The sequence below is a fragment of the Maridesulfovibrio salinus genome (assembly GCF_055394525.1).
Genome location: NZ_AP042461.1, coordinates 2,865,858 through 2,923,528, shown reverse-complemented (window position 1 = coordinate 2,923,528; position 57,671 = coordinate 2,865,858). Strand labels below are relative to the sequence as shown.

The following is a 57,671-nucleotide window of genomic DNA, read 5'->3' as shown; positions in this document are numbered from 1 at the left end:
CTCAGTCGAACGTTACTGAGGCCCTTGAGTATTTTTACAGGGTCGAGGAAGCTTATCCGGATTCAGAATATGGAAAGGCAGCCAAGGAATATATCGTAAAGTGCAGGCGAACCCTTGCCGACCATGAGCTTTACATTGCTGATTTTTTCTGGCGATCAGAAAAATACGGTTCGGCATGGAAGAGATATGCTTACGTTGTTAGGAGTTTCAAGGATCTTCCCAAGGTTCAGAAATATGCCATGAAGCAGGCTGAAATGGCATATTATGAATATCAGAAAACCCTGTCTCAGGATGAGCGCGAAAAATTGCAGGGCAGTTGGAAAGAGCTGTTTAACTGGTTGTAATATACTTATTTTACCATTATAAAAAAGACCCGGCAGGCTACGTCTGCCGGGTCTTTTTAGTACAGAATACATGGAGAATGAAATGTTTGCTTTTCCCGAGTGGCTTTCTGATTATCAGTTGGAAGATGCCTTTTTTGCCAATGCTTATGAATCTACGGAACCCCATTTAAGGGCTTGGCTTAAGAAAACAATTGCTCAGGTTTTTGAGATCAATTCCCCGTGTTGTCCCCTGAAAAGCTGGACGGTTGATACCTGGCGTGGGGGATTTGAGACAGAGATAGCAAGGTCGCCTTTGGACTGGACCGTGATGTTGGTAGATTGCGAGAGTGTATCTCCGGTACGGCTGTTGGCCGCACTTGTTCCTGCACTGGCTGCCGGTGTTTCAAACGTGATGGTAATAATTGAAGGCGATGGAGATATTCCGGCATCGATTCTTGCCGGGCTCGAACTGGCAGGACAGGAAGATGTGGTTCGTCTTGATACATCACAGCTTGACGAACTGGTAGGATCTCTCAGTCAAAACAGATCTACCGGGGCAATTATAGATATGCGGGGCAGCGAGAATAATCTGATATGTCCTCAATCAGTGAAATACTGGCGAGGACCTTACATTTCGAGTATATGTGTCTGTAAAGATGAAGATTCACCCGCAATGGATGTTCTGAAGTTTGCGCATCCTGATGTTGATTTTGTTGAAATAGATGAAGAGTCTCTTGATACAATTCAGGCAGATGCCGCGGTTGTCCCACCCGAGTTTGTTGGTGAGACTTTGCTTTCATGCCGTACTGTTCTGGCTCATGGACAGGAGGGCTGTTGGATCTGGAACGGTTTGAACTCTTCTTATTTCATGCAGGAATCTACTGCTTTGACTGCTGCTGAATAAATTTTACTACTGGGGGGTGTATTGTGACTGTTAAGCCTGATTTCTCCGCGAAAGGTATCGGTAAAATAAGAAATATCGGAATTATAGCTCATATTGATGCGGGTAAGACCACCGTCACTGAACGTATGCTCTATTTTTCGGGTAAGATTCACAGGCTTGGCGAGGTTCATGAAGGGACCGCCACTATGGATTATATGCCCGAGGAACAGGACAGAGGGATAACCATAACCTCTGCTGTCACGACATGTTTCTGGGACAAAAATACGATCAATATCATTGATACTCCCGGGCATGTTGATTTCACAATTGAAGTTGAAAGATCATTGCGGGTGCTCGACGGTGCAGTCGGTGTGTTCTGTGCTGTCGGAGGAGTAGAACCGCAATCCGAGACGGTATGGAGGCAGAGTGAGAATTATAAGGTCCCCAAGCTTGTTTTTATAAATAAGATGGACCGCCTCGGTGCCGATTTTCATGCTGTGCTGGACTCAATGGCTGACAAGCTGAAAGTGAATTCGTTGCCTGTGCAGATCCCTAATGGTGGCGGTGAGGACTTCTCGGCAGTATATGATATTGTGCGGATGAAGAAACTTGTATTCAATCAGGATGTCTACGGCGAAGAATTTGAAATAGTCGATATGTCTGATGATGATAGAGAGTTTGCAACTCCATGGCGAGAAAGAATGTGCGATACATTGTCTGAGATAGATGATGAGTTCATGGAGCGCTATCTGGATGATGATTTAGATCAGGACTACATTGATTCCGTAATCCGCAAAGCGACTCTGGATCTCAAAATTGTTCCGGTTTTTGCGGGTTCTGCCCTTAAGAATGTGGGCGTACAGCCCTTGATGGACGGCGTATGCAAGTATCTGCCAAGTCCTCTTGAAGCGCCCAATGTTGTGGGGATCGACCCTAACACAGGTGTTAAAAGAGAGGTGGAGCCTGTTGCTTCCGGTCCTTTTCAGGCTCTTGCGTTTAAAGTTGTTATGGACGCCGGGCGTAAAATGGTACTCATTCGTATTTATTCCGGAAGGATAGAGCCGGGAGATACTGTTACTAATTATACTCAGGGAACCACCGAAAGGATGGCCCGCCTGTTCAGGATGCATGCTGGCAGGAAGGAGAGGATTGATATTGCCGGAGCAGGGGACATAGTCGCAGTAGCCGGGCTGAAGGGCGTACGCACCGGAGATACCCTTTCCACCGGTGAAAATCCTATTGTACTTGAACAGATAGAGCTTTACCGTCCTGTTATTTCGCTGGCAATAGAACCCCGAAATGTTGAAGAATCAGAAAAAATGGAAGAAGTGCTTGAGAAATACCTTCAGGAAGATCCAACTCTTACTCTAAATACTGATGAAGATACCGGGCAGATTATTCTTTCAGGAATGGGTGAACTGCATCTAGAGGTTGTTCTGGACCGCCTTCGCCGGGAATACAAGCTTGATCCAAGGGCCGGTAATCCTCAGGTTGTTTATCAGGAGGTTCCCGGAAAATCTGTTGAAGCTTCTGAGGAGTTCAACAGGCAGCTTGGTGAGGACATGCATTATGGTTTTGTGAAGCTTGGAATCGAACCTCTTGAACGCGGGGCTGGTCGTGATATAGTTTTTGAAATAGATCCTGAACAGTGGCCCTCTGATTGGATGGACGCTGTTGCTGAAGGTATTGATGACGCTTTGCAGAGCGGGGTGATCAAGGGTTTTCCGGTACAGGATATCAAGGTTCGCGTTCTGGAAATGCGCAGGCGTGACGGTGAATCGAGTGTTCCGGGCTACCATATGGCAGCGGGGCGGGCTGTCAAAACTGCGCTCAAAGATTCGTCACCCAAATTGATGGAGCCGATCATGGATGTTGAGGTGTCTGTACCGGATGAATTTGTGGGCGATGTTATCGGGCTTCTGGGTTCTAAGGGAGCGCGGATTGAAAATATGATAGACCGCAACAGCCAGAAAATTGTACAGGCCCTGTCTCCTCTCAGGAATATGTTTGGATTTTCAACCGACCTTAGATCTTCAACTCAGGGCAGGGCCGGATTTGTAATGAAGTTTCACAGTTTTGACGTGCTTGAGTAGTGTTTGTTGTGTACTTTTGAGTTTTAGTCAGTCAATACCGACTTTTTGGTGAAAAGGAGTGCCGGTTCTTCTTGCTCTTTAAAGTATAAAAAATTATTAAGAGCCATCTTGACGCATGCAGGACTATCAGTTCCGGTTTGCATTTCATCAAATAGTTGTGCCGGGTTATCCAGGCATCTGGCTCAGCCCCTTGAGGGATCATGGGGAGGGGCTTAACTTTGCTTTTACAGGTATATTGATGTCAAAAGAATACAGCAGAATGTCTAAGGTTAAGCGGCTTTTAAGGCTTCATTATCTCAAGATAATGAGGATCAACGCATCGCCGTATTATATTGCGATGGGCGTTGCGTGCGGTGTTTTCGGGGGCTGCTTTCCTGTGATTCCCGGTTTGCCGCTGCAGACGGTTATCGCTGTCGCCGCCGCTTTCTGTACCCGGAGCAGCAAGGTTGCCGCAGCTGTAGCCACCTGGATTTCAAATCCTTTCAACTGGATTCTCTTCTACTACGTTCAATATAAAATAGGTTCGTTCCTGCTGCCTCTGGATGTTAAATTTGACCCGACTTCATGGCAGGTGACAGATTTTATGGATATTGGATGGCAGGGATTGACCATCCTTATTTTCGGAGGCTTTGTTTTAAGTATTCCTTTATCCGTGGCGGCTTATTTTATTGCCCTGTATTTTGTCCGCCGCTACAGAAAACGCAAGGCTTTAAGAATGCTCGCAAGGCGAAAGAAAATTTAGATATAGTAATTTTTAAGTATACTGAAATACTTCTGGCGGGTGGCGTTGTTAGCCGCTCAACAAAACAAAAGACCCTTTATTACGCTGAGGGTCTTTTTTTATTGTCTTATTGGTGATAATTCTTGAAATAAATAAATTAAATGTTTAAAAATAAGTATGTTTAGAAGAATATAAATTTGACCGGGAGTTTCCGTATGTCTGATGATATGACTACTCAAGTGTTCAAGGAAGAAGCCTATGAATTACTTGGAGAACTTGAGACTTCACTCCTAGAACTTGAGGAAGTCCCCGATGACATGGATGTTATCAACAGGGTGTTTCGGGCTCTTCACACAATAAAAGGCTCCGGGTCCATGTTTGGATTTGAAGCCATAGCAGAATTTACCCACGAAGTTGAAACCGTTTTCGATCAGGTCAGAAACGGAGAACTTCCGATAAGCAAAGAACTGCTTTCCCTTGCTCTGTCTTCACGGGATCATATTTTTTCTATGCTGGAATCACCGTCCGGTGAAGGGGATTTCGCTGTAGGCGAGAGTATTCTGGAAGGGCTCAAAGAAATTGCTTCCGGTGGTGAGGATGTTGTTGCAACTCAAACAACTGAGCAGCAGGGTAAAGCCGAAGAAAGTGCACGAAAGTCCGCTGCAACTAAGGTTTCTCCCATATCCCCAGATAAAGAAGTTTTCTCTGGTGATGGAAAATCATTAAAATTATACCAGATCGCAATTACAGCTGATTCTGGGCGGGATGTCAGCGGAGAAGCCCTTGCCCCGCTCATGGAGCAACTTGGTGAAATAGGTCGTATCCGTTCGGAAGTTTTTCATTCCGCAAAGGAAGGGAAAGGTCAGAACTGGTGGGATGTGTTGTTTGAAAGCGATGTGGATAGTCTTTCAATTGAAGAGATCTTTTTTTTCACTGATGTTCCGGTTTCAGTGAAAGTCCGCCAGGTCGATGAAGATTATCAGGAAGATGAATTTGAGGATGATTCGGAAGACGATGCTCCTGCTATCATAAAGGCTCCCAAGAAACTTGGTGAAATTCTTGTCGCAAGAGGTGATGTCCCGATTGAGGCAATTGAGAAAGTTCTGGCGGATCAGAAGCCTCTTGGTGAGTTGCTGGCTGAGAAAGGGGTTGTTACCAAGGATAAAGTTGACAGCGCTCTTGCTGAACAGGCCGCCGCAAAGGATTTTCGCTCAAACAGGAAGAAAGCCGATGTTTCTTCTTCAATAAGAGTAGCCGCGGATAAACTGGATTATCTGGTGGATCTGGTTGGCGAACTTGTAATTGTTCAAGCCCAGATAAGTCAGGTGGTAGGCGAAAAAAATGATCCTGTCCTCACTGCTTTGTCCGAGGAGCTTGAGCGGCTTTCAGATGAGCTCAGGGATAGTACTCTCGGGATCAGAATGCTGCCCATAGGAACAACTTTCAGTAAATTCAGGCGGCTTGTCCGTGACCTTTCGGAAGATCTGGGTAAGGAAATTGATCTTCATACTAACGGAGCTGAAACTGAGCTTGATAAAACCGTTATCGAAAGGCTTGGAGATCCTCTGGTGCATCTTCTGCGCAACTCCATTGACCATGGTATAGAAACTCCCGATGTGCGGAAGTCTAAAGGAAAACCCGGCAGGGGAACCATTACTCTTTCAGCTGAGCATTCCGGCGGAGACGTAATGATTCTCATTGAGGATGACGGCAAAGGGATGTCCAAGGAGGCTATTCGCGAAAAAGCCGTGGAGAAGGGACTTATTGCCGCTGACGAAGAACTTACTTCCAATGAACTCTTCAACCTGATTTTCGAGCCCGGTTTTTCCACAGCCAAGAGTGTGACAAATGTGTCCGGGCGAGGGGTCGGAATGGATGTTGTGAAACGGGCGATTGATTCCCTTCGAGGCAGTATCGACATTGACAGTCAGGAAGGGAAAGGAACAGTCATAACCATCCGATTACCGCTAACTCTTGCCATTATTGACGGTCTGCAGGTGCGGGTTGAAGACGGTTATTACGTGATACCTCTTTCACTGGTCGAAGAATGCGTCGAGCTTACCCGTAAAGATGTGGAGGACGCCAACGGCCAGCAGTTTGTCAATCTTCGAGGCGAAATAGTACCTTATATACGGATACGGGAATGGTTTGATATTGAGGGTGAATCTCCTGAAATAGAGCAGATAGTGATAACCGGGATGGACGGAAACCGTGTGGGTGTTGTTGTGGATACTGTTATCGGCGAGCACCAGACCGTTATCAAGAGTCTTGGACGTGTTTATCGTGATGTTGAAGGTATTTCCGGAGCCACGATCAAAGGTGATGGAACTCTGGCACTCATTCTGGATATCCCGAAACTGTTCCGGACCGTACTGGCTGAAATTAAAGCTGCAGGTTGATGTCACTGATGAAAGATAAAAATGAAAAAGACGTTTCTCCGGTTTCTTCAACTGCGAGAATGAAAGATTCTGATTTCCAGAAATTCAGTTCCCTTATCAAAGGAGAATTCGGCATTAAGATGCCACCTTCAAAGAAGACAATGCTTGAAGCCCGTCTTCAAAAAAGGTTGAGGGCTCTGGGGTTCAGTTCTCATGCGGAATATTGTGATTTTTTGTTCAGTCCCGGGGGATTTGAAAGAGAGCTTACACAGCTTATTGATGTGGTCACTACGAATACCACTGACTTTTTTCGGGAACCTAAGCATTTTGAATTGATGTTAAGCACTGTTCTTCCCGATCTTATTAGAAGAACCAGCCGCCCTCTCAAAATATGGTCTGCGGGTTGTTCGAGTGGTGAAGAACCCTACACCATTGCGATGGTTCTCAGTGAATTTGCATCTAGAAATAAGGATGTGAAGTTTTCCATACTGGCAACGGATATTTCCACGGATATTCTGCGCAAGGCTATGAATGCTGTTTACCCCATGAGCAAGGTTGAAGTTATCCCGATGGCTTTGAAGAAAAAATATCTTCTGAAAAGCAAGGACAAAAGCAAGGGGCTCATTCGGATTGCACCGGATTTGCGCAGGAAAATAGATTTTAGAAGGCTTAACTTTATGGAGCCTTTTCCATTCAAAGATCAGAAGGATATAATTTTTTGTAGAAATGTTGTTATATATTTTGATCGGGCCACACAGGAGAAGCTGTTCAAGAAATTTAGTGAACGGCTGCAGAGAGGAGGCTATCTATTTATTGGACATTCAGAAAGTATTTCAGGAATGGATCTTCCTGTGAGGCAGATCGCTCCCACCGTTTACCAGAAGGTTTAAAGCTATGAAGAAGACGAAAGTGTTGATTATTGATGATTCCGCGTTGGTTCGTCAGGCCTTGCAGAAGTTGTTTGAAACTGATTCTTCCATTGAGATAGTAGGATGCGCCGGAGATCCTTTTGCTGCGGCTGAGATTATGAAGAGAGTCGTTCCCGATGTAATCACGCTTGATATTGAAATGCCCAGGATGGACGGACTCACATTTCTTCGTAAGCTGATGAGCCAGCATCCGGTTCCAGTTGTTATATGCTCGACGCTCACGGCTGAAGGTTCTGAAAGCTATATGCGTGCCATTGAATATGGGGCTGTGGATGTTATCACCAAGCCTAAAATAGGTACAAAACAGTTTTTTGAAGAGTCAAGTATCAGAGTGTGTGATGTTGTCAAAGCAGCAGCACTGGCGCGCCCTAAAAAGCTATCCTCAAGGCCTATGAATGTTCAGCCCAAGCTTAATGCTGACGCTGTTCTTCCCAAAGCCCGGCCGGGAGCAGCTCTCCAGACAACTGAAAAAGTCGTTCTGGTCGGAGCTTCCACCGGTGGAACTGAGGCCGTACAGAGCTTTCTTACCCGTATGCCCCGGGATTGCCCGGCTATTGCCATTGTTCAGCACATGCCTGAAAAATTTACTGCCGCTTTCGCCTCACGGCTTAATACAATCTGCCAGATAAACGTCAAAGAAGCCTCGGATGGAGACAGTCTTTTGCGGGGACAGGCTTTAATTGCGCCCGGAAATAAACACATGCTGGTTAAGCGTTCCGGAGCCCGGTATTATGTACAGATCAAGGATGGTCCTCTTGTCAGCCGACACAGGCCTTCAGTAGATGTTCTTTTTCGCTCGGGCGCTTCCAGTGCAGGAAAGAACGCCGTTGCTGTGATCATGACCGGCATGGGAGATGACGGAGCAAGGGGGATGAAGGAACTGCATGATGCCGGGACGTATACAATCGCACAGGATGAAGCATCATGCGTAGTCTTCGGTATGCCTCAGGAAGCCATCAAAGCCGGAGGTGTGCGCAAGGTTGCTTCCTTGAATAGAATTCCCAGTGAAGTGTTGGCGCAGGCCAGATAGAAATTACAGAATTTTGCCGATAGCCGAGAGGTCGGAGTTCTTACCTACTGTAAGCAGGGTGTCTCCGGCCTCTATTACTTCCTTGGGACCTGGGTTGAAAACCATTTCCCCGGAACCTTTGCGGATGGCAATGATAATGAGGTTGAAGCGTGGTCTGATTTTAGATTCGATGAGATCCTGCCCGACCAGCTCGGAGTCTGTTGAAACAAACAACTCTTCCATCTGAAGATCGATTTTACCGCGCATGGCAATATCAAGAAAGTTGGTTACAGTCGGACGAAGGACAGACTGGGCCATGCGTATTCCACCGATAGTGTGGGGGAGTACCACCCGGTCTGCACCGGCAAATTCCAGCCTTGAAATACTTGTGGTGTCATTTCCGCGTGCTATGATGTTAAGCATGGAATTGGATTGGCGTGCAATGAGAGTTACATAGACATTTGCAGCTTCATCGGAAAGAGCTGCTATGAGAGTCTTCGCATTATCGAGTCCGGCCATTTTAAGGATTTCGTCACTTGTGGCATCGCCCTCAATGCATGCTACTCCGGCAGCTTCCATATTTGCAATAAGCTCCGGATTGTTTTCAATAACCACAACTTCCAGTCCTTCGGACATGACTTCTTTGGTTACAATAGCTCCTATTCTTCCGTAACCACAGACAATTATGTGGTCTCTGAGCTTTCCGATAGTTTTCTGCATTCTTCGTCTCCCGAGAATAGCTTGCAGCCTTCCTTCCACCAGCAGCTGCGAAAATGCGCCGATTAAATATGCAAAGCCACCGACTCCCCCGAGGATAAGGAGCGAAGTAAATACTCTGCCGTTATCTGACAGGGGTAAAACTTCCATGAACCCTACGGTGGAGAGGGTGATTACTACCATGTAGAAACTGTTCAGAAAATTCCAGCCTTCAATCCACATATAACCGACAATGCCGCCCACGAAGACCAGTGTCATATATATGAAACCGGATATGAGCCCCCAGAACATTCCCAGGTCTCTGCGGAGGCGCAGCATTTTTACAAATATGGATTTGGATTGCATTCCTGACAGTCCGTTGTTTATTCAGTCTATCCCAGACTGATAATTTTTTCCCTGAGCCGTTGTATACGGTCCCGGAGCTCCGCGGCTTTTTCAAATTCCAGTTCTGCGGCGAATTTACGCATGTCTTTTTCCATTCGGCGCACTTCTTTTTCCATTTTGGCAGGATCAAGGCCGTACTCTTCGGCTTCTTCTGCGGCAATCTTGACTTCGCCGCCAGACCATGTGTCAGAGTACAATGTTCCCAGCATATTATCCAGTGATTTGGATATGGTCTGCGGGATGATTCCGTGTTTTTCGTTATGATCAATCTGTTTCTGGCGGCGGCGTTCAGTCTCATCCATGGCAGTACGCATGGAACGGGTTACCGTGTCAGCGTAAAGATAAACTCTTCCTTCCGAATTTCGTGCGGCTCGTCCGAAGGTCTGGATCAGTGAACGTGTTGAACGCAGAAAACCTTCCTTGTCCGCGTCAAGTATAGCTACCAGAGAAACTTCAGGGATATCGAGTCCTTCTCGAAGCAGGTTGATGCCGACCAGTGCCGTGAATTCTCCTGCTCGAAGGGATTGAATGATTGCCATTCGTTCCATAGTATCAATATCAGAGTGTAGGTATTTGGCCTGAACCCCCATCTGATTGAAATAGTCAGTCAGGTCTTCAGCCATCCTCTTGGTAAGGGTGGTGATCAGGACTCTTTCGTTTTTCTTTTCGCGCTCTTTGCATTCCGCGAGAATATCATCCATCTGTCCTTTGACCGGGCGGACCTCAACCACGGGATCAAGCAATCCGGTGGGGCGGATGATCTGTTCTACAACAAGCCCCTGCGCCCGTTCCATTTCCCATGGTCCCGGTGTTGCTGACACATAAACTGTTTGACCTATTTGATCCAGAAATTCTTCAAAGCATAAAGGGCGGTTATCAAGTGCCGAGGGCAGCCTGAATCCGAAATTTACCAGAGTGGTTTTGCGGGAACGGTCCCCGTTATACATGCCGCCTACCTGTGGGACGGCGATGTGTGATTCATCCATGAAAAGCAGGAAATCATCAGGGAAATAGTGGAGCAGAGTCGCCGGGGGATCACCTTCCTTACGGCCGTCCAGGTGTCTGGAATAGTTCTCGATGCCGTTGCAGTACCCGATCTCCTCAATCATTTCGAGATCGTACATTGTGCGCTGTTCAAGCCTCTGGGCTTCAACAAGCTTGTTTTCTTCCTTAAATTTTCGGAGAGTTTCAGAAAGTTCGTTTCTGATGTCTTCCCGGGCACGCTCAAGGTTGTCTTTATCCGAGACAAAGTGACTTGCGGGGTAGATGACAGTTTTTCGCCTTCGGCCTGTGACTTCGCCCGTCAGCGGATCGGTTTCCAGAATCGAATCAATTTCATCTCCGAAAAATTCAATCCGTAAAGCCTGTTCACGGCTGTAGGCCGGGATAATCTCGATGACATCTCCTCTGACTCTGAAGGTCCCGCGGTGGAAATCGTAGTCGTTACGTTCGTACTGAACTTCGACCAGCCTTTCCATAAGCTGCTCCATGGACATTTCCTGTCCTTCTTCAACAGGTATGATCATACGGGCATAGAATTCCGGAGAACCAAGTCCGTAAATGCATGAAACAGAAGCCACGATCAGTACATCTCTTCTGGTCAGCAGGGCATGGGTTGCCGAGTGCCGGAGTTTATCGATATCATCATTAATGGATGAATCTTTTTCAATATAGGTATCGGAGTGGGGCAGGTATGCTTCCGGCTGGTAGTAATCGTAATAGCTTACAAAGTATTCAACTGCGTTATGCGGGAAAAGGGCTTTGAATTCATTGAAAAGCTGGGCGGCAAGGGTCTTGTTTGGAGCCATGACAAGTGTAGGCCTGTTCAGCTCCTTAATCACATTGGCCATGGCAAATGTTTTACCTGTACCGGTTGCACCGAGCAGTATCTGGTCCTGAATTCCGTGCTGTATATTTTCCGTAAGCTGTTTTACCGCTTCGGGCTGATCGCCTTTGAGAGTGTATTCACTGACAAGTTCAAATTTACCTGACATTCTGATCGTTTCCCGACTTGTGCTGTTAAATTAAAATAGTTATGTAAAAGTGATAAGCAATTTGACCAGTATATTAAAACATTCATTCCGCGAGGTAGCAATGATTCCTATAATCCAGGTTGAAAACGGGGAGATCCCTATCAAAAGAGGATATGCTGTATCAATGGTGATTCGCAGTTTTAAAGGACGCCGTGAAGTGGAAGTCCATTTGTTCCGGCCCGATTGGGCTCCCGAAGATGAAGGTGAGATCATCTGGGACAATGTTTTCGGCAGTCCGGCCACCCTCGATGCTGTTCCTGATGAGAACAAAGACCGTAAAGTAGTTCTTGAGTCTTTTACCAAAGAGGAAAGGGATCAGGTGATTGATTATCTCAAGGAGCACTACTCCTCAAGACTTGAATCAATTTTTGCTACGCCGATGGAATTTCCTGTGCCAAGTGGCCTCCCGCCGCTTTCTTCCATCTCAGAAGGAAAAGATATCGGGCTAATCAAGTTTGAAAAGATTCCTCATTTTGATCTGCCTTTTGCCCTGCGGGGACTTTATAATCTGGGCGCACACCGTCCGCTGGTGGAAACCAGAGAGCACGACAGCAGCAGTTAGACTGATAAAAGCTGATGTCGGCAGGGATTCTCTGCCGACATCAGCTGCACAGAAAGTCTGTGATGATTTTGTATTCTCCGGGCATGTACTCCCATTGTCCACGCAGGGCAGGATACTCCAGAGCTTCATCCAGCAGATCCAGAAACTCGTAACGGGGCATTTCCTCAGCTCCGAGCGATTTCAGATGGTCAGTGGGCTGCTGGCAGTCCACGAAATGAAATTCCCGGTTTTTGAGAAACTGTACCAGATAGGAAAAACCTATCTTGGAAGTGTCAGGCTCAAGAAAGAACATGGATTCTCCCGAGAATACTTTTCCCAGTGAAATTCCGTAAAGTCCTCCCGCCAGATTTCCTTTGCAGTTCCATACTTCTACACTGTGCGCGAATCCTAGTTTGTGAAGCTTGATGTAGGCTTCTATCATTTCAGGTACAATCCATGTCCCGGCCTGTCCCGGTCTGAATTTTTTCGCACAGTTGGTTATTACGCTTTCAAAAGCCCGATCAAGGGTCACTGTATATCCATTCTGTTTAATTTTCTTCTTCACAGTTCTTGAGATATGCAGCTTATCGAGGAAAAGAACCAAACGGGGGTCAAGTGACCACCAGAGTATGGGGGAATTTTCATCGTACCAGGGGAAAATACCAGCCGCATAAGCGGATAAAAGCCGTTCAGGGCTGAGGTCGCCACCTACCGCGAGCAAACCGTCCGGTTCTGCTTCTTCCGGATGAGGGAAAACCGGGTCTTCTATCAATCTGTATACTACCATAAAAAATCCTCGTTAAAACCTGATACTTAATAATAAACTTTTGAGAAATTTTGGCAATAGAGAGATTGAAACAGGCTTATCTTATTTTATATTTTTAAACCGCTATCAATATTTTTGAGGATCCTGTTTACTCTTTTGACCATGTTTTTGTTATCAAGCTGTGAATATATTTTTATTGATTTTCTAAGAAAAGCCCTGCTCCGGGGAGCAGGGCTTTGTAGGTGGTCATTGCTGTTTTCTGTTGTATTAATTCTTGAATTTAAAGCTTAGGATCTCTTCATCATTATCTTTTTCTTTCTTTGTTGAGACTTTAACTGTTCCGCCTTTAACCAGTTTGCCGAACAATATCTCATCCGCAATTTCATCCTTTATGGATGTCTGGATGAGCCTTGCCATTGGACGTGCACCGTAAGCAGGGTCATGTCCTTTTTCAGCAAGCCAGCGTCTGGATTTTTTATCAAGTTCTACAACAACCTTGTTATCAATCAGCTGGTTGTTGAGTTCCTTGATAAATTTTTCAACGATGAGTTCCATAACTTCAATCTGCAGAGAGTTGAAGGATACTATTGCATCGAGCCTGTTGCGGAATTCAGGGCTGAAGATCTTCTCCACAGCTTTGAGCCCGCGGCCCTTGTCGTCACCGCCTTTTACGCTTGCTCCGAATCCAATTCCGCCCTTGGCCATCTCACGAGCTCCTGCGTTGGAGGTCATGAGGAGAACAACATGCCTGAAGTCGGCTTTCCGTCCGTTATTGTCGGTCAGGGTTGCGTAATCCATGACCTGCAGCAGAATGTTGAACACATCGGGATGCGCTTTTTCTATTTCATCAAAGAGGATGATGCAGTGCGGATTTTTACGAACTCCTTCAGTGAGCAGTCCGCCCTGATCGAAACCGACATAGCCAGGAGGCGCGCCGATGAGTCGGGCAACAGCGTGTTTCTCCATGTATTCACTCATATCAAAACGCATGAAATGAACACCCATGGTATTGGCAAGCTGTCTGGCCAGTTCTGTTTTACCTACTCCGGTCGGCCCGGTAAGCAGGAAAGAACCGGTGGGGCGGCCAACCTGTTTCATGCCTGCGCGTGAACGCAGGATAGCCTTTGCGATGGTGTCAACTGCTTCATCCTGACCGAAAACCACAGATTTGAGATTAGCATCAAGTTCCTGCAGCCTTGTGCGGTCGGACATCGTTATGCGTCTGGCTGGAATACGGGCCATCTTGGAGATGACTTTTTCCACATCGGAAACAAGGATGCGGTCTCCCTTGCGCTTGCGCTGGCTGAGTCCGTAGAAAGCCCCGGCTTCATCAATGACATCGATAGCCTTGTCCGGAAGGAATCTTTCATTGATGTGTCGGGCTGAAAGTTCAGCAGCAGCTTTCACGGCTGATGGAGCGTAGACAACCTTATGGTGTTCTTCGTAATAGGGTTTCAGGCCTTTTAGAATTTCAATTGTTTCTTCCACGGAAGGCTCTGTTATATCGATTTTCTGGAACCTGCGTGAAAGGGCGCGGTCCTTTTCAAAATGATTTTTATATTCTTCGTAGGTGGTAGCTCCGATACAGCGAATTTCCCCTGATGCGAGAAAGGGCTTCAGGATATTGGATGCATCCATTGATCCGCCGCTTACTGCACCGGCTCCCACGATAGTGTGTATCTCGTCCACAAAAAGGATTGCTCCTTCCTTGTGTTTGAGTTGAGCAAGCACACCTTTGAGGCGTGACTCGAAATCTCCCCTGTACTTGGTCCCCGCGAGCAGGGCTCCCATATCAAGGGCGTAGACATCGGTGTTTTCGAAAGCTTTCGGAACATTGCCATTAGCTATTGCAAGGGCAAGCCCCTCGGCCATCGCTGTTTTACCAACACCCGGATCTCCGACGAAGATCGGGTTGTTCTTGCGTCTGCGGGCCAATATCTGAAGTGTTCTTTCAACTTCATTATCACGACCGATCAGCGGATCGATTTTGCCGTCTCTCGCACGCTGGGTAAGATTAGTAGTAAATTCTTCCAAGGGGGATTGTTTTTCATCCTGGCCCCCACCGGGATTTGATTCTCGGGCAGGTCCCGGACCTCCCGGTCCGTGCTTGGGGCTCGGGCTTATATCAAGGCCTTCGGCCCAGTCCCCCTCGCTCATGGCATGAGAGATGTATTCAAGGATATCGAGTCTGGAAATGTCGTGCGTTTTGAGAAAATAAACTGCGTATGAATCTTCTTCCTCAAACATGGCAGCAATTACATCACCAACTTCAACAACATCTTTTCCGGCAGCTTTTTTCTGCCAGATTGCTCTTTGAAGCACGCGCCTGACACCGAGGGTCTGGATTACTTCGGTATCCACACCTGTCGGCAGAGGTTCGAGGTTTTCATCAAAAAAACGTTCGAGTTGACTTTTGAGCTTAATAATTTCCGCGCCACATCCTGCGACTATATCTGCGCCGACATCTTCCTGGATGATTGCATAGAGCAGATGCTCCAGGGTAAGAAATTCATGATTTCTGAGTCTGACTTCATTAACCGCAGAAGTCAGTGCTTGTTCCAATGCTTTACTGAGCATACTAGACCTCTTCGATTGTGCATTTCAGCGGATAGCCTGCCTGCTTTGCAAGCTGTCGGACCATTTCAACGCGTGTTTCAGCAACTTCTGCCGTATAAACTCCACAGACACCGACTCCGTCATTATGGACCTTGAGCATAATCTCTGTGGATTCCTCTTCAGTTTTTCTGAAAACCTGCATCAGCACGGCAACAACGAACTCCATGGAAGTGTAGTCGTCATTATGAAGCAGAACGCGGTACTTCCTGGGTTCTTTAAGCTCGTCCTCAAGCAGAACATCTGACTCAAATTCTTCTATGTAATCTGGCATTTTTTCTTATGTTTGAAATTTTTTATCTGTTTGACTGTAGTTAACAATAAGAATAATTTCCCCACCTGTCGAGGAAGAATTATCCTTTTTTATGTTAGATTTTTTCTAACATATAGAAAATATGAAATTTTGTTTAGAGAAGATTTTGGATTTCATCCGGTGTGAATACGAAATTTTCATCTTCGGGGAGGCCTTTTTCCTTACGCATGTCACGGTTTAGCTCGTGATATGTTTTTTTGCATGAATCTTTATTCGCAAGCCCCAACTGTGAGGCGCAGAGGAGTATCTTATCCTCTTCCCCTTCTATTTCGATGAAATTTCCGAAGGGAAGGGTGTCCATACAGATGTGGCATTCACAAAACAGCCATTCTTCCCGTATCTTTTCGTACCTGAAAACGGGAGAGTAGCCCAGGACTCCCAGAGCGGATATAGTCTCTTCAAAACTTGAGACTTCTGTTTCATGCTCGATATATACTTTTGCCGCACCTTCTTTGATTGATGTGGGGATACGCTTTACAGTCATGGTTGTTTTATCGGCCTGACGGACCCGCAGAAGGGCCGATCTTTTGTAAAGCGTGCGTCCATTATCATCCAGAACCATATTACGTTCATAATGGCGGGTCAGTTTTTTACCTCCGTTCTTCTGTAAAACGGATCTGATTTTATCATGGTCGGCATTGAGATATTTGAGTTCAGTTTCCAGTGCCATTAAGCTTTTCTCTCTTGATTTTAAGTGGTACTTATTATTTAGAATTGAGTGATTTTAGAGGATTATTAAATGCAGAAATATTTGTTTATCGCTGCCGGCGGAGCAGCCGGAACTCTTTGTAGATACCTTGTATCCGGTGCAGTACAGCGTATGTTCGACACTCCTTTTCCACTTGGAACCTGCGCGGTGAATATGCTTGGATGTCTGTTTTTCGGTCTGGTATCCGGCCTGTTTGAAGACAGGCTCGGCCTGCCACCAGAAATGAGGCTCTTGATACTTACCGGATTCATGGGCGCGTTTACAACCTTTTCCACATATATGTTTGAAACGACAGCTTTGCTCAAATCCGGTAACTGGCCTATGGTTGCCCTTAATGTTGGAGGACAGACCATGTTGGGTTTTCTCTGCGTTATAGCGGGCTTGGCGCTTGGACGTTTCGTAGTATCCTGAATAATTTCAACTGTAGCGGAGAATATTTATGACCTTACCTGAGAAAGCCATAAGACTCAAAATTTATACCGGTGAAGAAAATCGTATAAAACATCGGCCGTTGTATGAAGTGATTGTTGAAGAAGCCCGTAAGCAGGGTATTTGCGGAGCTTCCGTGTACAGAGGTGTGATGGGCTACGGAGAAAACAGTCAGGTCCGCACTACTTCAATTCTTCGCCTTTCCGAAGATCTCCCGTTAATTATTGAGATCATTGACGTGGCAGATAAAATTGAAAAATTTAAATCCTTTCTTGCTGAAAACATGACTGAGGGGCTTGTTACAATGGATGAAGTGGACGTTATTGTCCACAAGCATAATCTGGGTAAAAAGTAATTACACCACTCTTTGAGCCTTTTTAGATATCTGTTCTTCGTTCCCGGGGGTGAGGAGTCAGGTTCAGGCTGAGTGCGGTAATGATTAATGTTCAGGGCTTTACAATGTGCGGCCCCTTTGGCAAAAGAGTCCCTTTTCTGATTCTTTTCGACTGGTTGAATTATAATTTTCGGTAAAATTAATTGCCTTTTCTGTGGACTTTCACAATTACATGTCCCTCTTAATCAGTAATCAATTTAAATAATGAACAACAAAGATAGTAAAAAGATCGAAGAACTTGTCAGGCTTCTTGAAAAACACAATGAAGCCTACAGGCGTGGAATGCCGACCATCAGTGATGGACGGTATGACGAGTTGACAGAAGAGTTGAGAGAGTTGGCTCCTGATCACCCCTTCCTGAACAAAGTTGAGCCTGAAAAATTCAGTGGAAAGGTTGAAGTAAGACATCCCAGACCCATGTTATCAACCGAAAAAGCCTATTCCGCAGAAGAACTTGAACGTTTTGTCAAAAGAGTGGAAAAAGAAGCCCGGACTCTCGGGATAAGGGATGTTAAATATCGTGTAACCCCCAAACTGGATGGTCTGGCAGCTCGTGATGACGGAAAAATTTTCGCGACCCGTGGTAATGGCGAGGTCGGTTATGAGATCTCAAGCGCATTCGCCAAGGGAATAATTCCAGTAGGCGGACGTGGACAGGGTGTAGGCGAGATCGTCTGCAGTATGGAATATTTCAATGAGCACCTTGTCGGGGTATTTGAGCATCCGCGTAATATGGTTGTCGGCATTGTTACTTCTGACAATGTGAATGAAGCATCAAAACAGGCCCTTCAGGACGAAGCCGTGCGGTTTGTTCCCTATAACACACTGCCGAAAAAGGTCGTGAGTGGAGATGAACTTGTCCGTGATGTCTGGCAAATAACCGATGAACTCTGGGAAGCTTCGGATTATCCGCTTGATGGTATGGTGGCGGAAGTTATGGATACTGCAGTTCAGGAAGCCCTTGGGGCGACAGCGCATCACTACCGTTGGCAGATAGCCATTAAGAAAAAAGGTGAGTCCGCTGTTACAGAAGTTGAAGCAGTACGCTGGCAGGTGGGACGCATGGGAGCGGTTACTCCGGTGATGGAGGTAAAGCCTGTTCCCGTGTCTGGAGCAACCATAAGAAATGTTACTGCGCACAACGCAGGCATGCTCCGGGACCAGTCCATCGGCAGGGGGGCGGTGATCAGGATCATCCGCAGCGGAGAAGTTATTCCCAAGCTTGAGGAAGTCATCAAGCCCGCCGAAGAAGTTGAGTTGCTGGATAAATGTCCTTCCTGCGGGGCGGAGCTTTTCTGGCAGAATGATTTTCTCAAATGTCCTGATTTCAAGTGTCCGGCAAGGGTTGAGCAACGTCTTGAGTATTGGTTCAAAACCTTGGGAAATGCGGATTGGTTTGGAAAGAAGACCATCGCCAAGCTTGTTGCCGCGGGATATAATACTCTTGAATCGGTTTATGAAATGGGTGAGGAAGATTTCAGAAAGCTGGGTTTCGGCCCCATTCAGTCCAGCAACCTTGCCGAGGCGATTTACATAAGTCGGACAAAGGAAACTGACGATTGGCGTTTTCTGGCTGCATTCGGTATTCCTGATCTGGGTAAGGCGGACAGCCGCAAACTGCTTGGACATTTCAAACTTGAAGATGTGATCGATCTCAAACGGGAGCAGTTGGCAGAACTTCATGGGTTCGGAGATATAACCAGCCGTTCAGTGACGGAAGGTATTGCTCTGATCAGTGATACTATCAGGCACATGATTGAATCAGGGTTCAATCTGAGGCGAACTCCATTGATCAAAGAGACCGAATCTGTGGACAGTCCCATTAAAGGAAAAGGGATTGTGTTCACCGGAAAGATGGAGCAGGGCAGCCGCGAGGACATGCAGGCCATGGCCCGTCGCCTTGGGGCAAAGGTTCAGACTTCCGTAAGCGGCAAAACAGATTTTCTGGTTTGCGGAAGTAAGGTCGGAGCCAAGAAGATTGAATCCGCCCGGTCAAAAGGTGTTGAAATCATGCCTGAATCTGATTTTATGGAAATTGTGAAAAGCAGTAATTGAATTTCAAAGCGCACAGCGCAATAGAATACCAACCGAGCGGTCTGTTCTGGGCCGTGTAAATTACCAGGAGCTTGATATGACTGAAGTAGTAATTATGGGTGCTAAAGGCCGTATGGGCGATACCCTTGTCCGTTGTGCTCAGCAGAGTGAAGATCTTAAGCTCGCGGCAGTTCTTGAAAGAAAGGGCTGCGAAGATGGGCTTGATTCCCTGGGCTGTGTTTGCGGAACTTCCCCTGAAGAAGTGCTGACCAAGGTCCCGGGAGCAGTTGTTGTGGATTTTACCGCTCCGGCTGTAACCTTGAATCTCCTTGAAACCGCTGCCGTAACCGGCAATCCCGTAGTTATAGGCACTACCGGCATGACTAATGAGGATATTGAGAAAGTTGAGGAGTTTGCAAAGAAAGTTCCTGTTTTTCTCGCCCCCAACATGAGTGTCGGAGTTAATGTTCTGCTCAAGATTCTGCCCGAACTCGTTAAGATGCTCGGCCCTGCTTATGATATGGAAATGACCGAAATCCATCATAACAAGAAAGTTGACTCACCCAGTGGGACTGCACTTAAACTCGCACAGTGCATGGCGGAAGCCCGTGGGCTTGTTTATGATGAAGTTAAAAAACATGCCCGTGACGGTATTATCGGAGCGCGTACACAGGATGAAATCGGCGTGCTGGCAGTGCGCGGCGGTGATGTAGTTGGTGATCATACTGCTTATTTCCTCGGACCCGGCGAGCGTATTGAAGTGACTCACAGGGCCCATTCTCGCGAAACATTCGCGCAGGGTGCATTGCGTGCAGCCCGCTGGCTGAGCACTCAGAAGCCCGGTAAACTTTACTCCATGGCTGACATTTTTTAGTCCTGTAATCTGAATGAAGTAGAATTAACTTTCTTAAAAGGTTAATAAGGTCGTATCCTATGGGATACGGCCTTTTTTTATTTTAAAGATGAAGTTTTACTTTAAGTTTTTTTTGAGGGTCTGCTTTAGGGGTCTATAATGAGAGAAAAGATCAAAAATAAATACCAGATGGGAATGGCACTTGGCGCGCTCGGTGTGGTATTTGGTGATATAGGAACCAGCCCGCTTTATGCCATGAAAGCCTGCTTCAGCGGGCATCATGCCATAACATTGAACCCTGCAAACGTTCTTGGGGTGCTGTCTCTTATTATCTGGGCTTTGCTGATAGTTATCTGTCTGAAGTACGTCACTTTTGTTATGGATGCAGATAATGATGGTGAGGGAGGAATTTTCGCTCTTTACGAACTTGTCTCAGATAGGAATAAGAAAAGAACTTCTGCGTTCATGCTTGTAGCCGCTATGGTTGGTGGTGCTTTACTTTACGGGGACGGAGTCATTACTCCTGCGATTTCTGTTTTATCTGCTATCGAGGGGCTAGATATTGCGACAGATGCAGCACATCGGTACACAACTCATATTTCCTGCACGATTCTCTTTTTATTATTCTCTGTACAAAGATTCGGAACAGATAGAATTGGGAAATTATTCGGTCCTGTCATGTTGCTCTGGTTTACAGTTACAGGAGTTGCCGGATTAGGTGCAGCTGTTCAGAATCTGGAAGTTCTGCAGGCTTTCAGCCCTTACCACGCTGTTCGTTTTTTTGCTGATAACGGTTTGACCGGATGTATGGTTCTGGGGGCTGTGGTTCTTTGTGTGACCGGGGGCGAGGCCTTATTTGCGGACATGGGGCATTTTGGACGTAAGCCCATAACCATAGCCTGGTATTTGGTTGCTATGCCCAGTCTTCTTTTTAACTATCTTGGACAGGGGGCAATGTTAATCAGTAATCCTGACACAATAATTAACCCTTTTTTCAGTCTTTTTCCTGATTTTATGATGCTGCCGATGGTCGTTCTGGCTACTTTTGCAGCTGTAATTGCTTCACAGGCAATTATTTCTGGGGCTTTTTCCCTAACCGCTCAGGCTGTACATCTCGGGTTTATACCCCGGATACGAATAGTGCAGACTTCAAAAGATAACCCGGGACAAGTATTTGTGCGTTCCGTTAATTGGATAATGGCAGCAGCTTGCATTTTACTGGTGATCATTTTTGAGGGGTCGGAGCACCTTGCGGGAGCTTACGGGATTGCCATAACAGGTACCATGATCATAACGACCTACCTTTTCTGGTTTTATCTGCGTAGAGTTCAAAAGTGGTCTTTTCTCCCAGTAGCAATTCTTACCGGTTTTTTTGCAATTTTTGATCTTAGTTTTTTATAGTCAATTTCACCAAGCTTGGTGGGGGCGGTTGGTTCCCGATTCTGCTGGCAGGTATTATATCCTATGCAATGTATGTCTGGGTCAATGGGCGTGCTGAACTGCATGAAAGTCTGCGTAAAAGAGGGCTTGAGGTCTCTGATCTCAAGCTGGAAATTGAAAAATATATGTTGGCTAAAGTTCCCGGTGAAGCGGTCTTCTTTACTGCCTCAGACTTCATTCCCTTGGCTTTTCTGCAGCACTTGAGAAATAACCGGGTGGTGCATGAGAAGCTTGTTTTTTTAAGGGTAAAGACATTAAGTGATCCTTTTCTGGATCCGCGCAGGCGTATTTCAGTAAAAAATATAGATAAAAATATTTCATGGCTTACCGTCAATTACGGTTTTATGGAAAAACCCAACCTTTCCCTCGTTCTGGTCCAGTCATGGAACCAATTGGGAATCAGCAGCTCTGACAGTTATTTCTATGTCGGACGAATGCTTTTGAGGTTTGATGAGGAAGTTAAAAAGGGCAGGTTTAAAAGGAAATTGTTTATTCTTTTAAGTTCAATGGCCGAGGAACCTCTTGATTATCTGAAAATACCTGCAGAAAAGGTGATTACCATCGGCGTTGCTGTCAGAGTCTGATCAGCCGGAGCATTCTTATGCGTACCCTGCTCCGGCATATCAGATGCTATTGAACGAACTTGCTCATGAAATTGTAAACCTGATCCATCTCCACCTCAAGGACATGCAGGTTTTCATGTGAAAGTTTTTCGTCCCCGTCTCGGGCGCTGTACTCCAAATTCAGGCAGGCTTCCCGAACCCTGTCCGCTCCCATTGTGGCTGCAGCCCCTTTGAGTGAATGGGCAAGGTACTTGAGTTCGTCCATTTCTCCCGCTTCCAGAGCTTCCCTTATTTTGTGTACTCTTGCAGGTTCATCACGCAGAAAGACACTGAAGAGCTTATGGAGGAACTCTTTCTTTGTTGAAGCCATTGTATCCAGCCAGTCTTTATTAATCACATCAAGATTGTTCATCCCGTGAATTTAATTCAAAACTAAATCTATTTCCACAAATTTTCAGCCCTTAATGCATAAAATTGGTCGGAGGCGGGCAATCATTTTGGAAATACCTGCTTTTTGAGTAGAGTTTACAATGCTGTCGACGTCTTTGTAAGCCTGTGGAGCCTCTTCAGTTATTCCCCGCAGCCCATTTGTCCGGATAATTATACCGTTTCGGCCAAGGTCTTTCTGGATTTTTTTGGCCTTGAAAGATTTTCTTGCCTTGGCCCGGCTCATGGTTCTACCTGCTCCGTGGCAGCAGGAGGAAAAAGACATTTCTGCAGCTTCGGCAGTTCCTGCCAGAATATATGATGCTGTTCCCATACTGCCACCGATAATTACCGGTTGTCCCAATTTGTTGAATTCCCTTGGAAGTTCAGGGTGTCCCGGCCCCAAAGCCCGGGTGGCCCCTTTGCGGTGAACATAAAGAGTCCTTTTTTTACCTTTGATGGTGAATTCTTCTTTATTGCACGTGTTGTGGCTTACGTCATACAGCAGGTTCAGATTTGCTTTCGGATTAATATCAGCAAAACATTCACGCACCAGATGCGTAATAACCTGTCTGTTAGCCAGTGCGCAGTTTATTCCGGCCCCCATAGCACCGAGGTAATCCTGACCAAGTTCTGAATTGATCGGGACACAGGCTATATCGGGTGACGGAAGTTTGATTCCGAAAGAAGGTGCAGCTTTTTCCATGAGCGGAAGGTAGTCTTTGGCTATCTGATGTCCCAGTCCTCTAGAACCGCAATGGATGCTGACCACAATGTCATCTTCACTGATACCGAATCCTTCAGCCGTTTCGCACTCATAAACTTCTTCTACATACTGAACTTCAAGGTAGTGGTTTCCAGACCCGAGAGATCCGATCTGATTCAGCATACGTTGTCTGGCCTGCCGTGAAACTTTGGAAGGATCTGCAAAGGAGTTGCGCCCGTTATTTTCTATTCGGGAAAGGTCCTCGGGACGTCCCATATTCACGCCTACTGCCCATGATGCTCCTCCGAGAAGCATGGCATTCATGGCATCATCTTCGAGCCGAATATTTCCACCGACTCCAGTCCCTGAAGGGATACGCCTGAAAAGTTCGTCGGCGAGAGTTTCGTCACAGGTGATAAGGTCTTCCCTTTTTAATCCTGTGGTCAGGGTTCGGACACCGCAGGAAATATCGAAACCTACTCCTCCGGCTGAAATTACACCCCGCTTGGGATCGAAAGCACCGACCCCGCCTATCGGAAATCCATAACCGGAGTGGGCGTCAGGCATTGCGCACACAGGATCGATTGCACCTGGTAGGGAAGCAACATCACGCACCTGAGCGAGTGTTGTTTCGTCCAGCTGCAGGATGATATCCTTGTCGCCAAAGAAAAGGGCATCCACATTCATGGTCCCGTTTTTTTTCAGCCGCCAGCGGCAGGGGCCGTCTTTCTCCAGTAATTTTATATTCATATCCAGTTTTCGAAATTTAACTGATTTAATTGAGCCAGTTGCGTATCTTGTGCAAAATCTATTTTTGTATACCACATTTTCATGAACAAATCCTCATCAAGGCATGATCTGTAAGGTGGCTGATTTTTTTGTGATTAAGCTTAGCTTCTCCAAGTGGATAGGGGACATTCTTCCCGGTTTTCAGACGCAAAAAAGCCCGCATAAAATTTAAATTTTATGCGGGCTGGAAGAGACGGGACTAAAGCTTGCAGAGTTCTTCACTGGGAATCATCTTGATTCCATTTTCAGTGAGAAGCTCAATTGCCTGATCGGTACGGTCAAAACGGAAAATGATTACCGCGTTGCTGCCGGACTGATGGACAAAGGCATACATGTATTCAACGTTGATGTTGTTTCCACGCAGCATTTCGAGAAGATTGTGCAGTCCACCGGGCTGGTCGTCAACAACAACTGCAACTACAGAAGTTTTGCCGACAGTGAAACCCGCTTCCTTGAGCACAGCCTGGGCCTTTTCAAAGTCGGACACGATGAGTCTCAGGATACCGAAATCAGAGGTGTCGGCAAGTGAGAGTGCGCGGATATTGACTTTGTTCTCGGTGAGCAGTCTGGTTACTTCAGCAAGTCTTCCGGCACGGTTTTCAAGAAATATAGATAGCTGGTCACATTTCATGGTGTTTCCTCGCTTTTGATAGGTTCAACTACTGGTCCTGATTACGCAGGTCGATGATTCTCTTGGCTTTACCTGCGGAACGTTCGATACTTTTAGGCTCAACAAGCTTTACTCTTGCAGTTACGCCAAGGAATTCCTTGATATTCTTTTGTATCTTTCTTTCGAGTCTCTGTAAATTTTTAATTTCATCAGAGAATGCGGAGCCGGCAATTTCAACTTTGACGGTCAGGATATCGAGATTGCCATCGCGTTCAACAACGAGCTGGTAGTGAGGGGAGAGTCCTTCAGTCTCAATAAGGATAGATTCAATCTGAGACGGGAAGACGTTTACTCCTCTAATAATGAGCATATCATCACTGCGCCCGGTGACACGCTGCATACGGGCAAAAGTTCGTCCGCAACGGCAGGAGGTATAGTTAAGACGGGTCAGGTCACGGGTACGGTAGCGGATAAGCGGAATTCCTTCTTTGGTCAGAGTGGTGATAACCAACTCTCCTACCTCGCCCGGTTCCACATGCTCTCCGGTTTCCGGATTGATAATTTCGGGCAGGAAATGGTCTTCCATGATGTGAAGGCCGTTCTGCTCTTCAGCACATTCCATGGCTACACCGGGGCCCATTATTTCTGAGAGGCCGTAAATATCCAGCGCCTTGATATTGAGTTTGGATTCAATGTCCTTGCGCATGGATTCGGTCCACGGTTCTGCGCCGAAAATACCTATTCGTAGAGGAAGTTCCCGGAAGTCTATGCCCATTTCCTTGCCTGTTTCGTAGAGAAAGAGAGCATAGGAAGGAGTACAGCAGATAACATCCGCGCCGAAATCTTTGAGAAGCATGATCTGGCGTCTTGTTCCGCCGCCTGAAACCGGAATTATGGTCGCTCCGAGTGCTTCAGCTCCGTAGTGAGCTCCAAGTCCGCCTGTGAAAAGGCCGTAACCGTAAGCGTTGTGAATACTGTCTTCCGGGGTGGCTCCGGCAATGGCGAAAGAACGGGCCATCATGTTCGCCCAGTTTTTGATGTCACGTTTTGTGTAGCCCACAACGGTAGCTTTACCAGTGGTACCGGAGGAAGAGTGGATGCGTACGATGTTTTCTTTGGAAACGGCGAAGAGGCCGAAAGGGTAGTGGTTGCGCAGGTCCTGCTTTTCAGTGAAAGGCAGGCTTGTGATATCTGAAAGGGACTTTATGTCTTTGGGCTCTATGCCCAGTTCCTTGAATTTTCTGTTGTAAAAAGGAACGTTGGCATAAACTCGCTCACAAAGGTTCTGAAGTCTTCTAAGCTGCAGCCCTTCCAGCTCTTCCCTGGGCATCGTTTCCTTGTCTACATCGAAGATCATGGCTTGCCTCCTTGTATTCTATCCCCGGTAACAGGTTCTGTTTGTTAAAAAAAAAGGCCACGGGGGTTTGCCCGTGGCCCGGAAAACTCTCATCAGTGTGTATGTCCATAACCACGAGCAGACTAAATTTTAGTCCTAAAAAAGAAAAAAAAGATAAAAAGGAAAAAGTCGTGGCTGATCATGCGCATATGTATGTCATAAGTGTTTGCCCGCAGTCAACAATTCATTTTTATCATCTATTTTTGTTGTTATGTGAACTAAAAATATGTTGTTAATCGAAAACTGTTTTCACAATTGAAAATTATTTCAAAAACAGTTATACATATGATTGCGTAGCGGACATAAATTCTCTATATAATCATATTGTACGTTGGGCGTAATGTGGTAGACTGTGGTTTGTTGCCTGTGTTGGATGGGTTGAACACAGAAGGATTTCCTTTTAATCTCTGCATTATACTCAGAAGCAAGTGCGGTTTTATTAAGCAAATCGCCGTTTTATTATAAAATAATTAAAGAGAATGAAAACTAAAGCTAAAAAATTCAAACAGATCGAGACTGCGGACAAAGTTCAGCTTGTTGCTGAATGGCTTGACGAAAAACAGGCAAACGAAATTTCTGCAGTTGATGTGCAGGGTATCTGCCCTATCGCCGAGGTGGTGATGGTTGCAGGGGCAAAAGGTGTTCGACATGCTCAGGCCCTTGCGGACTATGTACTTGAGAAACTCGCCGATGATAATATCGAATATCTCGGTATGGAAGGGTATAAGTCCGGAGACTGGATTCTGCTCGATCTGAACGATATTATCGTCCACATCTTTCAGGATGAAAACCGCGGTTTTTACAATGTTGAAGGACTCTGGTCTGAAGGGACCAGAATGGAATTAAATATTACTCCGCAGGAATAGACTGCGAATAAGGTATCCAATCATGTCTGAACAATCCGGCTCTCCGACTCTTTTATTGATTCTTGACGGTTGGGGAATAGCACCCGAAGGTAACGGAAACGCTGTCAAACTCGCCAATACTCCTGTTCTTGACGGGCTGTTTGACAAGTATCCAAATACTCAGCTCAAATGCTCCGGTAGAGCGGTAGGGCTTCCGGACGGCTTTATGGGTAACTCCGAGGTCGGTCATACAAATATCGGAGCCGGCAGGGTTGTTTATCAGGACATGACCCGGATTGATATCGCCATAGAGAAAGAAGAATTGGCCGCCCGTCCCGCAATCAGCAGCCTTATGGATAAAGTCAAGGCCGGCAGTGGACGTCTTCATTACATGGGGCTTCTTTCAGACGGTGGAGTGCACTCTCACATCAATCATCTTTTCGCACTATTGGAAGTTGCCAGAGATGCTGGTGTGAAAGAGGTTCTTGTCCATGCTTTCATGGATGGGCGTGACACTTCACCCACCAGCGGTAAAGGCTACATGAAGCAGCTTCAGGATAAGATGGCTGAAATAGGTATCGGTAAAGTAGCCACTGTTTCAGGGCGTTATTATTCAATGGATCGTGACAAGCATTATGAGAGAAATGAGTTCTCTTATAAAACCCTTGTGCTCGGTGAGGGAGTCGAAATCTCCGATCCCGTGCAGGGAGTTGTTGAAGCTTACGCCGCCGGTGAAACTGACGAATTCATAAAGCCCCGGTTTGTATCCGGTGTGGATGGCCGGATCAAAGATGGTGATGGCGTTTTCTTTTTCAACTTCCGAGCCGACAGGGCCCGCCAGCTTTGCAGGGTTTTGGCATTGAGTGATTTCATTGAATTTGAGCGTCCTGTAACTCCTGCTCTCTGCGATTTCGTGACCATGACTCAGTATGAGGCGGATTTCCCTTTCAGTACCGCATTCCCGCCACTTTCTATCGCCAATCCAATTGGTGAGGTAGTTGCCGGTAAAGGGCTTAAACAACTGCGTATTGCTGAAACAGAAAAATATGCGCATGTGACTTATTTTATGAATGGCGGCCGTGAAGAGCCTTTCCTCGGAGAAGATAGAATTCTTATACCTTCTCCCCGTGAAGTAGCCACTTATGATCAGAAGCCTCAGATGAGTGCCGAGGAAGTAACCGAGAAATTAATTGCTGCTCTTCCTATGTATCCCCTTTGTATCTGTAACCTTGCAAACCTCGATATGGTAGGCCATTCTGGAATAATTCCTGCCGCCATCAAGGCCTGTGAAACAGTGGATGCCTGTGTAGGAAAGATCGTTGAGGCTGTGGAAAAACTGGGAGGATCTGTTTTTCTTACTGCCGATCACGGGAATGCCGAAGAGATGATTGATGCTGACGGTGGTCCTCAGACCGCTCATAGTTTGAATAATGTTCCTCTTGTGTTCATTGGTGATTCTCTGAAAGATTCCAAACCCGTAGAAGGGGCTCTATGCGATATTGCCCCGACCATTCTAAAGCATATGGGGATTGAAACACCTGAAGATATGACTGGTAAAAACCTGTTGGAGAATTAATTAATGTCAGAAAGTCGTAAGCCTCTTTCCCCGGTTAAACCTAGCGGGATGGAGATTATTTTTATGTTTCCCTGTCCGTTCTGCGGCAGGGAAGTCCCTTATATCGCTCCGACACAACCGGCGATGGCAACCTGTGATGCATGTCGCAAGAACTTTCCTATCGTTCCTGTGGATGAGAAAATTATCAGGTTTTATAAAGTCATGCTGGCAAATGGTCCTGCAGCAGTTGATCCTGACTTTTTCTAAAAGTTTGCCGGAGGTGTTTTCGCCTCCGGCATTTTTCTTTTACCATCTTTTTAATCTATATTATATATGTAAGTCTGCTTGACAGGATGACCCTGCGGGCGGTTTATTTTCTGCGCTCAGAAAGGTCGTTCTTTTCAGCAAGTTGATTAAAATTAATCCTGGCGGAACAGTTTTTAAATCTGCTTTGTGGGAATATTATATGGGTTCACGGCAAAACTTATTGAGGATAATATGGCTTTGAAAGAGAAAGACGCGATAATTTTTCACCCGATCGGACATATTCGTTCACCCTTCAAGACTCCTGAAGGTATGCCTATTCAACCGGCGGGAGCTAAAGATGTCGAGGGCGAAATAGAGTTATATGGAGCTTTGGAAGAAGGACTCGAGGATCTGGATGGTTTTTCTCATATAATTCTTCTTTACCATTTCCATCAAAATAATGATTTTAAACTTAAAGTTAAGCCGTTTATGGATACTGTGGAGAGAGGGCTTTTTTCTACCCGCGCACCACGCAGGCCTAATATGATTGGAATGTCCACAGTTGAATTGCTCGGTATTGAAGGAAATATTCTTAAGATTCGCGGAGTGGACGTGCTTGATAAGACTCCGCTTATTGATATTAAGCCTTATGTAGCAAAATTTGATGCTGTTCCTGCTACCAGATTCGGCTGGCTGGAAGAGAATGCGGTCAAGTCGGAATCAATAAAATCTGATGAGCGCTTTACGGAAAATGATTAGATAACCACTTTAATTTATGGATATTTAAAAGCCCTTGTCTGAGATCAGGCAAGGGCTTTTATACTGCAGATCAATCGTTTCTTCTCAATTCTGCTGACTTTGCTTTAGAATTAAGCAATAGGCTGGTAGCCAAAAAAAAGACCCGCTGGGAATTACAGCGGGTCTTTATGTTTATCTGTAGTAAAGATTGCGTCCACCTACAGTCAGGAATGCCTGATGCAGGTTTCTGCGGATGTCGCGCCTGTCCCAGATGTCCTGAATATGACCGCGGGAAAGGGCGTTGTATGCAGAATGGTAATCCGGAGGGATCTCCATTCCAGTGGTTTCCTTGATTACTCCGGGGCCGGCAAAACCGATGCGTGAGGAGCGTACGGCATACTGATATGGTGAGCAACCGAGAAAGCTGGCTACAGGGCCAGCGTAGGAGTTGGTATCGTAGAGTACGATATAAAGTCCACCGGATTCAATGTAACGGCGCACTGCCATGGTAACACGGGGCATCTGAATGAGGCCGTTGGTTCCTTCCTGAATACGGATACCAGCAGTACCGTGGACATAAGCTAGGAAGGGGTAGCGTTTCTTACCGGCAAGCTCAAGCGCCCTAATGAACTTTTCACCTTCGGCGGCACCTACGGAACCACCACGGAAAGGGGCGACCAGAGTCGCGCAGGTTACCTTTGTGTGCTTGATTGCTGCTTCATAGGTAATACATCCGGACTGTAATCCGGTCTTCGCCTTGGCCGCGTCCAGTCTTTCCTGAAAGTTGGGGAAATCTGTCGGGTTGGCGGAGCAGATGGATTTATTGAATTCACGTACAGTTCCCCAGTCAAACACGTTGGCCATGTACCAACGGTATTCCATGGGGAAGTGATGACCGCATGTGGGGCAGACCCCTGCAAATTCATCAAAAAGGTCTCGGGACCAGATTTCAAGACATCCGCTTTCCTCTGCGTTGGGACAGGTTATTTCCCTGTCTTCGCTCGCACGAGGGCTTACATAATGGCGATAATCGGATGGCGGAATATCCGGTTCAGAATCTTCGGAAAGTTTTGTCAAAGACAGTTCTACTTCCGAAGCACTCTTGGAGCCTCCACCCATTTGGCCAATGATCATGTGCTTGAATTTATCAAATTTATTAGTGACAACATGGATCTCATCTTTTGCCTCATCTGCAAGAGACTGGATTTTGCTCTGGTATTTCTTGATCATATCGTAGCGGATTGTTGAATACGCTGCGGTCATTGCGTCAACTTTTGCGGAGTTGAGCTTTTCAAGAAAAGAGCGTTTGTCGTCAAAGGCGTTCTGGGCCATACGGCGGTATTTCTTGTACCTTTTCCAGAGCAACCGTTCTTTGGCATTGGGGGTTATAGACCAGCGTACAAATACTGATTCGTTGGTCACTTCTTTTTTATTGCGGTTTTTGATCGCCGCACGACGGAACATGCGAAGTCCCTTTACGCTCAGAACCACTTCGTCGGTAGCGCGGATAACTTCGGCGCGGACCATTTTATAGAAATCAAAGTGCTCAGGTCGCGCGCCGAGTGCAGGCTCACGGATAATGCCGTCAATGTAACCGAAACGCAGGTTGTCATCCGCAGTGATGTGTTGGGATTTAGCGCAGGTTTCTATCAGCTTGCTTGGAGCACGCTGTCCGCCACGGATTCGACCTTCAATAGCGGCCGCTCCTTCAGGGGAGATAACGGAATAATAACCGTGTGAAAGCATCAGCCTTTTATCAGCCATGGCAATGGCTTCCGCACCACCGGAACCGCCTTCGGAAATGACGGAAATAATGGGTACGTCAAGACCGCACATCTCGTAGATGTTTTCAGCAATCTGCTGTGCTGCTCCCGGATAATCTTCAATGGGATATGATCCCGGAGTGAAGACATAGGTGTGGATGGGAATGTTCTCTCGGGCCGCTACTTTCATGTAGCGCAGGGCGTTCGCATTACCCCAGGGCTTGATGCAGCCGCCGTTGCGGAATTCCTGACCGTGCCCTTTTTCCTGTCCAACGACCATCACGGGCTGGTTATGGACTTTCTTGCCCACACGGCGTGAAATATAGGCCCGGGCTATGACCATGCCCGGATCAATGCTCATATCATCTTTTCCGCCGACAACGGTATAGTTGTCATAGACGTTTTCGAGGATATCTTCGAGGCAGATACGTTCGGAATGACGCACGATACGCACCTTGTCCATGGCGGACAGGCTTTCATCGATGTCTTTTTCCAGAACAACAAGGCTCTCATCATAAGTGTGGAGTTTATCCCACAGAGCTTCCTGAGTCAGATTTATATTACGGTCCAGGAAAGTATCAAGCTTTTTGGCAAAGGCAGTAAGGCGCTTATCTTCGGTCTCGCCGAGAATGTCACGCGCATACTGGACCCGCTTGATCAACCCGTCCAGTTTTTTTTCTATATCCATAATGTATTATTAGAATTCCAGTATGTTTGTTGTTTTCTCGCCCAGAAACTTCAGGTTGGACTTGAGGGAGACTTCCTTTCTGTCCTTACCTTCCAGAACGAACTCATCAAGGAATTCGAGTCCGCGTTTCTTGCATTCCTCAAGGTCTTTGCCCCAGATAATAGCCAGAGCAAGGTTGGGGTCGAATTCTGTAGGAATCTGATAGGGCTCATCTGTGGGGATATGCGTGTGCATTTTAAGCCATTCGTGCTCTTTCCAGCCTAGATTCTCGATTTTACCGGCCCACGGGGCAAACTTGTCGTCTGTGTCCTCCGCGATTATCCGGTATTCAATTCCGACACCTTCAAAGGTAATATCTTCCTGAGTGTAGCCCAGTTCATCGCCTAGAGCGAGTCTGATCTGTTCTTTGATCAGGTTGACATCCTTTTCGCCTTTAATGCGGGATATTGCTGCTGAAACACCGTTTTCAACCTGAATTCTGGTGTTTACTTCCATGAGAAAAGGCGCGCCTCTGGGGGTTACGATCCATTCCCATGTCCCCACATTGTCGTAATTGATTTCACGGGCCATGTTCAGGGAATGTTCCACGATGTCGTCCATTACCTTCTGGGCATCAAAGGAGTAGGCGATGCTTCCCGGACAGAAACCGGGGGCAACCTCAATCCTTTTCTGGCGTCCCGGGCTCTGTACTGAGCAGTTGCGTGTACCGAAGTGCACATGCTTTTTACCGGATCTTTCAGATACGATCTGTACTTCAAGATGGTTGAAGTTGAAGATGCGCTGTTCGATTAAGACGCCTTCATCATTAAATGTACGGAGAGAGTAGTTTCTAATTCTGCGGTAGACCTGACGGAACTCCTCAATGGAGTATACTTCGTCAATTCCCATACCGCCACCGCCGGCTGATGCCTTTACCAGGACGACGGGGTTTTTGACTCCCTGCTTTTCCTGGAATTCAAAAAGGTTGGCGGCGATTTCTTCAGCTTCAAGTTCATCATAGATGGCTCTGTCGGAGCCGGGAATGGTAGGAACATCCAGCTTGCGGGCCAGACGTTTGGTGTTGATTTTGTCACCGAGGTCCTGAATAACCCACCATGATGGACCGATGAAGGTCATGGGGCGGTCCCTTTCTGTTACCCGGCGGGCGAAACGGAAGTTCTCAGAGAAAAATCCGTATCCCGGGTGAACAGCGGTGCACATTGTTTCGTCTGCTACGGAGAGAATATCTCCGGCGTCGATATAGGATCTGATTTTATAAACGGATTCCTCTCCACCGAGCTCTCTGGCCATGGTGACATGTCCGGAATCCTTATCTTCCGCCGTGTATACGCAAACAAAATCAAGCCCTAGATCCTTACAGGCCTGCATAATGCGCACGGCAATTTCGCCTCTGTTGGCAATAAGTACTTTATCTGTTTTGGGATTCAAAGCGAATCTCCTGAGTCTTTCTGGTTTTTTCAATATATATTTGGTTAAGAAACCGGATTTTCAAAAATACGCAACCGTTTTAAGCCAAATAACGAACCTGTCAAGTTAAATATAACTAACATATACGTAGGTATAATTCCGTCCCAGCTATTGTGGGACTGGAGTTGCAGACGTAAATTTTAAAGTTCGGGCCGTTGAGTTGAGAAGTTACCTTGGAACCGGACAATGAACTCCGCCAGAAGTCATTTCAGCTTGTCCTGATAAAACAAAGTAAGGTATTCCGTCAAATTTCTCTTTTGCCTGTCTGCGTAATTATGGATAAAAAAATCCCGCATATCATTATAGAAATGCGGGATATGGGTTTTGGGTTGGGATTTTACTACATGAGACCGAATGTCAGCATATCCATGATGTCGGTCTCCTGCTCCTTCTGTCTTTTGAGCTCGGAGCTTTCGCGGGCTTTCATGGTTTCTTCAACTATCTGGCTGACCAGTACGGTTTCGTTTCCGTCGGAGATGCCAAGCTCAGCCACAAATGTTTCTGTTTCCGAAACTTTCTGCGGTGTTAGCTTGTCCTGATAGACAGACATACGGGTGTATATCTTGATGTGCTCCAGTGCCTGGTCCGTTTGTCCCAGTTGCTTGTATGCTCTGGCAAGCTTTCTATGTGCCAGTCTTTTATGCCCTTCTTCAAGCTTAAGGGTGAGGCCTTTCTGAATTACATCAATGGCTTCTTTGAAACGTCCTTCACGAAGGTAGCAGTCTCCGAGCATAATATAACTCGGGGCATAATCCGGGTCGGAATTGATAGCCTTTTCAAAATACACCGAAGCCGCTTCATCCTGATTTAGCATGAAGGCGACTGTGCCAGTCTGATGAAGCCCGACGGCTTCCTTCTTGGTACCGCATCCGGTAAGCAGGGCCGCTATTATAAGTGGCAGGCCCAGCAGAGCGGCTTTTTTTCTTATCCGCACAAATGAACGGTTCTTCATAGTTCTAAAGAGTTGTTCCTGTGCTCCCTTGAACCGGGAGGTTTAAGTTTTATTTCTCTTCGTTTAATGCCTTAAACTTTTCGATTGGGCAAGAAAAAGCCGTATTGCAATTTGGATTCAGGAGTGGGGTTGATCAAATTTTAGCTGATTTCAGGTAGTTCATCCCAGTTGGTTGTATAAGAAGGGGATTTGTGATTGCGGTTCATCTGCCATGGCTGTCCGATCCCTTCGGACCCGTAACTCAGAGTATGACGCCCGAAGCGGCTGTTCGTCGTGTCGAGCAGTTTCATCAGTGAGTTGCGTTTGTTTGCAACTGTGTTGTTGTTCATTTCCAGCAGGTTGCATTGACGATTGTATTTATTGCAGATTTCAAGAAGTGTCACCGAGGTTTTTTTGTACATGAACCCCTCTTTGTAAATTTTACGGATTCCCTGCAGCGCTGTTTTTATAAGGTCCGGGGTATAATCCGTCGGGACGGGGAACATATGGGTTGCCTTGTTGGAGTATTGGGGCAGGTTGTTGAATCTGTTTGTTGTCAGATAGACAAGGATACCTCCGGTCAGACATCTCTGCTCACGTAATTTTTCCGCGGCTCGTGCCGCGTAGGCGGCTATAGATTCTTCCATCTCCTGAAGACTTGAGACGGGGCGTCCGAACGAGCGGGAAGTGGTGATGGTTTTCTTTGGCGGCGAGGCTGTTTCCAGTTCAAAGCAGGGAGTTCCGCGCAATTCCAGAGCGGTGTGCAACCCGGTTATGGCCATGTTTTTTTTAATCCACAGGTCTGGAAGGTTTTTAAACTCTTGCGCATTTTTTATGCCCCGGCCGAGAAGTCTTTTCCCATGTCTCCTGCCGATTCCCCAGACGTCGGTAACAGGTATTCTGCTAAGTAGTCTATCCATGTCCCTGCGGGCGCACAGGCTGAATACCCCGTTGGTTTTCGGATTTTTTTTAGCAAGTCTGTTGGCGGCCTTGGCAAGGGTCTTGGTCGGTCCGAAGCCCACAGACACCGGAATTCCCGTCCACTTGAGAACTTTCCGTCTTATTTCCGGGCCTATCTCGGGAAGCATTTTGAGATACTGGGGAGGAAATTCAAGGAATGATTCGTCAATGGAGTAGACTTCCATTTCCGGAGTTAGGGTTTTCAGTGTTCCCGCTACCCTGCGTGAAATATCGCCATAAAGTGAATAGTTGGATGAAAAGATCGTGACATTGTGGTGCAGAAAAAGCCCCTTATATTTGAAAGCAGGAGCTCCCATGGGAATTCCAATGTCTTTTGCCTCCTGAGAACGGGCTATGACGCAGCCGTCATTGTTTGAAAGTACCACAACGGGACGGTTTACGAGTCCAGGGCGGAAAAGACGTTCACAGGAAACATAGAAATTATTGCAGTCCACCAGTGCGAATATTTTCATAGGCCGGCCTTATGTATTATGTAGGTGACTACGCCCCAGATCTCAAAGGATGTGTTCCTGTTTACTTCAATTACCGGGTATTCCGGATTTTCGGGAGCAAGGTAGATAGTTTTGTCCCTGATTTTAAGTCTTTTGACGGTTAATTCGCCGTCCAGAACTGCTATAACGATTGAATTGTGTATTGCGTCAAGGGCTCTGTCCACAATCAGGATGTCGCCTGAATGTATATTCGCGTCCTGCATGGATTCACCGCTGGCGCGCACGAAAAAAGTAGCGGTAGGATGTCTCACCAGATGCTCATTAAGATCCATTTTTTTATCTATGTAGTCATCTGCCGGGGAAGGAAATCCGGCTGCTACAACAGAGAGCATCAATGGAAATTCAGCCTTCCGAAAGGCTTCAGGAGTAATTATTTCAGCAAAGTCAGGATTCATATGGCTATCTTTTTGATGTTTTTTTTTGTTTATCTAATTTATACTTATTTTTAGGGTTTTGTCAATCTTAGATAAACAATATGCCCAAAAAAGACCCCGCTGATTGCTGTTGCAGAGTCAGCGGGGTCTGTTGAATATTTGAACTGAGTCTTATTTATCCATGAACATTGCGACCATCTGTCCAAGTACGGCGTCTGCCTCGGAATGAGGAACCTGACATGTTCCTACCTGTCTGTGGCCGCCTCCTCCGAATTTGAGCATAACACTTCCGACATCGACCTTGCTGGTGCGGTTGGTTATGCTGTGCCCAACGGAAAACACGGTGTTCTGTTTCATTTTACCCCATATGATCTGGATGCTGATATTGCACTGCGGATACATGGAATAAATTGTAAAGCGGTTTCCTGGATGAATCTCTTCCTGCTCCCGAAGGTCGAGGATGGCAACATTGCTGAAAAGTTCGACCCGGTCTTCAAGCATCTTGCGGAATTCCTTATCTCTTGCAAAGTAAAGCTCCACACGTTCTTTGACATCGGGAAGGTCCAGAATTTCGTCAATTGGAAGAGACCGGCAGTATTCAATAAGGTTTTCCATCAACTGATAATTGCTGACGTTGAAATAACGGTAGCGTCCAAGGCCTGTTCTGGGGTCCATTATGAAGCCGAGCAGAATCCATTTTTTAGGATTCTCAATTTCTTCTACTGTCAGATCTCCACTGTCCACTTTGTCGACATAGTAGAGCATCTCGTCAAATTTATCGCCGAACTTTTCATGTCCACCAAAGAAATCCCATATAACCCTTGCGGCGCTTTTTGCGTTTTTGGACATTCCCTGAAAGTCCATGTCCATATTAAGTCTTTCGTCTTCACTGGAGTGGTGGTCAAACCAATAGCCACATCCTTCAATATATGGAACATTGGCAACAATATCGTTAGGGTCGCCCGGATATTTTCCATCCTGCACATCTTTGGGATGTACAAACATCCAGTTGTCCATGATCCCGATGTCTTTCAGAAGGACTGCACAGGCAAGTCCGTCAAAATCAGATCGTGTCAAAAGCCGCATGAACTACTCCGTTTCTTGTTGGGAAAATTAATCTTCCTTTGGCCGTCTTTCCTCGATTTTTAAATTAAAAGCATGATAATTACAATCTGTTTGCAAGAGGAATGATTTTCTTACTGTCTATTTGATCACAAGAACCGGACAAGGGGCAATATGCAGCACTTTATGGGTGACGCTTCCTACCACCAGTCCCTCCAGATCTGATTTACCTTTGGAACCCATGACTATCAGGTCACAATCTTCAGCTTCAGCGACGGATTTAATCGTTTTGGCTATTGAACCGCCGATTATTTTTTCGCTGTACTTTATCTTTCTGGCAGTCAGAGTTGCACTGTGTTTTTCAAGAATGGCGTAAGATTCCCGCGTTGCATTATCAATTGCTTTCTGGAAATTAGGTTCGCCGAGTCCTGTGGGAACCGGTCTGTGGCAATGGAGCAGGATTACTTTTGCTCCTGAAAGTTCTGCAAGTGAAGAACCGTAACTGACAGCACTTTCGGAGTGCCTGGAATCATCAACAGGAATGAGAATTTTTGAAAAGATCATGTGTAGTCTCCTTATATAATGTTTTCATATTACGCTATGCTGAAAGTTGCTGCAACTATATCGGAAAGAGCATGCTTTGAAAGTGTGGTAATGGCGAACCATAAAACTGATTGTACGTTCATTCAGTCAATATTTTTTAGGTAATATACAGCTTGTCGGCAGTTTGTGATTTGATTTTTAAAAAAATAAATTCATATAAAACAGCGCCTTAAATTATAAATTTGGTGCAACTGAAAAAAGTATCCAAAAATGGTTGACAGGAACCAAGGTTGAACGTAGATACTGTATCCAGTTGATGTCGCTCTGAAAAAGAGTTCGGGGTAGATGTCCTCAAGGGCTGAAGTAGGCGTTTATTGTAGCATAGTTCCTTGGCTGGAGGACTGTAGGGGTCTAGACAGGCAAGTCTGAACAGCATCGATAAAGACAGTTGAACAAAGATTCACCACTGAAGCTTTTTGAGAGAATCACCTAGACGCAACCTTGGGAGAAGCCCGCATCTCTCCCAGAAGTTGTCGGACTGAAACTATGGTCCTTTTGAAGATTGCTGATGCGCGTATATAAATTGCGGCGGCATCAGGTTTTCACAGATCATGATTGAGTAAAACCACCTTCCGTTTCCATTCCTTAAAGCTTAGGCCCCTCCAATTTCTGGAGGGGCTTTTGTCCTTTCTGGGGAGATGGTCGGATATTCGGTTCTATGCATTAAGGGGTTGTTTTTAAAATAATTTTATTCTTGAAATGTAATCACTTTGCGTGTTGACCTTTAATAGGGTTTTCCGTAACTATATTATTACGTTTTTATTACATAGTTGGGATAAAGAGTGTTGTTATGACCAAGAAAGATACAGTGTTGAAATCTGCCAAGGAACTGTTCGGCGAGTTGGGGTATAGCGGAACAACTTTCAAAAAAATAGCAGACCGGGCCGGAGTGGCTGTAGGGCTTTTGTCTCATCATTATGGCAACAAGGAAAAATTGTTCCGTGCTGCCGGTTTTGATGTTGCAGAAAGACTCAGTCTGGCTTTGCAGGATGAAATTGTGCAGGCGGAAAACGGTTACGATGCTGTTGTCAGATTTGCCCGCCGCTATCTTGAATTTTCAATTGATCCTGAGGAAGATTTTCTTGTCCTGATCAGGTGTTCTCCTTTCAGCGATCTTAAAACCGGGGCGGACAGAGATGCTATGGTCCACAAGTTTGCCCAGATCCCAATGCTCCTTGAAAACTGTGTAGCCCGCGGCGTACGTGACGGATCAATACCCGAGGTTCCGGTGCCGGAGACTTCTTCGGTGGTTTTGTGTAATCTTGTCGGCGCAGTAAGAACCAAGCTGCTTACTCCGTACAGTCCTCCAGCACTGTACGATGAAGCTTTAAATTTTATAAAAAGGGCACTTAAGTCCTGTTGATCTGGTAAATATATATTTATTTCAAGGAGTGGTTTTGCCACTCCTTTTTTTTTAGCTGATGAAAATAATCTTCTAATGTAATTTTGTATTTACTGGACATATTTTATCTAATTGATCTATGATCAGGTAGAGTGGAAAATTAATTTGTTAGGATGGTTATCATCATTGAATTGTATTAATACAGTAAAATTTTACAGTGATATACAAAACTGAATTTCAGGACAGGGCACATGAGAACAGGCGGCAGATTAAATGTTTTACCAGTATTGTTTCTAGTCCTGCTGGTTGTGTGCAGTTGTGCAGGTAATGTGTCCGCTGAGACGATAGTGGCTGAAGGGGACTTTCATTATCCCCCCTATGAATTTCTGGATAACGGTATTCCGTCCGGCTTTAATGTCGATGTTTTCAGGGCCGTAGCAGAAGTGGAGGGATTGCAAATCCGGATTACCTTAAAAGGTTGGTCCGAAGTTGTGAATGATCTGGATCAGGGAAAGTGTGATGTCCTTCTGGGGATGTTTTATTCTGAGCAACGGGCTGAAAAATTTGACTTTTCTGTACCTCATAATGTGATTTCCCATTCTATTTTCGTAAGGAAGGATTCTTCAATAGATGCTCTCGAAGATCTCCATGACAAGGAAATTATTGTTCAAAATGGGGATATTATGCATGAATATGTCCAGATTAATTATCCTGATGCTGAAATCATAACAGTAACTTCACAGGAAGAGGGACTGAGACTTCTCAATTCAGGAAAGCATGACGCCGCACTCCTTGGTAAACTTCAGAATTTATTTATAGCAGACAAGGCTGGTCTTGAGAATATCATGACTGTAGGCCCCGCATTTGCTTTTGGTGATTACTGTTTTGCCGTCAAGAAAGGTAATACAAAGTTGTTGGCCAAGATCAATGAGGGGCTCAGTCTGGTTAAAAATTCAGGTAAATATGATAAGATATATGCCAAATGGTTCGATACTTACGAAAGAAAGAGTATTTACCGGGAGGTTGTTCGTTATGCGGTTTTGATTTTGACTCCTTTGTTGTTTTTTCTTGCATTTTTCATTCTATTGACCTGGCTGCTGCGCAACAGGGTTAAAAAGAAAACAAGAGAATTGACAGCTGAGCTTAATGAGAGACAGAAAGCGGAAAAAGAGTTGAGACTTGTTCAAAGTTACCTGTCTAATGTGATCAACTCAATGCCGTCAGCTCTCATCGGAGTTGATAAGAATTGTAATGTAACTCAGTGGAACCGGGAAGCCGAGCGCTTAATCGGTTCGAGTCAGAAGGATGTATTGGGGCAACCTCTCGATCTGGCCGCTCCGTATCTTGCTTGTGAGATGGATAAGGTCAGAGAGGCATTGATAAGCGGGGAAATGCAGAACGACCCCAAGTTAAGACGATACTCTAAAGACAGGACAAGATTTGAGGATGTGACAATCTACCCTCTTAAAGAAGAAGGCGTTGAAGGAGCTGTCATAAGAATTGATGATATCACAGAACGAATGAATCTTGAGCAGATGATTATGCAGAGCGAAAAAATGATGTCTGTAGGAGGTCTTGCTGCAGGTATGGCTCATGAGATCAACAATCCGCTGGCTGTAATTATCGGCCATGCTCAAAATATCAAGCGGAGAGTATCCTCAAAGCTCAATAAAAATGTTGTTGTAGCAGAAGACTGCGGAATAACGATTGATGCTCTCGAAAAATATTTTCACGAGCGGGGGCTTAACCGGATGCTCGATAGTATAGTTGAGTCAGGCAACAGAGCTGCAAAGATTGTTGTAAACATGCTCAGCTTCAGCCGTAAAAGTGACAAGGTTTGTGCTGAGCACAGCATCCCGCAGATTCTGGACCGAACTCTTGAGCTGGCCTCAAGTGATTATGATCTGAAAAAAGAGTATGATTTCAAGCAGATTGAGATCGTAAAGGAATATGATCTGCACGTCCCAAATGTTTGTTGTGAAGGGAATGAAATCCAGCAGGTATTTTTGAATATTTTCCGCAATGGTGCAGAGGCGATGTCTGAAAAAACATACAGCACGGGAGGCCCCAGATTTATTCTCAGGGTCAACCGGGCTGGAGACATGGTTCGTGTCGAGGTTGAAGATAATGGACCCGGCATGGACGAAGAAACAAGGAAAAGGATTTTTGAACCGTTTTATACAACCAAGGATGTTGGAAAAGGAACGGGACTGGGGCTTTCAGTCTCTTATTTCATTATCACAGATCAGCACAAGGGAACACTTGAAGTAGATTCAATGCTCGGACACTGGACAAAGTTCATAGTGAGTATTCCTGTTTCCAAGTTATGTGATTTATAGAGAATATCAACTCTTTCTGATACAATCAAGAATGCAAAAGACCTAGCAAAAGGAGAGCGCGATGAAGGTTGTGATTACTGGCGGTACCGGGTTTATCGGCAGGGCATTGAGTAAGGCACTTGTTGGAAAAGGGTATAATGTAATCGCACTGACCAGATCAAGCCGGCCTTCTGATATTTCCGGAGTTCGCAATGTTGTCTGGGATGGTCAGACTTCCGAGGGCTGGGAGGACTTTGCAGATGGTGCGAAGGCGATAGTGAATCTCGCCGGAGAAAATATTGCCTCCGGACGCTGGAGCGAAAGCAAGAAGCAGGGCATAGAGAAAAGCCGCCTTGAAGCTGGTAAAGCTGTCTCTATGGCTGTGTCCAAAGTCAAGAACAAGCCGGAAGTTGTTGTTCAGGCTTCGGCTGTCGGTTTTTATGGTCCGCGCGGCCCGGAGCCTGTTAATGAAAAATCATCCGCCGGGGATTCCTTTCTGGCCAATGTGGCTCGTAAATGGGAAGATTCAACAGTTAAAGTTGAAGAATATGGCGTGAGGCGTGTTGTAATTCGCACAGGAATGGTACTGGGTCACGGCGGAGCTCTCGCAAAGATGATTCAACCTTTCAAGGCCGGTCTGGGGGCTTATCTCGGAGACGGGCATCAGGGTGTGTCGTGGATACACATTGATGATGAAGTAAAAGCCATAATTCATCTGATTGAGAATCATGAGTGTCAGGGTGTTTTTAATCTAAGCTCTATTCATCCGGTGACTTCAAATAAGTTTCATTATGCTCTGGGTAAAGTCTTTAATAAAAAGGTACGATTGAGAGTTCCCGGGTTTATGGTGAAAATGCTTTTTGGACAGATGGCTGAAGAAATTCTTCTTTCAGGACAATTTGTATTGCCTGAAAGGTTGATCGCAGCGGGATTCAGCTTTGATTATCTTGAAGTAGAGGATGCTTTGATGAGTATTCTGGATTGATCTGGAATGATAATATTTTCTTATAAAGGCAGTTTCTCATATGGAATTCTGCCTTTATAATTTTATAATCCGAGGGGTGCATCTTTCAATTCTATATCTGCAATTTTACATGCCACAGGATCTCCGAAATAGAATATGTGAATCAAGCTGTCGCTGACTGGGCTTTTTATGTGACGGCAATTTGTAATTGCAGTTTCATATTGTGCCGGAGTTTTCCTGCTGGGTTAAATGAGTAATTTTGTAGTGCGTTATTGATTATCATTTCTTCCATTTGCGGGAATATTTCTTTTTGCCTCCAGACTTGCGTCTGGTTTTTTCCGTTATATCTTCACTGTTCTTTTTCGCTTCTACTTTCAGTTTTAGATAATTTTCAAGTCTGCGGGCAGAGATTGATCCCTGCTCTAAAGATTCCCGCACAGCACATCCCGGTTCATGGTTGTGGCTGCAATCAGAGAAGCGACACATATCTTCCGCTTCCGCTATTTCACTGAAAGCGTTGTTGATGCCGGACTGGCAGTCATGAAGCTGTAATTCCCTGATGCCCGGAACATCAATGAGCAGGGCTCTGGAAGGCATAATATGCAGGGATCTGGTTGTGGTTGTGTGACGTCCCTTGCTGTCCGAGTCCCTGATTGATCCCGTTTTTTCCTTCTGATCCCCATTTATGGTGTTAAGCAGTGTGGTCTTGCCGACTCCCGAAGATCCCAGAAGAACAACTGTTTCACCTTCTTTGAACCATTTGTCCAGACAGTTAACGCTGTCTCTGTTCTTGGCATTTACTGTCATTATTTTCATACCCGGATACAGCTCTTCTGCCTGTCTGCGGTATTCCTCGGCATTTTCAGTGAGGTCCGCTTTGGTGAGTATAAGAACAAAGTCAACTCCGGCCTCAAGAGCCAGACAGATATAACGTTCAATCCGATTTGAATTGAACTCGCTGTTGCAGGATGAAACGATGAAAAGTGTATCGATATTAGCCGCAATGGGCTGCAGTTTGACTTCCTGCCCCGGGGCCATGCGTTGCAGCAGGCTGCTTCTATCAAGGACTTTTTCAGGAACAAGGGATTTTCTGTTCAGCAATACCCAGTCACCAACAGTGGGCTGAACATTGAGGCTTCCTATCCCTTTTTCTGCAATTTGCAGAAGGTGCTCCGATTGTCCTGTGGAAACCACAACATGACCGCGATGTGTCATGGTTACTCTGGCGGGCAGGGTGTTTTCTTTATCTTCATCAGTAAGTTGGGAGCTGAATCTTGTTTTCCAGCCCAGTTCGGAAAGTGAATATTCTGGCGCGTTCAATTAGTCCTCTGTGTTCAGTAGGATGGTTAAAGTGTTATCCGGCAAACATTAAACATACGTAACAATATATCAACAGGCAAGCAAAGGATTGGCCGAAACCAGACTTATCAGAAAGGATCCTTTCGGAGATATCTGCTGTGATTTTATTGTAATGCTTTTAATGAAGTTATGGCTGTGTTATGTTTTAAGTGAGAATATAAATATAGTGACAGCTCAAAATATCTGCCGGAGGTCTTAATGAGCAGAGAAGTTCATGACCTGATTAAGAAGTTCATACCTGAGCACAGTATTTCCCGTTTCGGGAATCTGTATACTGATACGACTGAGTTTATGAATATTGATTACAGTGATATCATCAAGTTGCATGATGAACATTTTCTCGTTCTCAAGAATGAGCAGGAGAGGAGGTTCGGGCTGACCGACCCCAAGTATTGGGTAAAGCGTTGCAGGAAGCTTGAAACCAATGAGCCCAAAATTTTGAAGCTGGTTTTTTATGAAAAGTTTCCGATGAACATAGGCCCATTCAAGATCCAGTGCTTCAGAAGCCCCCGCAAGGAAGCAAGAATTCTGGATCTTGTAAAGGGAGACAAGCGTTTTATGCAGGGTTATTCCAATGATGATACCGCAGGAAATAACGTTCGTGTACTGGATGTTATTCGCGGCAAGAGGCTGGATGTAGTTGTTCACAATATTCCTGTTGATCATAAGACTTATTTTCATGAATATTTTCCAGATATTCTGGAGAAGTATCTTGGAGCCTGTGAAGCGATAAAGTTTCTGCACGACAACGATGAAAAACACGGGGATATCCGCAGGGACCATCTCTGGGTCGAGAGTGAGACCGGTGATTATCGCTGGATCGATTTCGACTATGCTTTTGATCTATATGAGAACCCTTTCGGCCTTGATGTATTCGGTCTTGGAAGCATTCTTATTTATTTGGCAGGAAAGGCCAACCTGACTCCTCAGACATTGCAGGATCATGGTGTAGACAGGCAGATTCTCACCAGTCTGAGCCGGGGTGATTATTCGGTTGTAATTGGCAACAGGGTCGTGAATCTGCGTAAGATTTATGATTACATACCTTCCTCATTAAATAATATTCTGATGCATTTTTCATCGTCGAGTTCTGTTTTTTACGAATCGGTTGATGAGTTGATGGTTGATATGAACAGAAGTCTAAAGGAAATCAGGAGTCTTTAAAATTTAGATGCCAGGAGGTTGAAGCTATGGAATCCATCAGAGTTCTGATCGCTTTTGACGGTTCTGAAAATTCATTCAAGGCCGTAGATTATGTGGGGGAAATAGCGCGGAATTGCTCCGGTAGTGAGATATCACTGCTTTATGTTGAAAGGCTTCCGGATAAGGATATTTTTCCTGATGAGGAATTATGGAAGAAGGAATGTGAACATAATGAAAAAGAAATAAACGCAAAACTGGAGCAGGCACGCCTCAGGCTTATTGAGCTGGGAGTCCCGCAAAAGGAAATTTTCATCCGTTATTTTGCAAGCTGCAAGTCCCCGTTCCATGAAACAGATATATGCTCTACCGGACGCAGTATCGGCATGGATATCCTCAGAATACGAGAGGAAGAGGGAGTCGGAACGATTGTTATTGGAAGAAGGGGAGTCAGTAAGGCTGAAGAGTTCCTGTTTGGCTCAGTCTCAACCAAAGTTGTACAGTCTGCGGTAGATTGTACTGTATGGGTTGTAAGCTGAATTAAGCAGAGTTCAAAGACGGGGTGCTCATGATCAGAATTACAGGTTTAATATACATATTATTTTTATTACTGGCCCCGATTAATGCCTTAGCTCTACCCAGGGTTCTATGGATAGAAAGTTATCATGCCGGCTATCTTTGGGATCAGGAGATGATGAAGGGGCTGGAATCCAGTACCAAAGGAAAGATTGAGCTTTTGCGTTTTCAAATGGACACCAAAAGGCTGCATGAAGATGTTTATGAGGAAAGGGCGGAACTTGCCAGTCTGTATTACCGTGAAGTCAAACCCGATATTGTGATTCTGTCCGATGACAACGCGCTCAAATATGTAGGCCCCAGACTGAGTCACACAGGTACACCTGTTGTCTATATGGGGATAAATGAAAACCCCAGAAATTATCATTTGCAAAAAATGAATATTACCGGTGTCCTTGAACGGCCTCTTTATAAGAGAACTATAAAATATATTAATGAGATACTTAATGTGGGCAATGATAAGGTCCTTATTTTGTTTGATAATGGCACAACAACACAGGCTTTTAAGAAACAGGTTTTTAAAAAATCAGACACTCTGACCGTCAGCGGTGTAAATACTGATTTGAAGGTTGTCTCCAGTTTTGGAAAGTGGAAAAAAATCATTAAGGAAGCTGAAAGTGAGGGGTATCGGGCTATCGTGGTAGGCCTGTATCAACGAGTCTTTGATGGCGAAAAGCATGTGGACAGTGAAGAGCTCCTTGAGTGGACATCTGCCAACAGCGTGCTTCCTGTTTTTGCTTTCTGGAGAATGAGTGTGGGAAAAGGAAAAGCCGTTGGTGGAATGGTTCTCTGTGGTGAAGAGCAGGGAAGAGCTGCGGGAAATATGGTTTTGGAGATTCTGGGTGGAAAACCGGCCAGTCGTATAAGGCCTGTGACCCCTGATCGGGGCAGTTTTGTATTCAGCCGCTCCGAACTGTCCCGCTGGAAAATAAGACTGCCTTTTAAGATAATGAAACAGTCATTTTTTGTCCCGTAAAAAACAGGCTGATATACACTCTTAAATTTTGTCTTTTCAATCGGTGTTTTATATTTTTATTGCAAGTTTGTTACAAACTCCTTTGTGTCATTGACTCATAAGGTTTGCTCGAATAAGTCTTTTGCCGTTTGGCAAATTAAGCAAGTGTAATAATTTTAGTGCCGCCATTAAATCATGCGGTTATGGACAGAAGATGGATAAATTGAACCTTTTGTTTTTATGTACCGGTAATTCCTGTAGAAGTCAGATTGCTGAAGGATGGACACGACATCTTAAAAGCGATCTGATTAATGTGTATTCGGCAGGAATTGAAACTCATGGATTAAATCCTAACGCTGTAAAGGTCATGGCAGAAGTTGGAGTAGACATATCTCATCAGGCTTCTACCCATATTGATGACTTCAGGGACGCTCAAATTGATGTTGTCGTTACTGTTTGTGATCATGCGCACGAGACCTGTCCTTTTTTTCCGGGGGGCTGTAAGGTAATTCATGTAGGTTTTGACGATCCGCCAAGAATGGCCAGAGAACTAGCTGAGTCGGGAGCAGGCGAAGAAGAACAATTGGAATGTTACAGAAGAGTTCGTGATGAGATTAGAGAGTTTGTGGAAGGGCTTCCGGAAGGTCTGATCTAAAAAGTCTGCAGTACGTGACTTCTGGCCGGAACCGCTTTTGCGGTTTCGGCTTTTTTATTGATCTGATAATTTAAATAAATATGTAATGTTTACCCATGTCTGCTTATAAATTCGAATCGAGTAAAATTTTCTATATTTTTTATTCGAAACGTAATATAGCAACTACCAGGTGTTCATCATATGGTTTAATAGATAAAACTAGAGCAGGTACGTTTATGGAGTCACTTAGAGAATTATACAGGATAGGAGTCGGCCCCTCTTCCAGCCATACCATGGGGCCTAAGTTTGCTGCTGAAACATTTCTGGGGAAAAATCCGGAGGCTGCAAATTTCCGGGTTACTCTTTTTGAAAGTCTCGCGGCAACAGGCAAAGGGCACTTAACGGATTGGGCCATAATCAGCGTGCTTGGAGATGAGCGGACTGAACTTATCTGGAAAGCCGAAGAGAAAATGCCGGAGCATCCTAATGGGATGTTTTTTGAGGCTCTCGATTCTTCGGGAAATGTTCTCGACTCCTGGAAAGTATACAGTGTCGGCGGCGGAGCAATCCGTGAAGAAGGCACTCAGGGTGTCAGCCTTGATCCTGTGTATGATATTCGGACCATAACTTCTATTATGGCTTTTTGCGAAGACAAAGGAATTACCTACTGGGAGTATGTTGAACAGTGTGAAGGAAAGGAAATCTGGGATTTTCTGCGGGAAATCTGGCGCGTTATGGACGAGTCCCTTGAACGTGGTCTTGATGCTGAGGGCGTTCTGCCCGGATCTATCGGGCTGAGAAGGCAGGCAAAGTCCTATTACCGCCGCACTCGTCTGGCCGGGCCTGATATGCAATTGACCGGCTTGACTACTGCTTATGCTCTGGCTGTATCAGAAGAAAATGCCGCCGGGGGAGTTATTGTTACGGCTCCGACATGCGGTTCCTGTGGAATCGTTCCTGCCACCCTGAAATATTTGCAGCAGATTCATGATCTTAAAGAAAATGACCTGATTCGTGCATTGGCTACAGCTGGTCTTTTCGGCAATGTAATTAAGACCAATGCATCCATATCGGGAGCTGAAGTGGGGTGTCAGGGTGAAGTCGGTTCAGCCTGTGCTATGGCTTCTGCCGCAGCAACCCAGCTTATGGGGGGAACTTTGCGCCAGATAGAATATGCCGCAGAAATGGGGCTTGAACACCATCTGGGGCTGACCTGTGACCCTGTGGACGGTTTGGTCCAGATTCCCTGTATTGAGAGGAATGCATGCGCTTCTACCAGAGCACTGGCCCGAGCACAGATGTCCATTCTTTCAGATGGAAGCCACCGTATACCTTTTGATGAGGTTGTTTCAGTAATGAAAGAAACCGGTCATGACCTCCCGAGTCTTTACCGTGAGACCTCCAGCGGCGGACTTGCCAAAGCTTATAATTCCCGCAACAAGGCATGATTCTGCATTCTCTGAATGCGGAAATAACGCCGGATGACAGGCGTAAATAAAAAACTGAAACGGGTTGTCAGACACATTCGCGTTTTAGCACTTTATATCCTCCTCACATATATCGTATTTATTGACATTATGAAGGCTGCCCTTAAAAAAGGCAGCCTTTTTTGCGCTGATACAACTTTAAGATAATGTTGTAATTTAGGTCTTGTACAATTATATATTTTCTTCAAAACAAATTTAACCGCACCGGACCTGCTTATGTCATTTTATGTAAAAGCTACGATTATTTATTTTATTTGTTATTCATATGTTCGGCTGTGGATATGCCGGATGCTTGTAGATAACCCGTCAATAAAACGGAGTGTGCTTGTTGCGACTGATCTTATGACGGTAGCCTTGCCCGTTTCCCTCTATTTTCGGGCTGAACTTCCATACATTATAAAAATAATCCTGCAGGGTGCTGGTTACAGCTGGGCTGCAATTATAGCCTGTATGGTTCCTGTCGGGCTTTGTTTTGAGCCGATTCGCTGGGGGCTTAAGGTCCTCGGTAACGGTATTAGAGTCCCAAGATTGAAGGTCTTTGCGGTTTTGTGTCTTGTTTCTGCTGTAATGACCATTGGCGGCTACATTAATGCAACTTCTCCGGTGGTTAAGGAACTTGAGTTCGATCTGTCGAAAGGAGATGCAAATGCCAGGGAGTACCGGGTAGTTGCTTTTGCCGATCTGCATGCGGGGAAGCTGATGACTCGGGACCGGGTTGGGGCTGTTGTCAATCTGGTCAACACCATTGAACCGGACATGGTGTTCATGGTCGGTGATATTCTTGATGATCTTGATGCTGAATTCACAAGGGCGGCAGATGAGCTTGCCAGAATAAAGGCTCCACTTGGCAAGTATGCTGTTCTGGGAAATCATGAATACTATCTGGGTGATGACTGGTCCAAAAATATGCTTGAAAAGCAGGGAATCACATTGCTTAATGATAAAAGTGAAGTTGTGGACGGACGCTTCCTGCTTGTAGGCAGAAATGACTTTGCCGCACCGATTCGTAACGGTAGACGGATTGCGCTGCCGAATATCATTCCGGCTGAAAACAAACTGCCGATAGTCCTTCTGGATCATACTCCGCGGAAACTTGAAGAAGCGGAAGAAGCCGGAGTGGCGCTTCAACTTTCAGGACATACTCATAACGGGCAGTTGTTCCCCTTTAATCTGGTAGTAAAAAGGCTCTATGAAGAAGAGTTCGGGACTTACAGAAAAGGGGCGACAACTTACTATGTAACCTGTGGGGTAGGTTTTTGGGGGCCGCCTTTGAGGACTAACAGCAGACCTGAAGTTCTGTTGATCAAACTCAAGGTATAGAACAATCTGATCATAATATGGAAATATGGATTTGTGATCCTTTTTAAAGGCTTCATATGTATATAAGCTGACTGGGATAGCTTGACAACTATCACCTGTGTTGCGGCCATGTGTTCCTGCCATATTTTAAAACATATTTCATGGTGACAATCTTGAATTGTCAGCATGTTTACATTTTATAATAGTCACGGACCGCGGCAACCGTGCAGTTGCCTTACCGGATTATTTATTTCAGTCAGAACGCGGATAACTCCCTTATTTCCCGGGCTTAAAAGATAGTTTAAGTTTTACTTTAAGTTTCTAGATATCACGTGCTCCTTGTTTAATTAATTTCATTGATTTTGTTGTGAGCAGATTGGTTTAAATCATCCATTTTACTGATTTCGGATCGGATTGACTGTGCTAATAATCAAGTCAAGAATCGGATAACAGCCTTGGGTGCAAAGCCGGGCAGGATAAATATATGAAGAATGACAAGTTGAAAATCATTGGTGAAATTTTGCTGAGCAATATGGACTCTGTTTCAGCTGATTTTGCCGGTATACTGGCAGAGCATCAGCCTCGCTGGTATGCAAATGTTGAGCCTGAAGAGCTTAAGGAAAGTGCCGGTAAAGGTGCAGAAATGATACTCAAGTGTTTCACTCGTGGAGACCTTGATATTATGGAAGAGTATTTCAGAAGTTGCGCCAATATCAAGCTTGACCGCGGGGTCGGTATCAGGGATGTGGTTGAAAGCTCACTGCTGGGAAAGCTGGCGATCAGATCTTTCGGCAGAACTTTTTTTAAGGAGAATAATGACTATCTTGATTTTCTTGATGAGCTTGAGGAGTTTTACTTTGAGGTATTGAACCTTACCACCGACAGATACTCCGGAATGCTGCTGTCACGTCTGAATACGGAACATGTCCGCAACAAACTTCTGCTTGAGGCATCAAGCACCGTCACCAGTGCTTTGGACCCTGACGAGGTGCTTGATAAACTGGCGGAAGTGCTCGCGGGAACCGTGGATAATGGCTGCTGTACCATTTTTCTTGTGCACCCTGAAACTGGCGGGCTGGCCCCAAGTGCGGGATATGGTTACGCCAGTGAGGAGTGCCAGAGTGCTTTGCGCGGCCTCAGGCTCTGCCCGTCCGGCAATGCCATCACCGGGGTGGATGGCAAGAGCTACGGTTTCTGCACAGCTAACAAGGCAAGTTCATCTTTTGCTGATATACTTCCTGAGGCGGTCAGAGCCGGATCGGTATCTCTTTTTCCGATCAATAACGGAACCAGGATGGTTGGCATGGCCCTTGTTTCTTCAGCCAAGAACGGGTTCACTTTTGACGAAGCCACTCAGGAACTCATTGGCGGGATTCTTAATACTGTTGCCGTAGCTATTGAAAGTGCTGTTATGGCAAGACAGACCAGAAGGCAGTTGAAGGAAAGTGAAAGTCTGAGACGAGTAGCCAACCTGCTGCTTGAGCGTCCGGATGGCAGGAACGGTGAGGTGCTGACCCTAATTGCCGAAGAAGCCCGAGGGATAGTAGATGGAGGCGGAAGTGCCATTCTCATTAATGAAGGCGAGAATCTGCATTACGTTTATGGTGCCGGCATCCCGCAGCCGCCAAAAGAATTTTATCCGGTTGATTCAAGTTTTTACGGTAGTGTCTTAACAGCCCGCAAGACAGCGGTTGTCCGTGACGCGCAAAGTGAAATTCCCGAAGGGGAGTGTAGTCCGGAAGTCCGCACTCTCATTGTTGTTCCCTTGAGGGAAGGTGAGCGTACTCTAGGTCTTCTGCTGGTTTCAAATAAACCGGGTGGTTTTGACCATGCTGACAAGCGTATTATGGAAATGTTCGCGGCACAGGCTGTTCTGGCCATGCGCAACAGCAGAATGTTTGAGCAGAGTGAAAAACTGGTGGTTCAGGACGAAAGACAGCGCCTTGCCCGTGAACTTCATGATTCGGTAACACAGGCTTTATATGCCATTACATTCTGTTCCGATGCGGCTGTGCGCTCTCTTGAATCCGGCAAGGAGTCAGCAACTGTGGAGCAGCTTAAAGCTCTTCAGGGTATGGCGCAGCAGGCGATGCGTGACATGCGTTCTTTGATATTCGACCTTCATCCACCGGAACTTGAAAGCGAGGGGCTGGTAGGTGCTTTGCAGGCCCGTCTTAACTCGGTTGAAATCCGTTCAGGGCTCAGTGCAGAGCTTCTGGTGGAAGGAGACGAGAGACGCATGGCTTTGCGGGTTGAAGAAGAAGTATTCCGCATTGCTATTGAAGCTTTGAATAATTCCACCAAACATTCAAAGGCGAAATCTGTTATTGTAAGCGTCGATTTTGCTGATGGTTATACTTCTATTCAGGTCAGTGATGACGGTGTGGGCTTTGATCCTGACACACTTCCGACCGGCGGGATGGGATTACGCGGCATACGTGAACGCTCCGAGCGGATAAACGCTGAATTTTCCATTAATAGTATTCCGGGCAGCGGAACGACTGTGCGGGTGGATATCCATGAGAAATCTGTATCTCAGGAGGCAGAATAATGGGTGATGTAATTAAGGTTCTTCTTGTCGATGACCATGATATAGTGCGCATCGGGGTTCGCAGCTTTCTGGGAAGTTTTAATGATATTGAAGTTGTCGGTGAGGCTTCCAATGGTAAAGAGGCCGTTGAGCTCACAGCTGAGCTGTCTCCGGATATCATACTCATGGACATGTTGATGCCCGTTATGGATGGAATCGAAGCAATCAGGCAGATTCGGGACCGCAAGCTTGAGGGAAGAATTATCGCCCTGACCAGTTTTGCCACGGATGATAAACTTTTTCCGGCAATCAAGGCCGGTGCAATGGGATATCTGCTAAAAGATTCCACTCCTGATGAATTGCTGGAAGCAATCCGCAGAGTGCACAAGGGTGAACCTTCGCTGGCTCCTGATATCGCGCGTAAGGTCTTATCGGAGCTTTCCAATCCAGTGGATGAAGCAAAACCCACTCCGGACCCGCTGACCCCCCGTGAGCTGGACACTCTGAAACTGGTGGCTAAAGGTAAAAGCAATAAAGTTATTGCTGAAGAGATGTTTGTTAGTGAGGCCACCGTGCGCACTCATATGACAAGTATTCTGTCCAAACTCCATCTTGCAAACAGGGTGGAAGCCACTCTTTATGCACTGCGCGAGGGGATTGCATCACTTTAAGATTGCTTGCTATTAATTATTGCGGCTGATTTGGACTATTTTATTAAACTAGGGAGATTCCGTGACGGGATCTCCCTTTTTGTTTTACGACAAAAATCGGAGTTATTTCCGCTTATAGTTCTGTATATTTATATCCATAAATCAGCCTTCATGAGGATTATTTCAGTCTGGTTCAGTGTATATTTGAGATGGATGTGTCGTACAGCTTGCCGGGCGGTTGAGAATTAAGTCTCGTGAAACTTTGTTTGATGTCCGATGTTTGTCCTCATGTTTATTCTGGATAGATTTTGCCATTTGGTGGAACCATTGAAGCACAAAGATATAAGTATCCTGACTAATGTCAGTAAATTTTAAAAAACGGGAAGGATTATTATGTATTGTTGCCATCCTTTTGTTATGACCTGCAGATTGAGGGCCAGAAAAGGGTGCGAAGAGAGTCTGAAATCACTTTTGGAGGATATTGTTAAAAAAATATCTGATCACGAGGGCTTGATGCTTTATTGTTTCCATCAGGCAAAGCAGGACCCTTCTGTTTTTTTTCTTTATGCACAGTTCACTTCAGAAGCATCTTTCAGAATGCATCTTGACAGTGAGGCCATTCGAAGTCTGCAGGATAAAATGATAGATTTACTTGATGAAAAGCCTGTGTCTGACTGTTGGAAACTGTTCGGAAAAGCCATTAAAAAAGAGTAATCTGCTATATCAGATTTTTCTGATATTTATTTGATGTATTGCAGCATCCATGCTGTATTGAAATATGCTAAAGTTTTTCTGTAATTAAATATTGATATAATTTTAACTCAGGAGTTTAAAATGAAAAAAAGTGTAAAGCCGGGAACTTTTGCATTCCCTACACCGGTATGGTGTGTTGGTAGTTATGATGCCGAAGATAAACCTAACGTCATGACTATCGCCTGGGGTGGAATCTGCTGTTCGGTCCCTCCCTGCCTGACAATTTCTCTGCGTAAGGCCACTTACACCTATGGATCAATAATGGAGCGTAAAGCATACACAGTGTCTGTTCCCTCTATTAAGTATGTTGATGAAACCGACTATTTCGGAATGGCAAGTGGCAAAAACACCGATAAATTCGCTGTAAGCGGACTTACCCCGGCAAGGTCGGAAGTTGTTGACGCTCCCTATGTTCAGGAATTTCCCCTTATTTTCGAGTGCAAGGTTATCCATACTCTGGAAATCGGCTTACATACCCAGTTTGTTGGTGAGATTGTCGGAATCAAGGCCGATGAAGAGATTCTCGACGAAAACGGGTTGCCCATGATGAACCTTGCTGAGCCTTTTGCTTATGCGCCCACTGGAAAGGATTACCGTGCTATTGGCGAGCAGGTAGGAACCGGCTTCAAATCCGGTAAACATTTTATGTAACCCGTTTGGGGCTGGATTGAATCACGGAGAAATGAAAATGCACGGTTTTAAGGTAGACGAAAAGTTATGTGTACAATGCGGGCTTTGCGTTGAGGATTGTGTCTTCGGGGCCATAGAGTTGGATGGTATTCCTATAATGACCAACCCGGACAGTTGCATTAAATGTCAGCACTGCCTTGCTGTATGCCCCACAGGAGCTCTTTCGGTTCTGGGCAACTCACCTGACGACAGTACCCTTATTAAAGGAGAAATGCCCTCAGCGGATCAAATGGCTGTCCTTATCAAAGGAAGGCGTTCAATACGCAGATATAAACCTGATCCTCTTGAATCAGTGCAGATTCAGAAACTTCTGGATATTGCCTGGCATGCTCCGACAGGAGTGAATTCTCAGAGTGTTCACATTACCCTGATGGAAAGCGCTGAAGATGTTAAGGCGTTCAGCGATTATATTTACTCCCGCATCAAAAAGGGCTTTAAAGATAACAGCCTGCCGGATCTGCCGATTGTCCGGTATTATGAGTGGGCTCTCAAAGCCCGTGAACGTGGTATTGATATGCTGTTTCGGGGTGCTCCCCATGTGATAATCGTCTCCTCGCCGAAATCTGCTCCGACTTCGGTTGCCGATACCCATATCTTCCTTTCTTATTTTGAATTGATGGCACAGGCAATGGGCATTGGAACTCTCTGGAACGGTTTGTTGCGGCGTACTGTTGAGGTTGTTTTTCCCGACCTGCTTGAGAAGTTAGGCATACCTGATGATCATGAAATCAGCTATGCAATGAGTTTTGGCATACCGGATGTGAAGTATCAGAGGACAATTGAACGTGGCCCGGCAAATATCCGTAGAATTGGTTGGAAAGGGTAGATCCCTTAGATAAGAAGACCTGATTGCGCTTTACCCGCGGATTAATAATGCCCTCGGCAGTCTTGCCGGGGGCATTTCTCCTTCAATAAGCTTATGTTTGGTAATTGTTTTAATTTTGAAAAACTGAGTATACCGGACATTGTCAAGTGACCTGAGGTCCGTTTTTTCATGGATAATCCTTTTTTGAATTTAAGAAATTATTTCAGAAAGGAGAAAACTATGAAAACAGTCGAAATTAAGAGAGTAGAGAATTCTTCGCAGGCAACACTCGGAGTTTTGCTTGTGGACGGAAAGGCGGTCTGTTGGACTCTGGAAGAGCCATGGCGAGGAAACAGAAAGGAAATTTCTTGCATTCCTGAAGGGCGGTATCGCCTCAGTCTTGACTATTCACCTTCCAGAAAAAGAAAATTGTGGACGATTAGGGATGTACCCGGCCGTTCTTATATCCGTATACATACCGGCAATACCGCTCTTGATACAGAAGGATGCCCGCTGACCGGAACCAGCCCCGGGATGCTCAATGGACAAAGAGCGGTTCTCGGCAGCCGTGAGGCTTTTGCTGAATTCATGAATGAGATGTCAGGAATGGATAAGGCAGAGATTGTGATTACAGATAATTCAGGAAGTGAAGTTTAATTTCAATATGTTAAATGTCTTATCTATCTATTTTGTTAAAGCACAACTTTAAGTATTGGTGGGCAGATCTGGATCTGTCTACCAAAGACTAAGCTTTTGGTTCTTGATTTTCATCATTCAAGGGTAATTTTATGGTAAATCTTGTCCATTGCCCCGGTTCTGAAATGGAGGGATGAGAAGGGTGTCCCGCACACCTTTTTCAATGTTGCTGACCCAGAACATTCCCGGATGATATGAATGTATAACAAGAACATGGTGAACTTCTCCTGCCTCAGCTGAAGCCGTCAGAAGAAGAGCAACGATTATTGTTCTCAAATAACATGCAGTCATTCTGCAGATAAAACTGATTGGTTTCCTATTCATGGCTTACAATTATAGCATAAAAAGCTTCTTATATCCATAAAGCAAGATGAGATCGGGTAATTTGAGTTCACACGCAATGGCTGATACAAATTAAAATCTTTGCAACCATTCTGATCAAAGGAAAAGTTTGTGATTTCAAGTAATGATGACTATTCGGAGCGTCTGCCGGAACAGATTTCAGAAGTTTTCGAGTCTTTTTCGGATTTTATCCTTTTCACTGATGACAGCGGCCGTATTTGCTCTGCAAATCTTCCGGCTGTGGAGTTTTTTGATGGCCCTTTGAATGAGAGACGCATCTGGAACCTTCTTGAGGTCGAAGCAAAGAATATTGATGATTTTTTAGATCTTTATCCTGCTGAAAGTGTTCATGAAATACCTTACGGGGAAAGCGGAGGAAGCTATTCCTTGCGGCTGATACCCCTTGCTGGTCCTTATTGTTCGGAAGGATATGTGGCGGTCATAACCAACAACGCGCCCTTTGTGGAATTACATGAAACCTACGAAGAGCGCATTGAAGATAATATCGCAGCTCTTGATGACAGTATCTCTCTTTTCAATGCCCTGTTTGAAGCCGCTCAGGACCCGACTTTTCTTGTTGATTCTTCATACCGCATCCTTACATCAAATCCTGCCTCGGAAAGACTTTTCGGCCGCCGTGCATCGCTCTCGGGAAATTGCTGTCTTAATATTTTTGATGCTGATTCTTCGGAAATTGTGCGTGAGTATTTTGAAACCTGCACAACCAAAATACCTGTTCCTTTCGAAGAGCTTCTGACCGCCCGCAGTGCTGACAGGGTTGAGATCCCGGTAGAAATAACCATGCATAAGGTTCAGTTGCAGTCCGGAACCGTTATTCATCTGGTTTTGCGGGATATGAGTGATATTCAAAGGCTGGAAACCGGCCTTGAAGAGAGCAGAGAGCAGGTGGACGGGATGAATGTCGCCTTGCGGACTGTTATTGAGTCAGTAGAGGAAGAAAAGCGTGACATGCATGAAGAGTTTGCCTTGCAGGTACGAGAACAGATCCTTCCGGCTCTGGACAGAATGATAAAGGAACCCTTGCCCCAGATGCGCAAGAGTTTCGGCAAGTTTATCAAGGAAAGGTTGTCAGCCCTTACAGGCGAAACAGGTGATAACTTTGATGAACTGCTGCTCAAGTTGAGCCCACGTGAAGTCGAAATATGCCGTTATGTTGAATCCGGTAAAAGCACTGAACGCATAGCGGAACTCCTCTCTATCACTGCTGATACTGTCCGCACACATCGAAAGAATATTCGCCGCAAACTGGGCTTGCGCGGTAAAAGTGTTTCTCTGATATCCTATCTCAAACATCAGGCCAGTTCCTGAGTCTTA

Annotated in this window: 51 protein-coding genes and 1 pseudogene (1 of these 52 only partly in view); 34 read left to right on the top strand and 18 right to left on the bottom strand. The window is 45.6% G+C overall.

The window, feature by feature from the left end:
* The 7 genes from ACZ5PW_RS13265 to ACZ5PW_RS13235 all read left to right on the top strand — a co-directional run.
* Nucleotides 1-344 carry the final stretch of an outer membrane protein assembly factor BamD gene (locus ACZ5PW_RS13265; RefSeq protein WP_464554469.1) on the top strand. 388 nt of this gene lie to the left of the window's left edge, so the window shows 344 of its 732 coding nt (coding positions 389-732); the start codon falls outside the window, past its left edge; its stop codon occupies nucleotides 342-344.
* 82 nt (nucleotides 345-426) lie between these two features.
* Entirely contained in the window at nucleotides 427-1,227 is an 801-nt protein-coding gene (locus ACZ5PW_RS13260) for a hypothetical protein (protein WP_464554468.1), read from the top strand.
* Between the two features lie 23 nt (nucleotides 1,228-1,250).
* The gene (fusA, locus tag ACZ5PW_RS13255; RefSeq protein ID WP_464554467.1) at nucleotides 1,251-3,299 is read left to right on the top strand and encodes an elongation factor G; all 2,049 of its coding nucleotides are present in this window, start codon (nucleotides 1,251-1,253) and stop codon (nucleotides 3,297-3,299) included.
* A gap of 259 nt (nucleotides 3,300-3,558) precedes the next feature.
* Nucleotides 3,559-4,041: a DUF2062 domain-containing protein gene (locus tag ACZ5PW_RS13250; protein WP_464554466.1), complete on the top strand. Its 483-nt coding sequence runs from the start codon at nucleotides 3,559-3,561 to the stop codon at nucleotides 4,039-4,041.
* A gap of 194 nt (nucleotides 4,042-4,235) precedes the next feature.
* Complete coding sequence (locus ACZ5PW_RS13245) at nucleotides 4,236-6,419, top strand: chemotaxis protein CheA (RefSeq protein WP_464554465.1); 2,184 nt, start codon at nucleotides 4,236-4,238, stop codon at nucleotides 6,417-6,419.
* Entirely contained in the window at nucleotides 6,419-7,288 is an 870-nt protein-coding gene (locus ACZ5PW_RS13240; RefSeq protein ID WP_464554464.1) for a CheR family methyltransferase, read from the top strand. Before ACZ5PW_RS13245 ends, ACZ5PW_RS13240 begins: the two co-directional genes overlap by 1 nt.
* Nucleotides 7,289-7,292: 4 nt before the next feature.
* Nucleotides 7,293-8,357: a protein-glutamate methylesterase/protein-glutamine glutaminase gene (locus ACZ5PW_RS13235; RefSeq protein WP_464554463.1), complete on the top strand. Its 1,065-nt coding sequence runs from the start codon at nucleotides 7,293-7,295 to the stop codon at nucleotides 8,355-8,357.
* Nucleotides 8,358-8,360: 3 nt separating this feature from the next.
* Here ACZ5PW_RS13235 and ACZ5PW_RS13230 read toward each other — a convergent pair whose 3' ends face one another.
* Both ACZ5PW_RS13230 and uvrB read right to left on the bottom strand, forming a co-directional pair.
* Complete coding sequence (locus ACZ5PW_RS13230) at nucleotides 8,361-9,398, bottom strand: potassium channel family protein (RefSeq protein WP_464554462.1); 1,038 nt, start codon at nucleotides 9,396-9,398, stop codon at nucleotides 8,361-8,363.
* Between the two features lie 26 nt (nucleotides 9,399-9,424).
* A complete protein-coding gene (gene uvrB / locus ACZ5PW_RS13225; RefSeq protein ID WP_464554461.1) occupies nucleotides 9,425-11,431 on the bottom strand; it encodes an excinuclease ABC subunit UvrB in 2,007 nt (668 codons plus the stop codon).
* A 100-nt stretch (nucleotides 11,432-11,531) separates the two neighbouring features.
* On the opposite strand from uvrB, the gene ACZ5PW_RS13220 reads away from it, so the two are divergent.
* Nucleotides 11,532-12,032 (top strand): hypothetical protein, encoded by a 501-nt coding sequence (locus tag ACZ5PW_RS13220; protein WP_464554460.1) that lies wholly within the window; start codon nucleotides 11,532-11,534, stop codon nucleotides 12,030-12,032.
* A gap of 40 nt (nucleotides 12,033-12,072) precedes the next feature.
* Here the strand turns inward: ACZ5PW_RS13220 and aat are convergent, their stop codons facing one another.
* From aat to ACZ5PW_RS13200, 4 genes are all read right to left on the bottom strand, one after another.
* The gene (aat, locus tag ACZ5PW_RS13215; RefSeq protein WP_464554459.1) at nucleotides 12,073-12,798 is read right to left on the bottom strand and encodes a leucyl/phenylalanyl-tRNA--protein transferase; all 726 of its coding nucleotides are present in this window, start codon (nucleotides 12,796-12,798) and stop codon (nucleotides 12,073-12,075) included.
* A 246-nt stretch (nucleotides 12,799-13,044) separates the two neighbouring features.
* On the bottom strand, nucleotides 13,045-15,354 hold the full coding sequence (clpA, locus tag ACZ5PW_RS13210; protein WP_464554458.1) for an ATP-dependent Clp protease ATP-binding subunit ClpA: 2,310 nt from the start codon (nucleotides 15,352-15,354) through the stop codon (nucleotides 13,045-13,047).
* A 1-nt stretch (nucleotide 15,355) separates the two neighbouring features.
* Complete coding sequence (clpS, locus tag ACZ5PW_RS13205; protein WP_464554457.1) at nucleotides 15,356-15,664, bottom strand: ATP-dependent Clp protease adapter ClpS; 309 nt, start codon at nucleotides 15,662-15,664, stop codon at nucleotides 15,356-15,358.
* A 133-nt stretch (nucleotides 15,665-15,797) separates the two neighbouring features.
* The gene (locus ACZ5PW_RS13200; protein ID WP_464554456.1) at nucleotides 15,798-16,373 is read right to left on the bottom strand and encodes a class IV adenylate cyclase; all 576 of its coding nucleotides are present in this window, start codon (nucleotides 16,371-16,373) and stop codon (nucleotides 15,798-15,800) included.
* A 69-nt stretch (nucleotides 16,374-16,442) separates the two neighbouring features.
* On the opposite strand from ACZ5PW_RS13200, the gene crcB reads away from it, so the two are divergent.
* The 6 genes and pseudogenes from crcB (at nucleotide 16,443) to ACZ5PW_RS13170 (ending at nucleotide 22,146) form a co-directional block, all read left to right on the top strand.
* Nucleotides 16,443-16,823: a fluoride efflux transporter CrcB gene (gene crcB, locus ACZ5PW_RS13195; RefSeq protein WP_464554455.1), complete on the top strand. Its 381-nt coding sequence runs from the start codon at nucleotides 16,443-16,445 to the stop codon at nucleotides 16,821-16,823.
* A 28-nt stretch (nucleotides 16,824-16,851) separates the two neighbouring features.
* Nucleotides 16,852-17,196 carry a DUF190 domain-containing protein gene (locus ACZ5PW_RS13190; protein ID WP_464554454.1) on the top strand — a complete coding sequence of 115 codons (345 nt, stop codon included), beginning with the start codon at nucleotides 16,852-16,854 and terminating at the stop codon, nucleotides 17,194-17,196.
* A gap of 243 nt (nucleotides 17,197-17,439) precedes the next feature.
* Nucleotides 17,440-19,290, top strand: a complete 1,851-nt coding sequence (locus ACZ5PW_RS13185) for a BRCT domain-containing protein (RefSeq protein WP_464554453.1) — start codon at nucleotides 17,440-17,442, stop codon at nucleotides 19,288-19,290.
* 76 nt (nucleotides 19,291-19,366) lie between these two features.
* Nucleotides 19,367-20,143, top strand: coding sequence for a 4-hydroxy-tetrahydrodipicolinate reductase (dapB, locus tag ACZ5PW_RS13180; protein ID WP_464554452.1), 777 nt, complete (start codon nucleotides 19,367-19,369; stop codon nucleotides 20,141-20,143).
* A gap of 138 nt (nucleotides 20,144-20,281) precedes the next feature.
* Nucleotides 20,282-21,603 (top strand): annotated as a pseudogene (locus tag ACZ5PW_RS13175) (KUP/HAK/KT family potassium transporter); the annotation flags it as partial.
* Entirely contained in the window at nucleotides 21,592-22,146 is a 555-nt protein-coding gene (locus tag ACZ5PW_RS13170; protein WP_464560407.1) for a KUP/HAK/KT family potassium transporter, read from the top strand. The pseudogene ACZ5PW_RS13175 and the gene ACZ5PW_RS13170, both read left to right, overlap by 12 nt.
* Nucleotides 22,147-22,192: 46 nt before the next feature.
* Here ACZ5PW_RS13170 and ACZ5PW_RS13165 read toward each other — a convergent pair whose 3' ends face one another.
* The 4 genes from ACZ5PW_RS13165 to ACZ5PW_RS13150 all read right to left on the bottom strand — a co-directional run bounded on the left by ACZ5PW_RS13165 (nucleotide 22,193) and on the right by ACZ5PW_RS13150 (nucleotide 26,013).
* Nucleotides 22,193-22,522, bottom strand: a complete 330-nt coding sequence (locus tag ACZ5PW_RS13165) for an Hpt domain-containing protein (RefSeq protein WP_464554451.1) — start codon at nucleotides 22,520-22,522, stop codon at nucleotides 22,193-22,195.
* Nucleotides 22,523-22,579: 57 nt separating this feature from the next.
* Nucleotides 22,580-24,007 carry an RtcB family protein gene (locus ACZ5PW_RS13160; RefSeq protein ID WP_464554450.1) on the bottom strand — a complete coding sequence of 476 codons (1,428 nt, stop codon included), beginning with the start codon at nucleotides 24,005-24,007 and terminating at the stop codon, nucleotides 22,580-22,582.
* A 238-nt stretch (nucleotides 24,008-24,245) separates the two neighbouring features.
* A complete protein-coding gene (locus tag ACZ5PW_RS13155; RefSeq protein WP_464554449.1) occupies nucleotides 24,246-24,677 on the bottom strand; it encodes an ACT domain-containing protein in 432 nt (143 codons plus the stop codon).
* A 28-nt stretch (nucleotides 24,678-24,705) separates the two neighbouring features.
* Nucleotides 24,706-26,013 carry a phenylacetate--CoA ligase family protein gene (locus tag ACZ5PW_RS13150; protein WP_464554448.1) on the bottom strand — a complete coding sequence of 436 codons (1,308 nt, stop codon included), beginning with the start codon at nucleotides 26,011-26,013 and terminating at the stop codon, nucleotides 24,706-24,708.
* Nucleotides 26,014-26,531: 518 nt separating this feature from the next.
* On the opposite strand from ACZ5PW_RS13150, the gene rsfS reads away from it, so the two are divergent.
* The 4 genes from rsfS (at nucleotide 26,532) to tsaA (ending at nucleotide 29,457) form a co-directional block, all read left to right on the top strand.
* Nucleotides 26,532-26,918, top strand: coding sequence for a ribosome silencing factor (gene rsfS / locus ACZ5PW_RS13145; RefSeq protein ID WP_464554447.1), 387 nt, complete (start codon nucleotides 26,532-26,534; stop codon nucleotides 26,916-26,918).
* Between the two features lie 22 nt (nucleotides 26,919-26,940).
* On the top strand, nucleotides 26,941-28,473 hold the full coding sequence (gene gpmI / locus ACZ5PW_RS13140; RefSeq protein WP_464554446.1) for a 2,3-bisphosphoglycerate-independent phosphoglycerate mutase: 1,533 nt from the start codon (nucleotides 26,941-26,943) through the stop codon (nucleotides 28,471-28,473).
* Between the two features lie 3 nt (nucleotides 28,474-28,476).
* On the top strand, nucleotides 28,477-28,719 hold the full coding sequence (locus tag ACZ5PW_RS13135; protein WP_464554445.1) for a hypothetical protein: 243 nt from the start codon (nucleotides 28,477-28,479) through the stop codon (nucleotides 28,717-28,719).
* A gap of 231 nt (nucleotides 28,720-28,950) precedes the next feature.
* The gene (tsaA, locus tag ACZ5PW_RS13130) at nucleotides 28,951-29,457 is read left to right on the top strand and encodes a tRNA (N6-threonylcarbamoyladenosine(37)-N6)-methyltransferase TrmO (RefSeq protein ID WP_464554444.1); all 507 of its coding nucleotides are present in this window, start codon (nucleotides 28,951-28,953) and stop codon (nucleotides 29,455-29,457) included.
* Nucleotides 29,458-29,628: 171 nt separating this feature from the next.
* On the opposite strand, the gene ACZ5PW_RS13125 is transcribed toward tsaA, so the two are convergent.
* From ACZ5PW_RS13125 to ACZ5PW_RS13095, 7 genes are all read right to left on the bottom strand, one after another.
* The gene (locus tag ACZ5PW_RS13125; RefSeq protein ID WP_464554443.1) at nucleotides 29,629-31,887 is read right to left on the bottom strand and encodes a carboxyl transferase domain-containing protein; all 2,259 of its coding nucleotides are present in this window, start codon (nucleotides 31,885-31,887) and stop codon (nucleotides 29,629-29,631) included.
* Nucleotides 31,888-31,896: 9 nt separating this feature from the next.
* Nucleotides 31,897-33,315, bottom strand: coding sequence for a biotin carboxylase N-terminal domain-containing protein (locus ACZ5PW_RS13120; RefSeq protein ID WP_464554442.1), 1,419 nt, complete (start codon nucleotides 33,313-33,315; stop codon nucleotides 31,897-31,899).
* A 379-nt stretch (nucleotides 33,316-33,694) separates the two neighbouring features.
* Complete coding sequence (locus tag ACZ5PW_RS13115) at nucleotides 33,695-34,306, bottom strand: tetratricopeptide repeat protein (RefSeq protein WP_464554441.1); 612 nt, start codon at nucleotides 34,304-34,306, stop codon at nucleotides 33,695-33,697.
* Nucleotides 34,307-34,446: 140 nt separating this feature from the next.
* Nucleotides 34,447-35,718: a Y-family DNA polymerase gene (locus tag ACZ5PW_RS13110; protein ID WP_464554440.1), complete on the bottom strand. Its 1,272-nt coding sequence runs from the start codon at nucleotides 35,716-35,718 to the stop codon at nucleotides 34,447-34,449.
* Nucleotides 35,715-36,152 carry a LexA family protein gene (locus ACZ5PW_RS13105; RefSeq protein ID WP_464554439.1) on the bottom strand — a complete coding sequence of 146 codons (438 nt, stop codon included), beginning with the start codon at nucleotides 36,150-36,152 and terminating at the stop codon, nucleotides 35,715-35,717. Before ACZ5PW_RS13105 ends, ACZ5PW_RS13110 begins: the two co-directional genes overlap by 4 nt.
* Before the next feature lie 150 nt (nucleotides 36,153-36,302).
* Nucleotides 36,303-37,217, bottom strand: a complete 915-nt coding sequence (locus ACZ5PW_RS13100; protein ID WP_464554438.1) for an exopolyphosphatase — start codon at nucleotides 37,215-37,217, stop codon at nucleotides 36,303-36,305.
* A 117-nt stretch (nucleotides 37,218-37,334) separates the two neighbouring features.
* On the bottom strand, nucleotides 37,335-37,757 hold the full coding sequence (locus ACZ5PW_RS13095) for a universal stress protein (RefSeq protein ID WP_464554437.1): 423 nt from the start codon (nucleotides 37,755-37,757) through the stop codon (nucleotides 37,335-37,337).
* An 829-nt stretch (nucleotides 37,758-38,586) separates the two neighbouring features.
* On the opposite strand from ACZ5PW_RS13095, the gene ACZ5PW_RS13090 reads away from it, so the two are divergent.
* From ACZ5PW_RS13090 to ACZ5PW_RS13080, 3 genes are all read left to right on the top strand, one after another.
* On the top strand, nucleotides 38,587-39,159 hold the full coding sequence (locus ACZ5PW_RS13090; RefSeq protein WP_464554436.1) for a TetR/AcrR family transcriptional regulator: 573 nt from the start codon (nucleotides 38,587-38,589) through the stop codon (nucleotides 39,157-39,159).
* Nucleotides 39,160-39,389: 230 nt separating this feature from the next.
* Complete coding sequence (locus ACZ5PW_RS13085) at nucleotides 39,390-41,477, top strand: transporter substrate-binding domain-containing protein (protein WP_464554435.1); 2,088 nt, start codon at nucleotides 39,390-39,392, stop codon at nucleotides 41,475-41,477.
* A gap of 61 nt (nucleotides 41,478-41,538) precedes the next feature.
* Complete coding sequence (locus ACZ5PW_RS13080) at nucleotides 41,539-42,441, top strand: TIGR01777 family oxidoreductase (protein WP_464554434.1); 903 nt, start codon at nucleotides 41,539-41,541, stop codon at nucleotides 42,439-42,441.
* A 258-nt stretch (nucleotides 42,442-42,699) separates the two neighbouring features.
* Here ACZ5PW_RS13080 and rsgA read toward each other — a convergent pair whose 3' ends face one another.
* Nucleotides 42,700-43,740, bottom strand: coding sequence for a ribosome small subunit-dependent GTPase A (rsgA, locus tag ACZ5PW_RS13075; RefSeq protein ID WP_464554433.1), 1,041 nt, complete (start codon nucleotides 43,738-43,740; stop codon nucleotides 42,700-42,702).
* Nucleotides 43,741-43,977: 237 nt separating this feature from the next.
* Here rsgA and ACZ5PW_RS13070 point away from each other — a divergent pair, with 237 nt between their 5' ends.
* From ACZ5PW_RS13070 to ACZ5PW_RS13010, 13 genes are all read left to right on the top strand, one after another.
* Nucleotides 43,978-44,943, top strand: a complete 966-nt coding sequence (locus ACZ5PW_RS13070; protein ID WP_464554432.1) for a serine/threonine protein kinase — start codon at nucleotides 43,978-43,980, stop codon at nucleotides 44,941-44,943.
* Nucleotides 44,944-44,969: 26 nt separating this feature from the next.
* Nucleotides 44,970-45,458, top strand: coding sequence for a universal stress protein (locus tag ACZ5PW_RS13065; protein WP_464554431.1), 489 nt, complete (start codon nucleotides 44,970-44,972; stop codon nucleotides 45,456-45,458).
* A gap of 29 nt (nucleotides 45,459-45,487) precedes the next feature.
* The gene (locus ACZ5PW_RS13060) at nucleotides 45,488-46,471 is read left to right on the top strand and encodes an ABC transporter substrate-binding protein (protein WP_464554430.1); all 984 of its coding nucleotides are present in this window, start codon (nucleotides 45,488-45,490) and stop codon (nucleotides 46,469-46,471) included.
* Between the two features lie 193 nt (nucleotides 46,472-46,664).
* Nucleotides 46,665-47,105 (top strand): arsenate reductase ArsC, encoded by a 441-nt coding sequence (locus ACZ5PW_RS13055; RefSeq protein ID WP_464554429.1) that lies wholly within the window; start codon nucleotides 46,665-46,667, stop codon nucleotides 47,103-47,105.
* Nucleotides 47,106-47,320: 215 nt separating this feature from the next.
* Complete coding sequence (locus ACZ5PW_RS13050; protein WP_464554428.1) at nucleotides 47,321-48,532, top strand: L-serine ammonia-lyase; 1,212 nt, start codon at nucleotides 47,321-47,323, stop codon at nucleotides 48,530-48,532.
* Between the two features lie 327 nt (nucleotides 48,533-48,859).
* On the top strand, nucleotides 48,860-49,891 hold the full coding sequence (locus ACZ5PW_RS13045; RefSeq protein WP_464554427.1) for a metallophosphoesterase: 1,032 nt from the start codon (nucleotides 48,860-48,862) through the stop codon (nucleotides 49,889-49,891).
* A gap of 463 nt (nucleotides 49,892-50,354) precedes the next feature.
* Nucleotides 50,355-52,421, top strand: coding sequence for a GAF domain-containing sensor histidine kinase (locus tag ACZ5PW_RS13040; RefSeq protein WP_464554426.1), 2,067 nt, complete (start codon nucleotides 50,355-50,357; stop codon nucleotides 52,419-52,421).
* Entirely contained in the window at nucleotides 52,421-53,071 is a 651-nt protein-coding gene (locus ACZ5PW_RS13035) for a response regulator (protein WP_464554425.1), read from the top strand. Before ACZ5PW_RS13040 ends, ACZ5PW_RS13035 begins: the two co-directional genes overlap by 1 nt.
* Nucleotides 53,072-53,443: 372 nt before the next feature.
* The gene (locus ACZ5PW_RS13030) at nucleotides 53,444-53,764 is read left to right on the top strand and encodes a putative quinol monooxygenase (protein WP_464554424.1); all 321 of its coding nucleotides are present in this window, start codon (nucleotides 53,444-53,446) and stop codon (nucleotides 53,762-53,764) included.
* A gap of 120 nt (nucleotides 53,765-53,884) precedes the next feature.
* Nucleotides 53,885-54,454 (top strand): flavin reductase family protein, encoded by a 570-nt coding sequence (locus ACZ5PW_RS13025; protein WP_464554423.1) that lies wholly within the window; start codon nucleotides 53,885-53,887, stop codon nucleotides 54,452-54,454.
* A gap of 37 nt (nucleotides 54,455-54,491) precedes the next feature.
* Entirely contained in the window at nucleotides 54,492-55,319 is an 828-nt protein-coding gene (locus ACZ5PW_RS13020) for a nitroreductase family protein (protein WP_464554421.1), read from the top strand.
* Nucleotides 55,320-55,538: 219 nt separating this feature from the next.
* Nucleotides 55,539-55,955 (top strand): DUF5675 family protein, encoded by a 417-nt coding sequence (locus ACZ5PW_RS13015; RefSeq protein WP_464554419.1) that lies wholly within the window; start codon nucleotides 55,539-55,541, stop codon nucleotides 55,953-55,955.
* A gap of 492 nt (nucleotides 55,956-56,447) precedes the next feature.
* Nucleotides 56,448-57,665 carry a helix-turn-helix transcriptional regulator gene (locus ACZ5PW_RS13010; protein ID WP_464554415.1) on the top strand — a complete coding sequence of 406 codons (1,218 nt, stop codon included), beginning with the start codon at nucleotides 56,448-56,450 and terminating at the stop codon, nucleotides 57,663-57,665.
* Nucleotides 57,666-57,671 lie beyond the last annotated feature (6 nt).

Excerpts from the sequence above, each read along its gene's own strand:
- crcB (WP_464554455.1), top strand. The coding sequence starts at position 16,443 with ATGCAGAAATATTTGTTTATCGCTGCCGGCGGAGCAGCCGGAACTCTT.
- ACZ5PW_RS13015 (WP_464554419.1), top strand. The coding sequence starts at position 55,539 with ATGAAAACAGTCGAAATTAAGAGAGTAGAGAATTCTTCGCAGGCAACA.
- ACZ5PW_RS13200 (WP_464554456.1), bottom strand. The coding sequence starts at position 16,373 with ATGGCACTGGAAACTGAACTCAAATATCTCAATGCCGACCATGATAAA.
- ACZ5PW_RS13040 (WP_464554426.1), top strand. The coding sequence starts at position 50,355 with ATGAAGAATGACAAGTTGAAAATCATTGGTGAAATTTTGCTGAGCAAT.
- ACZ5PW_RS13160 (WP_464554450.1), bottom strand. The coding sequence starts at position 24,007 with ATGAATATAAAATTACTGGAGAAAGACGGCCCCTGCCGCTGGCGGCTG.
- ACZ5PW_RS13115 (WP_464554441.1), bottom strand. The coding sequence starts at position 34,306 with ATGAAGAACCGTTCATTTGTGCGGATAAGAAAAAAAGCCGCTCTGCTG.
- ACZ5PW_RS13035 (WP_464554425.1), top strand. The coding sequence starts at position 52,421 with ATGGGTGATGTAATTAAGGTTCTTCTTGTCGATGACCATGATATAGTG.
- tsaA (WP_464554444.1), top strand. The coding sequence starts at position 28,951 with ATGGCTTTGAAAGAGAAAGACGCGATAATTTTTCACCCGATCGGACAT.
- ACZ5PW_RS13060 (WP_464554430.1), top strand. The coding sequence starts at position 45,488 with ATGATCAGAATTACAGGTTTAATATACATATTATTTTTATTACTGGCC.
- clpA (WP_464554458.1), bottom strand. The coding sequence starts at position 15,354 with ATGCTCAGTAAAGCATTGGAACAAGCACTGACTTCTGCGGTTAATGAA.
- ACZ5PW_RS13100 (WP_464554438.1), bottom strand. The coding sequence starts at position 37,217 with ATGCGGCTTTTGACACGATCTGATTTTGACGGACTTGCCTGTGCAGTC.
- ACZ5PW_RS13260 (WP_464554468.1), top strand. The coding sequence starts at position 427 with ATGTTTGCTTTTCCCGAGTGGCTTTCTGATTATCAGTTGGAAGATGCC.
- clpS (WP_464554457.1), bottom strand. The coding sequence starts at position 15,664 with ATGCCAGATTACATAGAAGAATTTGAGTCAGATGTTCTGCTTGAGGAC.
- ACZ5PW_RS13065 (WP_464554431.1), top strand. The coding sequence starts at position 44,970 with ATGGAATCCATCAGAGTTCTGATCGCTTTTGACGGTTCTGAAAATTCA.
- ACZ5PW_RS13045 (WP_464554427.1), top strand. The coding sequence starts at position 48,860 with ATGCTTGTAGATAACCCGTCAATAAAACGGAGTGTGCTTGTTGCGACT.
- ACZ5PW_RS13155 (WP_464554449.1), bottom strand. The coding sequence starts at position 24,677 with ATGAAATGTGACCAGCTATCTATATTTCTTGAAAACCGTGCCGGAAGA.
- ACZ5PW_RS13240 (WP_464554464.1), top strand. The coding sequence starts at position 6,419 with ATGTCACTGATGAAAGATAAAAATGAAAAAGACGTTTCTCCGGTTTCT.
- ACZ5PW_RS13050 (WP_464554428.1), top strand. The coding sequence starts at position 47,321 with ATGGAGTCACTTAGAGAATTATACAGGATAGGAGTCGGCCCCTCTTCC.
- ACZ5PW_RS13080 (WP_464554434.1), top strand. The coding sequence starts at position 41,539 with ATGAAGGTTGTGATTACTGGCGGTACCGGGTTTATCGGCAGGGCATTG.
- ACZ5PW_RS13250 (WP_464554466.1), top strand. The coding sequence starts at position 3,559 with ATGTCTAAGGTTAAGCGGCTTTTAAGGCTTCATTATCTCAAGATAATG.
- ACZ5PW_RS13025 (WP_464554423.1), top strand. The coding sequence starts at position 53,885 with ATGAAAAAAAGTGTAAAGCCGGGAACTTTTGCATTCCCTACACCGGTA.
- ACZ5PW_RS13170 (WP_464560407.1), top strand. The coding sequence starts at position 21,592 with ATGTATGTCTGGGTCAATGGGCGTGCTGAACTGCATGAAAGTCTGCGT.
- ACZ5PW_RS13020 (WP_464554421.1), top strand. The coding sequence starts at position 54,492 with ATGCACGGTTTTAAGGTAGACGAAAAGTTATGTGTACAATGCGGGCTT.
- ACZ5PW_RS13230 (WP_464554462.1), bottom strand. The coding sequence starts at position 9,398 with ATGCAATCCAAATCCATATTTGTAAAAATGCTGCGCCTCCGCAGAGAC.
- ACZ5PW_RS13190 (WP_464554454.1), top strand. The coding sequence starts at position 16,852 with ATGACCTTACCTGAGAAAGCCATAAGACTCAAAATTTATACCGGTGAA.
- ACZ5PW_RS13150 (WP_464554448.1), bottom strand. The coding sequence starts at position 26,013 with ATGATCTTCGATGTAGACAAGGAAACGATGCCCAGGGAAGAGCTGGAA.
- ACZ5PW_RS13090 (WP_464554436.1), top strand. The coding sequence starts at position 38,587 with ATGACCAAGAAAGATACAGTGTTGAAATCTGCCAAGGAACTGTTCGGC.
- uvrB (WP_464554461.1), bottom strand. The coding sequence starts at position 11,431 with ATGTCAGGTAAATTTGAACTTGTCAGTGAATACACTCTCAAAGGCGAT.
- aat (WP_464554459.1), bottom strand. The coding sequence starts at position 12,798 with ATGGTAGTATACAGATTGATAGAAGACCCGGTTTTCCCTCATCCGGAA.
- ACZ5PW_RS13095 (WP_464554437.1), bottom strand. The coding sequence starts at position 37,757 with ATGATCTTTTCAAAAATTCTCATTCCTGTTGATGATTCCAGGCACTCC.
- ACZ5PW_RS13105 (WP_464554439.1), bottom strand. The coding sequence starts at position 36,152 with ATGAATCCTGACTTTGCTGAAATAATTACTCCTGAAGCCTTTCGGAAG.
- ACZ5PW_RS13245 (WP_464554465.1), top strand. The coding sequence starts at position 4,236 with ATGTCTGATGATATGACTACTCAAGTGTTCAAGGAAGAAGCCTATGAA.
- ACZ5PW_RS13185 (WP_464554453.1), top strand. The coding sequence starts at position 17,440 with ATGAACAACAAAGATAGTAAAAAGATCGAAGAACTTGTCAGGCTTCTT.
- ACZ5PW_RS13235 (WP_464554463.1), top strand. The coding sequence starts at position 7,293 with ATGAAGAAGACGAAAGTGTTGATTATTGATGATTCCGCGTTGGTTCGT.
- ACZ5PW_RS13055 (WP_464554429.1), top strand. The coding sequence starts at position 46,665 with ATGGATAAATTGAACCTTTTGTTTTTATGTACCGGTAATTCCTGTAGA.
- ACZ5PW_RS13070 (WP_464554432.1), top strand. The coding sequence starts at position 43,978 with ATGAGCAGAGAAGTTCATGACCTGATTAAGAAGTTCATACCTGAGCAC.
- rsfS (WP_464554447.1), top strand. The coding sequence starts at position 26,532 with ATGAAAACTAAAGCTAAAAAATTCAAACAGATCGAGACTGCGGACAAA.
- ACZ5PW_RS13030 (WP_464554424.1), top strand. The coding sequence starts at position 53,444 with ATGTATTGTTGCCATCCTTTTGTTATGACCTGCAGATTGAGGGCCAGA.
- ACZ5PW_RS13220 (WP_464554460.1), top strand. The coding sequence starts at position 11,532 with ATGATTCCTATAATCCAGGTTGAAAACGGGGAGATCCCTATCAAAAGA.
- ACZ5PW_RS13125 (WP_464554443.1), bottom strand. The coding sequence starts at position 31,887 with ATGGATATAGAAAAAAAACTGGACGGGTTGATCAAGCGGGTCCAGTAT.
- ACZ5PW_RS13110 (WP_464554440.1), bottom strand. The coding sequence starts at position 35,718 with ATGAAAATATTCGCACTGGTGGACTGCAATAATTTCTATGTTTCCTGT.
- gpmI (WP_464554446.1), top strand. The coding sequence starts at position 26,941 with ATGTCTGAACAATCCGGCTCTCCGACTCTTTTATTGATTCTTGACGGT.
- ACZ5PW_RS13135 (WP_464554445.1), top strand. The coding sequence starts at position 28,477 with ATGTCAGAAAGTCGTAAGCCTCTTTCCCCGGTTAAACCTAGCGGGATG.
- ACZ5PW_RS13085 (WP_464554435.1), top strand. The coding sequence starts at position 39,390 with ATGAGAACAGGCGGCAGATTAAATGTTTTACCAGTATTGTTTCTAGTC.
- dapB (WP_464554452.1), top strand. The coding sequence starts at position 19,367 with ATGACTGAAGTAGTAATTATGGGTGCTAAAGGCCGTATGGGCGATACC.